We start from the raw sequence: 57,671 nt of genomic DNA on the forward strand, positions 1-57,671 counted from the left end.
CACCCCAGAGGAATTGGCTCTTATCGAATTTAAAATTCTGCTTGCTATCTCTTGGAGTTGGTCCATTTTTAACACCTTCCTTCTGCATGTTCATCTTTTCCCATTCGTCTTGGAAAATAGGCATGAAATAACTAAAAGAGTTTATGGTTATACGTCCATTTCTAGCTTTATTTTCTTCTGCTGCTGATTTCATAACCCTTGCAATAAAATCAATGTCCTGGTACTTTTCATAAACATTAACCATGTCAGCCATATCCTTACTACTACACATATTACGATTTCTAATTTGCAAATAATGTCTTTCTATTTTCTCAACTGGATTAATCTGTTTAGTAGGATCGGTACCCACTTGGGCGACAGATTCTTCTTCCTGTTGTATGAAGTCGGCATCCATATCGGCGACAGGAATATCTTTTCCAGTTTCTGTCTGTTCGTCTGCTATAGTAGTAATATATATATCATTCTTATCTTTATTATCTTTCTTCTTATTGTTCTTGTTCTGTTCTTGTTCTGTTCTTTCACCGTTCTCTAGCTGTTCTTGGTTAGGCTGTTCAAATCTGTTGAACCCTTGATAATAACCATAGTTTAAGACTGTAAAGAGTGTTCCTAGTCTAGTTTCTTGTTTTTCAATCCTTCCATCAGATTTCAACTTATCTGTTATTGTTTTTAAATGTGATATGGAATAATATTTAATAGCATTATTTTCAACATACATAAGGTCCTCTCTTAAATTTCTATAAGACCTAAGATACTGTCCTCTCTTAACATGAATGTCTCCCATATAAATCCCTTCTTCTTTCCATACTGCATTCCCAACAATGTAAAAAAACACTCTAAACTCCGCAACATTGTTCCAAATATCATTTTGAAAAATTCCTCTATCTATCTGAAATACACCAGACAAACATATCACCTACTTTGGAGACCAGGAGCTCAAAGCTCCTAGTCTAAAATGATTCATCCTCATCACTGCCTTGGTTCCATGGTAAATTTGGGTCATCTGCAATATCATCAATGTCATCAAATTCTGCTACTATTTCTTCTTCCTCATCTTCCTTTTCTTTAATATTTTCCAGCATTTCTATAACCTTGTTAGCTTCTTCCTTAGTTAATTCTGTGCTTAATTCTTTACCAAATGCTTGTCTCATGTATTTCTTAATTTCCTCTCCATTCATGTTCTTCTTTTCTGCTAAGTCATACATGCGATTTAACTGTTCTTTAGTTGCCAAATCCTCATCCACAATACTTGCTTCTATAGGTGTTTCATCTAGTTTCGAATCATCAACTGGCATTTCTTCTGGACTATATAAACCACTAAATTCTTCTGGGATTGCTTCTCTTAATGCTTGTACTAATGCTACTTTCCTTATCATTGTTGCAGGCATTTTAGCCCAATTATTCATTAATTCTCCCTTACTGTTATATCTCTGGTACTCTTCTAAACTGACTGTATTTTCTAGGGGGACCTGCCAATCTTTCCTGTAAACTTTAGCCCATCCACCTACAAGTGATTCATTTGGAAGGACCAAAGCTCCCTTCCTATATTCAACTCCTTTATCTTTTTGAACTATTACACCAGCTTCATAGCCTGTACATAATTTTGACTTAGCAGCTCTTTTTACAAATGTATCTTTTCCTGTAACCATTGTAGCTGGACTACTACCAAACTTAATTAGATATGCTTCCCTCAAAAATGGATTTAAATTTTGATACTTACACATTTGCATAAACATTACTACTTCTTGGTCGGTAACTCTTGATGGATCTCCTGATACCAAATATCTTTTAACTATATCTTTTGATAGGGTTATTTCCCCATTATCCGTTTCATATTTCATAATATTAGCCATGTCTACACCTCCACTTTAATATTTACAGAATCTGGTCTATCTTCTACACTAATTCCCTCTATGACTTGCCCATTGTAAGCTATTACTCGTTCATAATGTTTATATTCGATCTCTGCATCCACTATCTCTCCAGTTTCAATATTGATGAAATTCTCACCAAACAATTTAATATTTGGGACTATATTTCCGTCTAATACTACTACATCATCCAATACTTCAACTGAATCCTTTAGCTCATTTTTATTTACTTTTTCGATTATTTCTGTTTTGACTAAATGGCTTATTCCCCTAGATTTTAAGCTTTCTATAATTTTTTCATCTTCATAATTCCATTTAGGTTGTTGTTTTCTGGTTGTAATTTTCCCATATGGTGTGGATAATTTAAACTTAGAATCCTTTTCCCTCTCTTTTGAAAAGTATTTAATAAGTAGCCCTTCAAAGAATCCTTTAGAATTGTTAAGGCCTTTTTCTTCTTGTTGTTGCCATTCCCTAATCCGTTCTATCTCTTTATTAGCAAGCTCTTGTATTTCTGATTTCTTTTTTTCTATAGCCGCTAATTTTCTAAAAGCCCAATTTGCACTATCCAAATCATCAATAATAAATCTACCACCTACATCTGCCGCTTCAGCGGTGTCTATAGCTTCCTCTATTTCTAATTCCATCAATTTATCTATCACCTAAATCTCCCCTTTCTATATTCCTGAAACTTCTTTAAAAATTTCATATATATCTACCTGGCCTTCAATTCGTTCTACTGGTTCTACTTCTCCTACTAAATCATTGTCTTTTTTGCTATCTTTAGCTATTTTAGAGTAGCAATAGGATCCATATCCTCTATTTCTGCTTACCTCAGAAGTCAATTTTCTCCCGCACCTTTTACAAACAATTGAATAATTATCACTCATTATTATTCTCCTTTCGTTTTTACCTCTACTATTTTTATTGAATATGCTATAATAAAGATAACGATATATTTATTTAATTGCTGACCTTTTCTGGTTGCTGCCAGAACTGGTCTTTTTTTCTTTATATCTTTTTATTCTGTGATATATATTTGAATCTGTTGAACCGTATATTTCTGCTATTTGTTTATAAGTTAATCCTTGATTTTTCATTACTATCATGTCTAAAACATCTTCATCTGTAGTAGCTTTTACAACTGATGAATCGGACACTACTGCAAATGCCTGCTCTGGTGTTGCTATATCCTCTCGGAGTATTGCTATATACATTGCTGCTATGTTATATCTGAGATCTATTGAACTTTCTATTTGCATTACACTCACCTCCAAACTTTCCTAATCTCCTTAACTACATCCTTGGCTTGTCCGATTATTACGTATATAAGTACTAATAAAGGTATAATTAATATCCTTCCATCTGCTCCACTAAAAACTATTTTCTCAACTATCCTTATCATTATGTCACCCCCTTGTGATACACTACCGAAAGAGCTGCACCTGCCATCTCTAGTATTTCTTTTGTAACCTCTTCCCATCTTTGAACCTCATGTTCATCTATCCTTCCATTACTGGCAATTTTAATCATGCATGGCTTAACATTTTCTACATCTATACTTTCTTTCTGCAAGGATAGGACCGATTGTGCTAAATCTGATATATTTATTTTAGGCAAACACCTTTGTCCAACTTTTGTGGATATTCTTAAATGTTCATATCCTAACCATTTGGCATTATATATATCTGCCATGTCATATACTATGTCTCCATGTGGAATAGTAGCTCCAGATTCATAATCTGCTAAAGACCTTACACTTATATTAAGCATTTCAGCTGCTCCTAATTGAGTTAATCCTGCATTGTTTCTAGCTAATTGGTATATACTTCTGTATCTTCTGTTCATTCATATTCACCCCCTTTAGTGGTATTATTTAATTAATGAAGAAACTATATTTAATCTTCCCTAACTTCCCCACCAGTGAGAAGTTGCCTATTTCTCTTCCTTTCCTTCCTTCCTCATGTCTATTGCCAATGCCGTTATACAAAGCCTTCCATTTATATCACATCTCCTTAGTAAAATATTTGGTAGATTGCATGTTCGCCAACTAAATATTTATCCATAATAAGATTTACTTCCATATCTTTTGTCTTGATTGCAAACCCGCCCTTTATTTCTTTGTAAAAGTTTGGATATCCCTCGTTAGCTTTAGTTTTCATTCTTCCCATCTTTTCTTCTACTTCTTCCTTAGTGCCTTTATAAATAATAAAACCCATTTTCATTTATTTCATCCCTTTCTATTTTTCCATAGCATTTTCAGCCTCTTTTCTTCTTCTTATTGCCTCTGCTAAAATGCTATAAAAGTCTTTTTTTCTTTCCTTTATATTTTCAGGAGTTTCAACTACTATTTTCTCTATCACTGGATCAGGTAATCTTGCCATGTTATCCCTCCTAAGCCGCATGTTTTATATACAGTTGATTAACTATGTTTATATAAATCTCTGTGAGCCTCTTATCTGCTTCTATAACATCAAGATAATTAGCTTTGTTTATAGATGTTTTTGTTGCTCCCTCTAATGCCATCCTTTGTCTAAGATTCTCTAGTCTAATATTTAATTTGCAGCTTGCTCTTTCTTCCAGTAGCGTATAACTTTCCTTAATAATCTCTTCATAGTTACCATTCTTAAAGCCAATCTTTCTAAGTTTTCTAGTTGCATCTCTTCTCCAGTCTTCATCCCTAGATGTAATAGTTTCTTTTATAGTAGTTACTTGTTCTTCTAGTTGATTCTGCTTTATCTCTACATTTGCCATAGCTTGGAACATCTGATTAAACATTTGGAGCTGCGGACTTAGGCTTGAAGTATCTACCATTTGTCTATATCTTTTTTCTACCTCAATGAAATATTTTCTTACTAACCTTCCCTTTGCATTGTTTTCTACCATAGATATTTCTTTAGCCATATCAATCTTCAAAATATAATCATGCCTTGTTACATTTTGACGCTCCCCAGTTTTGGTGAACGTTACAACATAGTCAAAACCATTAATGAAGTTATATTTTTCAATTCTATCTTTAATCCATGTTGTAAAATCTTTACCTACTCCTAAAAATTCATGTAATTCTCTACCATCTACTAACTTTTCTTGTTTTGGATTTTGATAAATATTAACTAATCCTGTTTCCAGCAAAGCTAAACCGTTCATCTTTGGTCCTCCTTTCAACTAATAATTAATGTTCATTTCTTTAGCCAATACTTCAAAGTATTCTTCTTCCGCCATAATCTCATTGTTTGCAACTTTTCTTGGGTCTGATATATAAGCTGATGTCATTTCAAATCCATAAATTAAATCTCCTATCATATCATCTTTCGTGCCCTTATAACCTGCTTTTTTCAGCTTTTCAAACATGCCATTACCTGTCATTTCTCCATCTAGAATCTCTTTCATTAATTTTTCATGAGTATTTATCATATTTTCCACCTCTTGCACCCCCTTCCAACATTTACTTCTTTTTTTGAATCTGTTTTTGTGTGATAATTTATTTATGCTGAGTGATTGTTTATGTTTCGTTTTGTTACCTCTAATGCGTAAAAGAACTCGTCTAATGTTAAATTAAGTGCCAATGATATTTTTTTAGCTACTCCAATAGATGGAGTTCTATTACCATTTTCAATTAAAGTATAGAAAGACCTACTTATACCTGATAAATCGGCAATTTCATTATGTGAAAGTTTCCTTTCTAATCTTATACTTTCTAAATTTCTATCTTGCATATCCTCACCCCCATGTTTCTATCTGTTACTTTAAATTATAGGTTACTTTCTGTTACTTGTCAATAGTTTTTATAGAAATATTTTATTATTTGTTTCTTATTGTTACTTATGTTGCAATTAGTAACTTTTATTATTATATTAGAGTTAGAAAGGTGGTTTTTATGAGCAATTTTAGTGATAGATTAAAAGAGCTAAGAATTGAAAGTGGAATACTTCAAAGAGAACTAGCCGACTATTTAAAAGTTTCAAGAGTAACAATTACTCAATATGAATCTGGTAATAGATCTCCTGATGATGAAATAAAAAAGAAAATAGCCAAATATTTCAATGTATCCTTAGACTACCTTATGGGAGTATCTGATGTTAAAAATCCATATTCAGAAAAGAGTATTGAAGAAGAATATAAAGAAGAAATTCAAGCCTTAGAAAAATTTAGACAAGTTATGATAAATAAAGGGTTAGATTATAAAAATAAAACATATGAAGAATTAGCTGAAATAGTAGTTAAACATATCAAAGTACAAGACATATTAAATAGCGATAATAGTAAAAGCAATTAACCTTATAAAGTTAACTGCTTTTATTTTTAATGATTTTAAATTCCTCATCTGCAACAGAATTTATTAATTGCTCTATTTCTATTTCTTTTTTATTCCTAATTTTATTTCTTATTATATCTAAGTTTTTTATGTACTCTATATCCTCCACCACTCCTGCCCCCTTTATGAAATATTACAGTGGCGAACGTATGTTTTAATATATTATACCAAACATTTGTTCTGCGTGCAATGGATATTACTGTTTGTTTTTCATATATATAATTTTAATTTTCAATATATTTTTAATTTATAGATATAATAACACAGTACTTAAAGTACTGCAAATTAGCCATTTGGTGTTATTCTAGAAAAATTTAGTATAACACAATATATATGTTTGGTTAGCTCAATATATACAATATTAATATTGCAGATAATAGCTTAAAATACATGTTTACCATTTTGTGTATTGTTACAAAGATTTAATAACAAATAATTAATTAAGGAGGTCTTATTTATGCATAATCATAAGCTAAAAAGATTATCAGTATTTATTTTAGCCTTAGTGTTAACCCTTACATCTGTTTTGGCTATAAATGATAACGTTACCTTTGCAACTAAACAACCAACCAAAACTGAAGTATTAAAAGTCCACTACATAGATGTTGGACAAGGTGATAGCATTTTCATTGAACTACCTAATGGACAAACTTCACTCATTGATGGTGGTCCTGGCAGTAATTCTAAGACAGTTGTAAATTACCTAAAAAAACAAAACGTAAAAAAGATTGACTATCTTATAGCTACTCACCCACATGAAGACCATATAGGAGGATTACCTGAAGTAATTAAAAGCTTTGACATTGGTAGTATCTATATGCCTGATATTACTCATACAACTAAAGCTTTTGAAAATCTATTATTGGCCATAAAAAATAAAGGTAAAAAAATAACCATTACCAAAGCTGGAGATGAACTTATAAATGAAAAGAATCTAAAGTATGAAGCTCTAGCTCCTAGTTCAGATTCTTATGACAATCTTAATAATTACAGTATTGTACTTAAACTAAAATATAAAAATAATGCATTCTTATTTATGGGAGATGCTGAAAAACCTTCAGAAGATGAAATATTAGCAGCAGGCTATGACATTAAAGCTGATGTAATTAAAGTAGGCCATCATGGTAGCAACTCTTCCAGTGGTGGAAGGTTTATTACAAATGTTTCTCCACACCACGCTGTAGTAAGTTGTGGTAAAGGAAATAGCTATGGCCATCCACACAAAGAAACTGTTAATAGGTTTACTGGAAATAATATAAAGCTTTATCGAACTGATAGAGATGGTACCATAGTATTTACTTCTGATGGAAATAAAATTACAGTAACCAAACTTGGAACTCAACAGAAACCTAATAATAAAAATACTTCACCAGCAAAGAGCACCGCACCTAAAACTAATAAAAAACCACCTACTGGCTCAACCTCTAACAAGGAATCAACTGTATATATAACCAATACTGGATCAAAGTACCATAGATCTGGATGTAGGTATCTAAAGAAAAGTAAGATTCCAATAAAGTTAAGTGAAGCTAAAAGTCAAGGATATACACCTTGTAAGGTTTGTAATCCATAAGATAAATAAAAAAAGGGGGAATATTAAATGAAAAAAGTACTGCTAATGTCATTAGATATAATTGATGATTTAAATGGTGACCCAATGTTTAATGCCCTTGTAGAATGTTTAAACCAAGTTATCACCGATGGCAATGAACTAGCCTTTATGAGTCGTAGTGAATATAGGCTCCGAACAGCAAAACAACATTATGAACATATGAATAATAACTTTAAATTTATTTCTAGGAATCAAGCCAAAAATATCATACAAACACATGGAAAAAATTATTTTATAATCCTAGGTAATAGAAACATAGATTTCTTGAATGCAGTTCACCATAAGATCTTACTTCTATATCCTACATGGACTAAAGAGTTAGAGCCTAAAGCTAAAAAATATGGTTTGCAAATTGCAAATCCTAAAGAGCTACTTGAAATAATTAATAGCACTAATATCCAGCAATCTGATTTAGATATTCCTATGAATTTTAAAGAACCTAAATATGCTGGTATTAGGGTAGACAAAGATATTTATCTTGAATATAAAAAATTACTTAAAAAGAACAATATTACAGGCAAAGACTTTTTCAATGCTTTAATGTTATCAGTAATAAATTCACATAATAAAAAGCTACCTTAAGGTAGCTTTTTTATACTCAAAATATCTTATTTTTCTTTTGCTTACACATTAAATTGTTTATGCTATAATATTAAACAAACATATGTTTTGAAGGGGGAATGTTTTATGCAAGAAAGGCAAATGAAGATAATAGATGGTTCTCCTACTGCTGCTATCTATGCACGTAAAAGTAAAGCAACAGAAAAAGGAGAATCCGTTGAAAATCAAATTAATCGTGGTATAGCCTTATGTGACTTAAGAGGCTGGGGATATGTTGTATATGTTGATTATGATTATTCTGGTAAAGATACCGACAGACCAGATTTTGAAGAAATGATGAAAGGCTTCTATAATGGAAAGTACCAATATCTTGTATGCTATAAGCTAGATAGAGTTTCTAGATCTGTTAATGACTTTTCTAACTTGATTGAAGAATTGGCAAGCTTAGATGTTGCATTCATATCTATAAAGGAGAATTTCGATACTTCTACTCCAATGGGACGAGCTATGATGTACATAACTGCAGTTTTTGCACAACTAGAACGCGAAACTATAGCTGAACGTGTTAGGGATAACATGATAGATAGAGCTAAACTTGGTAAGTGGAATGGTGGTCCTGTCCCCTATGGTTTTGATGTAGAAACTAAAACTATAAACTATAAAGATAGGACTAAAAAAGTATCTAAACTTGTAATCAATAAAGAAGAATCAAGAATTGTTAAAGAATTTTACTCTTGGTACCTTGAATCAGAAGGATCTATAAGAAATATTACTATTCGTGCCAATGAATTAGGATATAGAACTAAAAATAATGCCTACTGGTCCCATAATCAAATATCTAGAATGCTCCAGAATCCACTGTATTGTATTGCTGATAGTAATGCATATGATTACTTTAAAAACAATACAGAAGTCAATATAGTAGATAATATAGACGATTATAACAATAATAATGGTCTTATGTATTACAACAGAAGAAAACCTCACAAGAAAACTACTCGTGAAAGAGAAGAAAGTGAATGGATTCTTTCTATAGGTGAGCATGAAGGTATTGTTCCAGGAGAGATTTTTGCTAGAGTGCAATTCAAACTTGATAAAAATAAAAGAAAAGCTCCAAGAAGTGGCCAAAGTGAAAGATCTCCCCTTGCAGGATTGGTTCGTTGTAGCCGCTGTGGTGCTGCTATGTCAGTATTTAGTTCTCCGAAAGATTCTAATGATAAATCTAAAGGCTATTATCATTACTTTAGATGCATTACCAGGGAACAGAAGGCTAAAGTTCTATGTGATAATTCAAATGTAAGAGCCGATATTTTGGAGGATTTAGTCTTGTCCCATATAATTAGTCTTGTTAACAACAAAAATTCCTTAGAATCTATTTTAGAAGCCACAAATAATGATATTGAAGATAGACGTATACCATTGATGGCAAAAAGAAATAAATTGCAGTCGGAATTAGGCAACCTTGATAATGAGTTGAATAATTTAGTCGATGCATTATCAAAAGATATTCTTCCTGAACTTGTCATAAAAAGGAAATATAAAGAATTGGAAAATAAAAAAATCGAGTTGCGAAATGAGTTAGAAAAAATTTCTATTGAACTCAATGATAATTATGTAGAATCTTATGACCTTGATACAATTATAAAGCATATAGAAAATTTCAAATACACATATGAGTACCTGGATCTTGATGAAAAGAAAAAACTATTGAATAGCATTGTTAAGGAAATTGTAATTGATAGGAATAAAGTTAAACTGACTTTATACTTTTTGCCAGGAAAGGACTTTCAGGACTTGGATAGTCAAGTGGATTGCTTACGCACGGACATGGGTTCATACTAGCTATCATCATAAACTTTGATGGATAGGTAAGAGTAGCATTTACCCTAGATATGGTGACAATTTCATCTTCCATTGGCTGTCTTAATACTTCCAATACATCTTTTTTAAACTCTGGTATCTCATCTAAAAAAAGAACTCCATTATGTGCCAAGGATACTTCTCCTGGTTTTGGTATTCTTCCTCCCCCAATTAAGGATGTAGCAGAAGCTGTATGATGTGGAGCTCTAAAGGGCCGTTTCTTTATTAAGGCCTTTGATTTTAATAGCCCTGCTACGCTATATATTTTAGTCACTTCTATAGCCTCTTCAAAAGATAGCTTTGGAAGTATAGTAGGCAATCTACGAGCTGCCATAGTTTTACCAGCCCCTGGTGGCCCAATTATAAGCATATTATGAGCACCAGCTGCAGCCACTTCTAAAGCTCTTTTTAGTCCTTCCTGTCCCCTTATATCACTAAAATCCATATCAAACTCTTCCTCTTCTTCATGAGAAAAGTCGGTTGAATTCTTATATGGCAATATTTCCTCTTCATTGTTTAGATAATCTATAACTTGATTTAAATTTTTTACTGGAATAATTTCAATATCTTCAACAACAGAAGCTTCATCTCTGTTATCATAAGGAACAATACATCTATTAATATTGGATTTTCTCATGGATATTATCATGGGCAATACACCTTCTATGGAGTTTAATCTTCCATCTAAAGATAGTTCTCCTATAAAGGCAACATCTCCACAATTAATATTATCAACTACTCCCATGGCTTGCAAAATTCCCAATGCAATAGCCAAGTCCAATTGGGACCCCTCTTTTCTTAAATTTGCTGGTGCTAAATTAACAGTAATTCTAGATAGTGGAAATTCAAATCCGCTATTTTTTATGGCTGTTCTTACCCTTTCTTTCGATTCTTTAATAGACGCATCAGGCAAACCTACAATATTAAACACTGGCAGGCCTCTAGATAAGTCGGTTTCCACATCTATTATATATCCATTCAATCCTTGTAAAACACAAGTATTAATCTTAGAATACATATTGACCCCCTTATAAAATATGATTTTCTATTCCCTGGGTAATAGTGGAAATTAGCCATTTTCCAACTATTATATACAAAAAGCATTTTCTATATGGTTGATTTTAGGTTTTTCCCATAAAAAAACTTCTATTATGTCGTATCTAATTTGATAGTTCTCCAAATTTTTATGCTTCATATATATTAAAGAAGATTTATAAATCTTCTGTTGTTTCTTCCAGTTTACAGCTTCATAAGGATATCCGTAATCCATACTAGTTCTAGTTTTAACTTCCACAAAAACTAATATTTTAGATTTAATTGCAATTATATCTATTTCCCCAACTTTTGTTCTATAATTTCTATCTATTATACTATATCCATTAGAAGCAAGGTATTTACAAGCTAGATTTTCTCCTAATATCCCTTTTTTGATATTATTTCTCATATAGTTCTCCTTTTTCCTTATCCAGTTGATAAACAAAGAATACGATTTTAGCAACAGCTTCATATAATTGGGGAGGAATTTCTTCATGTAAATCCAAATTTATCAGTTCTTCTATTAATTCTTTATCCTCATATATTTCAATCTTCTCTTCTTTTCCAACTTCTACTATTCTTTCTGCAATTTCACCTTTCCCCTTTGCTAGTACTTTAGGTGCTTTATATCCTTCTTTATAAGAAAGAGCTACTGCTTTTTTATTCCTCTTGATCTTATCTTTTTTCATAATTACACCTGCATATCCAAATTATATATGGTCTTCCTATTCACAACCAAAGAATCTAAGATAGTATAATCTTTCTTAGATAGATATTCAATAGTTTTTATTTTATAACCGGTGGTTTCCACTAAATCCTTTAATTCATATTCATTGGATTTAAATAAACTAATATATTCTTCCTTTATACCACTAAACCTGATATCCATATTGGAATTAGATATTGAGCAATGTATTTTAATATTTCCTAACTTTTTAGTATTCAAATTGATAAATATATTTATCTTATTCCCATATCCACTTTCCTTTTTTCTCTTATTTAATAAAGTAATAAAAGTATCTTGAATCTTTTCATCTAAGTTTAAAGGCAGATAAACAAATATTAACTCATTATTCATCTCCTTTAAAAATTCAATTTTATCAATTAATTCCTCAATAGTCTTCTTAAAGTCTTTATTGGTATTTGAGCTATAATCTTTTAGATATTCTAATGTTCTATATAAAATTTCATCATATCTAGGATGGGTTTTTGGGGTTGAGTTTTTAAAACCACCATTATTAATCATAATCCTTTTCAATTGTTTTGTAAACTTTTTATCTATAATATTTTTTAATATTTCAAAATCTTTAGAAAATAATGTTGAGTTTTCATTTAACTCTAAAAAGTATTTTATGTTGTTTAAACTGGGTTTAATATTATATTTGATAAATACTGTAATAATCTTTAATAAGTCAGTACCTATTTTATCCATTGAAAAAGACTTTCCTAATTCTTTCATTTCTATATTAATATTATCGTGTAAATCAGCTTGATTATTAGGATTTTCATTCCCTTTAATGATTAGAAAATTTCTTATATCTTCCTTTTTAATATTAACAACTTCTTCTTTCAAATTAGGTAAAACAATAACTTCATCCTCTTGAACATTGATAATTTGGTCAAATTTATCTAATACTCCAATTCCATAGACTAAATTTTCTTTATTAATAGGTAAATTAAATTTTATTAGATTATCTAGAAATTTAATAGAAATAGGACTAGGTCTAATATTAAACTCTTTCAATATATTATTCAAATACTCATCTCTATCAGGTGAAGGCACGGAAGTTTTTGTAAGATTTACACTGTTTAAGATAGGTTTTAACTGAATCTTATCTGGCGATGATTCTTTAATTATGAAGCTTAAGATTTTACCTTTATGATGATTAAGAAGTTTTTCAGATTTTGCCTTAATAGTACCATAATCTTTAATATGGATTAAAACCACTTGATCCTCAACTTCTAAGATTTCTCCTTCTATTAAATTGCCCTCTTGAAAAAACTCTTTTTTTTCTTTAACAAAGAATTCTTTAAAATATATAAAATCTTCAATCTTCATAATTCTCTCACCACCTATTTTACTATACGTTTCAAAAAAGTCATCCTATGAATAGGGGAAGGCCCAATCTCCTTAATTGCCTCTCTATGCTCTTTTGTGCCATAGCCCTTGTTTTTTTCAATTTTATAACCCTTATAACCTTGTCCCCATTTTTCACATAACCTATCCCTATATACTTTAGCTACAATGGAAGCACAGGCAATCCCATGACTTTTTTCATCCCCTTTTATCAAACTTAATTGGGGAATACTAATAGGTATTTCCTCTGCATCCACTAATAAATAATCTGGAACTACAGCTTCACCATTTTTATCTTTTAAGTCTAATACTGCCTTCTTCATTGCCAACTTAGTACTTTCTTTAATATTTATTTCATCTATAATATCAGGTCCTATTTGTCCTATACCTATGGCCAAAGCATTTTCCACAATTATTGAGTATAATTCTTCCCTTTTTTTTGCAGATAATTTTTTCGAATCATTAACCCCTGTGATTTTCATATTCTTAGGCATTATAATTGCACAAGCTAATACATCACCTGCTAAACAACCTCTTCCTACTTCATCTATACAAGCAATTAATTCAAAACCTTTCTCCTGCAATTCTTTTTCTATTTTTAGCACATATGAGCCCTCCAATATTGAATTGTTAATCAGGCATTTCTAAGGTAATTCTACCAATAATACCTTTTCTAAATTCATCTAAAATTATATAGCTTGCTTTTACGAAATCTATTTCCCCACCTCTGACAATACATCCCCTTTTTTCTCCAATTTCTAATATGATATCATAGGGTAATTTATTTTCAACCAAAACTTTATAACGTTCTTGAATATAATTTTTAGATATTGTATTTAGCCTCTCCACCAATTTTATAGCTAAATTTTCTATATCTAATAACTCATCCTTAATAGCTCCTGTAAAAGCTAAATTTAATCCTACCTCCTGGTCCTCAAATTTAGGCCACAATATACCAGGTGTATCTAATAGCTCTAGATTTCTTTTTATCCTTATCCATTGATTAGCTCTTGTAACTCCAGGTTTATTGCCCACCTTTGTGCCTTTCCTTTTTGTTAAGCTGTTAATTAAAGTGGATTTTCCTACATTAGGTACACCTACAATCATAGCCCTAATTGGTCTATGTCTTATACCTTTCTTTGCTAAATTCATTCTTCTTTCCTCAGTTAATTTGTATGTTCTATCTATTATATCTTCTACACCTTTATTGCTAATACAATCAACTATTATTGAAGAAATTCCTTGCTCTTTGAAATAGTTCTGCCATATTTCGTTTCCTTTTATATCTGCTAAATCCGATTTATTCATTATTATTAATCTAGGTTTCTCTCCTAAAATTCTATCAATATCTGGATTTTGACTACTAAAAGGTATTCTAGCATCGATTACCTCATAAACTATGTCGACTAAAGATAGGTTTTTCTTAATAGATTCTTTAGTCTTCTTCATATGTCCTGGATACCAATTAATATTCATATACTCACCCACTTTTAATAAATAAAATTGGGACTCTAAAAAGTCCCAATACATTAATAGATTTTCTTTTCTTTAACTTTAGCTGCCTTACCTTGTCTTTCTCTTAAGTAGTAAAGTTTTGATCTCTTAACTTTACCTTTCCTTGTCACAACAAGATTTTCAATCCTTGGAGAATGTAGAGGGAAAGTTCTTTCAACACCAACTCCATAAGATAATCTTCTTACAGTAAAAGTTTCTCTAATTCCTCCACCCTGCCTTTTAATAACTGTACCTTCAAATATTTGAATTCTTTCACGAGTACCTTCTTTTATTTTGTAATGAACTTGAACAGTATCACCTACATTAAAGTTTGGTAGGTTATCTCTCTTTTGTTCATCTTCTAAAATTTTTATTATATTCACTGTTCAAACCTCCCTTCTCCCTAGATGTTCTTACCATCTATCCATGGCAGAGGACCATCCTTACTTCCATACGTTCTGTATTATAGCATAAGTATTTACAAAATACAACTTATTTTCTATCAAATTTTTCTTTTATCTCTTCTAGTATATTAATCTCTTCCTCTGTCAATTGAAGCTTATTTAGTAAGTCTGGTCTTTTAACATAAGTACTTTTTATAGATTGATACTTTCTCCAAGCTTCAATTTTTTTATGATCTCCAGAAAGTAATATATCTGGAACAGTTAAACCATTGAAAATTCTTGGTCTTGTATATTGAGGATATTCTAATAACCCATCATAATGGGACTCATCTGTATAGGATTCTTCACCACTTAATGCACCTGGCAACAACCTGATAATGGATTCTATCAAGACCATAGCAGGTATTTCTCCTCCTGTCAAAACATAATCCCCAATTGATATTTCCAAATCCACATAATTCTCAACTATTCTATTATCTATACCTTCATAATGCCCACATAACAAAATTAAATGCTCTTCTTTAGACAAAGAATTGGCCAATTGCTGATTATAAACTTTTCCTTGGGGTGATAGATAGATAACCAGCGAATCCTTTGATTTAACCTTTTTTAAGGCTTTATAAATAGGTTCTGGCTTCATAACCATACCAGGGCCACCACCAAAGGGATAATCATCAACTCGTTTGTGCTTATCTTCTGAAAAATCTCTAATATTTATTTTATTTAAATTAACTAAACCCTTTTCAACAGTCCTGCCTACTATACTCCAACTTTCAAACATATCAAATATCTCTGGAAATAAAGTCAATATATCAATCTTCATTCTATCATTCCTTCAATAGGATTGATTACTATCTTTTTGTTAGCCACGTCTATATCAACAAAGAACTCCTTTACTGCTGGAATCAAATATTCTTTATTTTTTTCTAAATTCTTTATTACATACACATCATTGCTTGCAAATTGTATAACATCTGTTACCCTACCAATTTTAGCTCCTTTAACATCAAATACCTGGCAATCGATAATCTCATAGATAAAGAAATGATTTTCAGGTAAATCAACTCTGTCTTCTTCATCTATATAAATATAATTTTCTTTAAAAGTTAAAACTTCGTTTATACTACAAAATTCTTTAAACTTCAATATTACCAATTCTTTATGATACTTGACTTTTTCTATTTCTACTTTACGCTTATTTTCTCCTAAATATACGGTTTTTAAACTATTAAACCTATTTATATAATCTGTTAAAGGATATATCTTTAACTCACCTTTGATTCCATGAGTGTTTGTTATCCATCCAACCTTAATATATTCCATATTTTCACCAACCAAATTATAGTAGAAAGGGTACCCATAAAAGGCACCCTAAAAGTATTTTCCTTTTATCATAGGAAAAATACAATATTATTGAATAATTTCCACTACTACTCTTTTGTTTTCTTTTATAGCAGCTGCCTTAACTACCGTTCTAATAGCTTTTGCAATTCTACCTTGTTTTCCTATTACTTTTCCCATATCCTCTTCGGATACTTTCAACTCAATTATCACTGATTGAGTTCCTTCAATCTCATTAACTTCTACTTCATCAGGATTATCTACAAGTGCTTTCGCTATTATTTCTACTAACTCTCCCATTTTAGCACCTCCTAGAAATTATTCTTCAGAATTGGTTTCCTCTTTCTTTTCATATATGCCATTTTCCCTAAACAATCTGTCAACAGTATCAGTAGGTTTAGCTCCATTTTTAAGCCACTTAGTAGCCTTTTCATCATCTATCTTAACTGTTTTAGGTTCAGTTAATGGATTATAATAGCCAATCTCCTCGATAAATCTACCATTCCTTGGAGAACGAGAATCGGCAACAATAATTCTATAGAAAGGGTTTTTCTTAGCCCCCATCCTTCTAAGTCTAATCTTAACTGCCATCTTTTCACCTCCTCTTAATTCTTATATCTATCTAGAAAAAGGGGAATCCTAATTTCCCTTTTTTCTTCATGGATTTTTCCATATCAGTAAATCTTCTCATCATCTTTTTAGTATCCTTAAACTGTTTCAATAATTTGTTTACATCCTGTACAGTTGTACCACTACCATTTGCTATCCTTTTTCTCCTTCTGCTATCGATTATTGAAGGGTCATTCCTCTCTTCAGAGGTCATAGACTGGATTATAGCTTGAATTTTTATTATATCTTTCTCATTCACATCTAAATTCTTGAGGGCCTTTGAATTTACTCCTGGTATCATTCCTAACAGCTCATCTATAGGTCCTAAATTTTTCATTTGGTCTATTTGATCTAAAAAATCATCTAAAGTAAACTGCTGAGATCTTATTTTCTTTTCCAACTCTAAAGCTTTCTTCTCATCGATGGAAGATTGAGCCCTTTCAATTAAACTCAATACATCTCCCATGCCCAAAATTCTAGAAGACATTCTATCAGGATGAAATGGTTCTAACTGATCTAATTTTTCACCCATACCAACAAATTTAATTGGTTTTTCTGTAACAGATCTAATTGATAGAGCTGCTCCACCTCTTGCATCTCCATCCAATTTAGTAAGTACAACTCCAGATATCTCAAGCCTTTCATTAAATGTTTCAGCTACATTCACTGCATCCTGACCAGTCATTGCATCTACTACTAATAAAACTTCCTGTGGTGTAACTGCATTGTGAATATTTTCTAATTCTTCCATTAAATCATCATCTATATGAAGTCTACCAGCAGTATCTATAATAATAATATCATTATTATTCCTTTTACCATGTTCAACTGCTGCTTTTGCTATATCTACAGGATTGTTTTTATCACCCATTGTAAATACAGGAACTCCAACTCTTTCCCCTACAACCTCTAGTTGTTTAATAGCTGCAGGTCGATATACGTCACAGGCTACTAATAAGGGTCTTTTATTTTGTTTTTTAAGGTTGTTGGCTAACTTTCCTGCAGTAGTGGTTTTTCCAGCTCCTTGTAAACCACACATTAAAATAACCGTTGGAGGAGTAGAGGCAAAAGCCAATTTAGATTCTTTCTCCCCCATTAATTTAGTTAATTCCTCATTAACAATTTTAATCACTTGTTGCCCAGGAGTTAGACTTTCCATAACCTCTGAACCAATTGCCCTTTCCTTCACACCCTTAATAAAATCCTTAACAACCTTAAAATTCACATCCGCTTCTAAAAGGGCAAGTCTTACTTCTCTCATAGCTATATCAACGTCTTTTTCTGAAAGTTTCCCTTTGCCTTTTAACTTTCCTAAAGCCTTTTGTAATTTTTCGGATAAAGATTCAAACACCATTAATTAACGACCTCCTGGCTATTATCGATTATTTTTATCATTATCTCTTTTAGGTCTTTAACTTTTTTTTGTATCCTTTGGTTGTTTATGCTTTTAGATTCTATTTCTATATCATCGATAATCCTATACAATTCATCTATCTCTTCTCTACTATAATTAAACTTCTTTACTAATCCAAGTATTTTTTCGTATCCATATAAATTTTCTTCTGCTCTTTTTAATGTATCATATACACTTTGACGGCTAATTCCTAACTCTTCACCTATTTCAGCTAAAGACAAATCATGAACATAATATAGTTCGATAGCTGTATACTGCCTTTCACTTAGTAATTTGCCATAAAAATCGAACAAAATACCTACTTCCACCAGTTTTTCAACCATAATATCACCAACTAAAATAGTACTGTCAAGTAATTTACTTGACAGTACTATTTTAGTATAACCCTATTATTTTGTCAATACAAAAGTAATATTAATTTTTTATTATCAATTAAAAATGGCTTCAACGAAATCATCCGTATTAAATTCTTGTAAATCATCAATTTTTTCTCCAATTCCTACAAGTTTTACTGGTAAGCCTAATTCAGATTGAAGAGCAATTACAACTCCCCCCTTGGCAGTTCCATCTAATTTTGTAAGAACTACCCCTGTAATATCACAAACTTCTTTAAATACTTTGGCTTGAGAAATTGCATTTTGTCCAGTAGTAGCATCTAATACCAATAATACTTCCTTTTGAGCCTCTGGATATTCTCCTTCCACAACCCTAAAAATCTTATTTAACTCATTCATTAAATTCTTTTTATTATGAAGCCTTCCAGCAGTATCACATATTAAAACATCGGATTTTCTTGCCTTAGCTGCTTGTATTCCATCATAAATTACTGCTGCTGGATCTGCTCCTTCACTATGGCTAATAAAGTCTGCCCCAGCCCTATTACTCCATTCTTCCAGCTGTTCTATAGCTGCAGCCCTAAAGGTATCTCCTGCTGCAATTATTACCTTTTTCCCTTCATTTTTTAGATTATAGGATAGCTTTCCAATGGTAGTAGTCTTACCTGCCCCATTAACTCCAACTACCAATATAACAGAAGGTAATGGTTCAATATTCAAACTGTTATCCTTCCCAGATTCCTTCATGATTCCCTTTATTTCTTCTTTTAAGAATAGTTTTACTTTCTCAGGTTCAGAAACCTTCTCTTCCTTAACACGGTCTCTCAATCTATCTATTATCTTCATAGTAGTATTAATTCCAACATCTGCTGTTACCAATATTTCTTCTAAATCTTCAAATAGCTCTTCATCTACCTTACCATAGGATTTAAGAATAGCATCTATCCTATCCGTCATGCCTTTTCTTGTCTTATCTAAACCAGCTTTTAATCTATCAAAAAAACTTAAATTAGATTCCTTTGGTGTTTCCATTTTTTCAATTTCATCTATTTCAGATTCTTTATGGTCATTTTTTACTTCTTCATTAACAATATTCTTGTCTGCTTCATTTTCTTTATTTTTATCTTCTTTATGCCATTTAAATAGATTTTTAAACATTTGTATCCTCCTTAACTTGCTATTTCCTCAAGATTGTCTGTTAATTTGACAGATATAATTTTACTTATACCTTCTTCCTCCATAGTTACTCCATATAAAACATCTGCCATTTCCATAGTGCTTCTTCTATGAGTTATCATGATGAATTGAGTATTATCAGAAAAATTCTTCAGATAATTAGTATATCTATTTATATTAGCTTCATCTAGGGCTGCATCAATTTCATCTAATATGCAAAAGGGTGTGGGTTTTATTTTTAGTATTGCAAATAACAATGCAACGGCAGTTAAAGATTTTTCTCCTCCTGATAGAAGAGTTAGATTTTGTAATCTTTTCCCTGGAGGTTGGGCTTCTATTTCTATTCCACAAGTTAAAATATTTTCTTCATCTTCTAACACTAAGCTGGCTTTCCCGCCATCAAATAATGTGGAAAATACTTCATTAAACTTTTCATTAATATTGTTGAAATTGTACAAGAATTGCTTCTTCATCTTTGATTCCATATCAGCAATTACCTCATGAAGATTTTCTTTAGCTAATAATAAATCTTCATGTTGTTTCGTTATAAACTCAAGTCTATTCTTAACCAATTTATAATCTTCAATAGAACTTAAGTTAACTGTCCCTATCTTTTTAATTTCATTTTTTAATTTTTTCACTTCTTCATTAGCTAGTTTTATATCATCTATTTCAACCCATAGCTTCATTGCATCCATGTACTCTAATTCATAGTCTTCCATTAGTTTAACATGTATATTATCTAATTGTACACTGAATCTAGTCTCTTTTAAATCCCACTTATTTATTATCTTTGACAGTTCATTCATTTCTTCATTTATTTTATTTAATCTGTTTTGTTCATAATAAAAATCCTTCATTAGAATGTCTTTTTCCTCTTTCATATCTGAATAATCCTTATCCTGGCTTTCTTTCAGTATAGTATATTTTGATATTTCTTCTTCCATAAGAAATATTCCATTTACTATATTATCTATTTCCTCATTGTTTTTTAGAAGTTCTTCCTTCTTTGCTTTTATTGAATGGATTGTATTTTCTAATTCAGTTCCAAGGGATTCAATTTTTTCTTCATTATTTATCAGTTTATTTTCAATTAAATTCATCTGTATTTTAGCATCCGTAACCTCTTTCATGGCTTCTTCTCTTATGATCTTCACTTCTTCGAATTTTAACATCAATTCTTTAATGTTTTCTTGGGCTATATTATTTTCTTGGTCAATTAAATTTAGTTCTTCTAATAGTACCTCTTCATCTTTTTCCATACTATCTAATTCTAAGTTCAATCTACTTATTTCATCTTTATATTTATCCAATGATTCTTTGCTTCTTCCTAATTCAATATTGATTCTATTCTTTTCGTTTTCAATCTTAATAATCTCTATATTACTATTTTGTAATTTTTCTTCTTGTTCCTTTAGCTTATTTAAATTGTCTTCTATTGTCAGTTTTAAATGGTTCTTTTCCTCTTCAAAATTATTCTGAGCTTTAGATATATTATTTATATCCTTTTTAATTTTTTCTATCCTATACTTTCTATTAAGAAGGTTGCCGCTCACCTTAGGTAAACTTCCGCCAGTCATAGAGCCACCAGCATTTATTATATCACCTTTTAATGTAACTACTCTATATGAATAATTAAATTTCTTAGCTACTTTAATAGCCTCATTTAAATCACCAACAACTATGGTTCGACCCAATAGATATTCAAAAATATTTTTGTACTCTTTATCAAAGGTTACCAATTCAGAGCCTAATCCTAAAATATTATATTTTTCCCTATCATTAGAGCTAATATATATAGGATTTCCTTTTATTGTTGAAATAGGTAAAAAAGTCACCCTACCTAATTTATTCTCCCTTAGATAATCTATAATAAATTTTGCATCTCTTTCATCTTTGGTTACGATGTTTTGTAAGCTTCCACCTAATCCTACATCTATAGCTTTCTCATATTTTTCATCTACTGTAATTAAATCTGCTACAACTCCTATCAATTTATTTTTCAATGATTCTACTTTTTTACAGGCTAACATTAAATTCTTTACACTTTTATAATACCCTTCATAATCTGCTTCCATATTTTTAAGGAGATTGTAATTTGAAATTTTCCCCTGTAATTCTGCTTTGTTTTGATTGATTTCTTTATACAGAATATCTAATCTATTCTTATGGTCTTTTTCCTCTAATCTTAAGCTAGCTAATTTTTTGTTTTCAAGAATTATTTCTTCCTTTTTTTCTAATTCCTCTTTTTCAATCTTTTTCAATAACTCCTTGTCTTCTTTTTCCTTTTCCCATAAAAAATCCATTTCTCTTTCTACTTGGTTTATCCTCTTGTTAATATTTTCTTTAAAGCTAGAAAAACCATTTATTTTGCTTTTTTTCTCCCTAATTAAATTATAAACCTCTATTGCATTATCCTTTTTCCCTTCAATTTCTTTTTCTTTTATCTTTATTTTTTCATTTAGTTTTTCTAGATTAATATTTTTACTATTAAAATCTTCCTTAAATAGATGGAGTTCTTCTTCCAAACTAGATTTTACATTTAATAGATTAAGTTTTTCCTTTTCTAAATCCTTTAACCTTAAATTTAATTCCTCTATCTCTTTTGTCAATCTTTCAATATCCTTTAAATAAAATTTTTTCTTTTCTTCCAATAAAATTAAACCACTTTTACTTTTATTTAATAGATTAATGGTTTCTGTCCTCTCTTTTCCTATTACATCCATAGATGAATCTAAATCTTCAATTTTTCCTTTCATTAGATTAAAATTATTTTCAATTCCATTTTTCTTATCTATCATTTCATTCATCTGTTCTTGAAGGGTTTCTTTTTCTTCTTTACTGTTATCAATTTCCTTTTCCAATTCGTCAATTTTTCTAATGAGCAAATTAATATCAATTTCTTTTAGTCTATTTGATAGTTGAAGAAAAATAGTTGCTTTTTCTGATTGTTCCTTTAAATTTTCAGACTGATTTGTAAGTTCATGGATTAAATCCTTTATTCTGATTAAATTAGCATCCGTCTTTTCCAATTTTTTTTCTGCTTCTATCTTTTTAGTTTTATATTTTACAATGCCTGCAGCTTCTTCAAATATATTCCTTCTATCCTCTGGTCTAGTACTGAGTATTTCATCTACTCTACCTTGTCCAATTATTGAATAACCATCTTTCCCTACTCCAGTATCCATAAATAATTCCTTAATATCCTTTAGTCGACAGGAATTCTTATTCAAATAATATTCACTTTCACCAGAACGGAACATCCTCCTTGTAATAGCCACTTCTTGATAATCCACTGGTATAACACCATCGTTATTGTCAAAGGTGATAGTGACCTCTGTATATCCTAAAGGTCTCCTCTTATCGGTTCCAGAAAAAATAATATCTTCCATTCTGCTTCCTCTTAAGGTTTTAATGCTCTGCTCTCCTAGTACCCATCTAATAGCATCAGCTATATTACTTTTTCCACTACCATTTGGCCCAACAATAGCTGTAATACCCTCTTTAAATTCAATTTCAACTTTATCTGCAAAGGATTTAAAGCCCTGTATCTCAATTTTTTTTAAGTGCAAATCTAATCACCCTTTAGCCTATATTATTCCCTTTTCCTTTAAATATTCTTCTATGGTTTCTCTTCTGTAAATTTTGCTATTGAGTCCATTTGTAGAAACCTTAATAATATCTTTTTGAATATCCCTACCATAAACTTTCATAGATTTCAATTTATATCTTTCAACTAAATATTTAGTATTACTAGATTTTTGCCCCACTATATTGGATATGTTTTTATTATTCACTTCTACTACCATGTTTGTATTAACAATATCTTCACCTAATTCATCTAAATGTTTTTCCAATATGATTTTATAGATATAAGATTCTACTAATTGTCTGAAGGATGGATGGAAGGGTCCTGCCACCACATCTTTTCCAAGTCTGATATTTTCCGTAGGCTGTAAACCTACCCGAATAACATGGATATCATGATATTCAAATAACATAAGTAGATTAGCAGATATATCTACTGCTTCTTCTAAAGATAGTGGTTTATAGGTATTATTCTTGTACATCTTTTCTAAGAATGTATCCTTTATAACTAAAGTTGGATAAATTCTTACACAGTAAGGGTCTATCTTAATAAATTCTTTTCCTGTAAAAATGGCTTTTTCTTTACTATCCCCCACCAAACCTATCATCATTTGTAAACCTAGATTAAACTTATATTCTTTAATTAGTTTAGAGGCCATATAAACCTGTTGGCTATTATGACCTCTTCCACTTTTATTCAACACAGTATCATCTAAGGATTGGACACCTAATTCTATAGTATCTACCTTGTATTCTTCCAATAGATTTAAAATCTCTTCATCTATATAATCAGGCCTTGTAGACAATCTAATACCATGAATTTTACCTGAATTTTTATATTCTAAAGGAATAGCCAATAACTCTTTTTGAATTTCTTTTTTTATTCCTGTGAAACTTCCACCATAGAAGGCCACTTCTATGGTAATATCTTTTTGGGGAAAAGTAGATAGATGTTCCTCTATCGTATCTTTTACATATTGAGGAGTCACATCTGTAGATAATCCAGTTATCCTTATTTGATTGCAGAAAACACAATCATGGGGACAGCCATAGTGAGGTACAAATATGGGTATAATAAAATGGTCTTTACCCATAAATTTCACCTATTTTTAACAAGGCTTGTTTAGCCGCCATTTGCTCAGCTTCTTTTTTATTCCTACCCAAACCACTACCTATGACCTTGTTTTCTACAATCACATTCATATAGAACTTTTTATTATGATCTGGTCCTACTTCCTTTTCCACCTTATATTCAATCTTTGATTTAGCCCTTTTTTGCAACACTTCTTGGAGCTCAGTTTTATAATCTATAAATAGATTACCTTTAGATAGGGCATAAATTACCTCTTGTTCAAACAATTCTAATAAATATTCTTCAGTTTTTTTTAGTCCTCCATCTACATAGATGCCCCCTGTTAAAGCTTCAAAGGCATCAGCTAATATGGAATCTCTATTTCTACCTCCCGTTGCTTCTTCTCCTTTACCTAATAACAAGTAATCTCCCAAACTAATTTTCCTTGCTGCAAAAGCTAAGGAAGACTCACATACCACTGTAGCCCTTCTTTTGGTTAGTTCTCCCTCCGGAAACTCTGTAAAACGTTTATACAAATAGTCACTAACAACCAAGCTAATAACCGAATCCCCTAAAAATTCTAATCTTTCATTGCTTTCACTGTTTTTATCCTTATTTTCATTAGCATAGGAACTATGGGTTAATGCGGTGTTTAATAGTTTAATATCTTTAAATTGATAGCCTATTTCCGATTGAAGTTTGTTTAATATTTTCATTCGATCTGATGATGTTTTCAATTTATTACCTCCAAACTAATAAAGAATTATGAATTAGGCCCTTTACAGCCTTCATTGGCTGAATTAATCAACAATATTTTTAATATACTCTACAGCATCTCCTACTGTATTTATTTTTTCAACATCATCATCATCTACTTCTAAATCAAATTCATCCTCCAATGCCATTATAAGTTCTACTAAATCCAATGAATCAGCATTTAAATCTTCCCTAAAAGAAGTATCCATTGTAATATTTTCCTCATCAATGTTAAATTGTTCTGAAATCATTTCTTTAATTTTATCATATATCATTTTATAGCACCTCCAAAATTTCCAATTAATTTTTTTCAATAACATTTATATCCTTATCAATAATATTTATTACATCCATTTCAATAAAATTTTTAACTTGCCTAATAGCATTTTTTATTGCAAAGGCATCTGAGCTTCCGTGGGCCTTAACTACAGGTTGTTTTAAACCCAATAAGGGTGCCCCTCCATATTCTCTATAATCAAGTTTTCCTTTAAAGGATTTCAATTGTGATTTTAACATTAAGGCTCCAACTTTAGATTTAAAGGATTTAACAAACTCCTCTTTTAATGAAGAAAATATTGTTTTTGCCATACCTTCCGTTAGTTTTAATATTACATTTCCCACAAATCCATCACAAACTATTACATCTGCAATTCCTTCTGGAATATCTCTAACTTCTACATTTCCAACAAAATTTATATTTAAATCCTCCATTAAGTCGTAGGACTCTCTAACTAATAAATTTCCTTTCCCCTTTTCAGTACCTATATTGGCTAAACCAATTTTAGGTGACTTAACTCCCAATACCTTTTCGCTATAGACAGAACCCATAATTGCAAATTGTTTTAAATACTCTGGTTTGCAATCTACATTGGCTCCTACATCTAGTATAAAGGATATACCCTTTTTCGTTGGATAAACAGTAGCCAAAGCTGCCCTTTCAATACCATCTATCCTTTTTACTATAAAAAGACCCCCACTTAATAAAGCCCCTGTACTCCCTGCAGAAACAAAACCATCTCCTTTTCCTTCTTTTAAAGCTTTCAATCCTACAACTATAGAAGAATCTTTCTTTCTCCTAATGGCCAATACTGGTTCTTCATCATTGGAAATAACCTCTGTTGCATTGATAATATCAATTGTTTCTTGAGGAAATTGGTACTTAGATAATTCTCCTTCTATTATTTCCTTCTTGCCAACAATTATTATATTTACATTTAGCTCATTTACAGCCTCTACACATCCTTTAACAATCTCATCAGGACTATTGTCTCCCCCCATGCCATCTACAATAATCTTCATATCCATCCTCCTAAATATACCTTAATTACAGCTACTGATATTAAATATATTATAGAACCTATAAAAATGCAATATTTTTAAAAAAAAAGATAGTGATATCCATTCACTATCTTCTTCATAATCAGTAGGAAAGTATCATTATCCATGTTCCTAATATACTAAATTAATAAAATAAAAACTTTATTAATTATTCTACATCAATAACTTCCCTGTTTTTATAATATCCGCAGGCTCTACAAACCCTATGTGGTAACTTAGGTTCATGACATTGTGGACATTCTGAAATAGTAGCCTTTGTCAATCTATAAGCTGAGGCTCTCCTTCTATCTCTTCTAGCTTTAGACGTTTTTCGCTTTGGTACTGCCACCTAAAACACCTCCTTATTTCTTTGGAAACAAATCTTTAAGTATTGCTAATCTTGGATCTACATCTTCTATAACACATTGACAATCTTCTTTATTGTGATTAGCACCGCATTTAGGACATAAACCTTTACACTCTTCATGGCAAAGAGGTTTCATGGGAAGGGATAAAATTATTGAACTAATTATATATTCAGCTAAATCCAGTTTTTCATCCTTATAGTATATGATTTCATCTTCATCATCTAGGCCAATTTTATCCGTCTTTTCTACTAGCTTTCCTGATAAAACCGTCTTCTCTTCCTTTACAAAAGGTTCTAAACACCTTCCACAAGCTTCCTCATAGAGGTAAGATATATTTAGATGTAATAGTTTATCCTTATCTACCCTATAGATTTCTCCATCATATTTAATGGGTTCAATGAATTTAATTTTTCTTCCATTAATATCTATTATATCCTTTTCCAATTTTCCTTTAACAGGAATACTCGAAACAGCATTATCACGAAAGTTTGATAAATCAATACTCATCGTTTTCACCTCTTAAACTAACACACTTAATTATATAAAGGAGGCCAATATTTGTCAAGAAATATATATTATTTTTCAACTAAGTCCAATGTATCCCTAGCTATCATCAATTCTTCATTAGTAGGAATAACTAATATTGAAGTAGAAGTTATATCCCTATTGACTATTGCTTCCTTTCCTCTAACTTGATTTAATTCTTTGTCAAGTTTAATATTTATACACTCTAAACCATCACATATATGTTCCCTAATTGTAATGGAGTTTTCACCTATCCCTGCAGTAAATACTAGAGCATCTATATTACACATTAAAGCAGCATAAGCTCCAATATACTTTTTAACTCTATTACAGAACAACTCCAATGCTAATTTTGCTCTTTCATTTCCATTGTTAGCAGCTTCTTCTAGATCTCTAAAATCACTGCTTATCCCAGAAACGCCAAGTACACCAGACTTTTTGTTTAGCATTTCATTTACTTCGTCAAAAGTTAAACCTTCTTTTTCCATGATAAAAGGTATTACAGCAGGATCCACATCCCCTGACCTAGTACCCATAGCTAAACCTTCTAATGGAGTGAACCCCATACTGGTTTCTATAGATTTACCACCTTGTACAGCACAAACACTAGCTCCATTTCCAAGATGACAAGTTACAATATTTAATTCTTCTATAGGTCTACCTAACATTTCTGCTGCTCTTTTAGATACATATTTATGGGATGTCCCATGGAATCCATATTTCCTAATACCATATTTTTCATATAACTCATATGGTAGTGGATAGATATAATTGGATTTTGGTATTGTTTGATGGAAAGCAGTATCAAATACTCCTACCATAGGTGTATTTGGCATCAATTCTTTACATGCCTCTATTCCCATAATATTAGGTGGATTATGAAGAGGAGCTAATTCAATACAATCGTTTATAGCTTTCATTACTTCATCATCAATTAATACAGAATTAGCAAACTTTTCTCCACCATGAACTACTCTATGGCCTACTGCTCCAATTTCATCCATTGATTTTATAGCACCATAGTTTGAATCCACTAAAGCATTTAAAACTAACTCTAAAGCCTTTCTATGATCAGACATAGGTTCTTCTATTATTACCTGGTCTTTACCTGTAGTTGTATGTTTAACTCTTGAACCTTCAATTCCTATTCTTTCAACTAAACCCTTTGCTAATACTTCTTCATTATCCATATCAATTAACTGGTATTTTAACGAAGAACTACCACAATTAATAACTAAAATATTCATATAACACTCCTCCTATCGAATAGTTCTCTCATGAATTATATTATTATATATTTGTTAATAAATCAACGATATTATAGTTCATGTAATTTATGCTATAATATTGGTAAAACCTTATGGAGGTCACCAAAATGAAAGTAATAGGATTAATAACTGAATACAATCCTTTCCACCTTGGACATAAATATCATCTAACCATGTCAAAAAAATTGACTAATTCGGACTACTCTGTAGCCATTATGAGTGGCTCTTTCGTTCAGAGAGGTGAACCATCCTTAGTAGATAAATGGACTAAGGCTAAAATGGCAATAGATAATGGAGTAGATTTGGTTATAGAACTACCCTTTATTTTCTCAACCCAATCTGCAGAGCTATTCGCTTATGGCAGCATAGCCTTACTCCATAATCTAAACATAATAGATTATGTTGTCTTTGGTAGTGAATTAGGCAGTCTTGACTGCTTAAGGGAAATAGCACAGATTTTAGTTGAAGAGCCTCCTTACTATAGAGAATGTTTAAAAAAATATCTAGATGAAGGAAACTCTTTTTCCGTATCTCGTAGCAATGCATTAGAAGATTACTTTAATAAATTCAAAACCGATAGAAAAAATAATATAAACATAAAGGATATTTTAAAAATGTCTAATAATATATTAGCCATCGAATATCTAAAAGCTTTAATGGTCTTAAATAGTAAAATCCAACCTGTTACAGTTAAACGCATTGGCAGTTCCTATACAGAAAGCCAAATAAATCATGAAATAGCAAGTGCTACTGGAATACGGAATAAAATAATAAATGGAAATATTGAATCTGTAAAAAAATATTTGCCTATCCAGTCCTATGTCCACCTAATAAATTATATCAACAAATATAAAAATTTCAACATGTTAGATAATTATACCCAAATAATTCATTATTTATTAAAAATTAGCCCTATAGACAATCTAGTTCAAACAATGGATGTAGAGACAGGTCTTGAAAATAGAATTGTCAACCAAAGCGCTCAATATTATAACATAAATGATTTAATCCAAGGTATAACAACAAAAAGATATACTAAAACTAGGATTCAAAGAATATTAATTCATCTAATGGCTAATCTGACTAAACCAATATTTAAAGATTTATATCCTCAATATCCTACTTATATAAGGGTACTTGGGGCAAATCAAAAGGGTTTTCTATTGCTAAATAGGATTAAAGAGGAATCCAATTTACCTATAATCGTTAAATTTTCCGATTATAATAAATATGATGACCCCTACTTAAATAAAATCCTATTCTTTGATAAAAAAGCTACAGATTTGTTCTTCCTTGGATTGAATACTAAGAAACCCTATATGAATATGGATTATTATACAACTCCTTATATAAAGAAAAAATAGCAGAAAATCTCTGCTATTTTTTCATATTGAAATTTATTCAAAATATAATTAAATAAAGGCTTAATAAATCAACTTTAAAAGCTTAACCTTATGAGGAGGTAAATTCATAAATGAAAAAAAGATGCATAAATTTTCTTTTTTTGATTATTATCCTTTGGGTTTTATTTGGAATAATTAACAATCCAAAATTATCTCTAGATAGTGGGTACAATGGCTTATTAACATGGTTTAATATAGTCATTCCTTCTCTATTACCCTTTTTTATAGTTTCAGAAATCCTTACAAGTATTGGATTCGTAAATCTTATTGGTAAACTATTAGAACCATTGATGAAACCCTTATTCAATGCCCCTGGGGCTGCAGCTTTTGCTCTTTCCATGAGTGTCGTATCTGGATACCCTATAGGAGCGAAAATAGTATCTGATTTAAGAAAAGATAATATTATATCAAAAATAGAAGCAGAAAGAACAATTTGTTTTTCTAGCACATCAGGTCCTCTATTCATGTTAGGTGCAGTCTCTATAGGTATGCTAAAGAATTCTTCAATTGCACCCTTAATTATGTATCCTCATTATTTAGGGACTATAACCCTAGGAATATTATTTAGGTTTTATAAAAAAAATAATAGTCCATCCACTAGAATTACAAAATATAAACCTAATACACCTACATTAAAAGATAATTTTGCCATTGGAACTATTCTAGGCAATAGTGTTAAAAACAGCCTAAATACAATAGCATTAATCGGTGGGTTTATTATATTTTATTCCGTATTAACGGAACTTCTTTTTGTCTCTAAATTGTTCAATCAATTAATTAATGTTATTATTAATATAATTCCAATAGATATTAGCATTGAAGTAATTAAAGGATTTATAGCTGGACTATTAGAATTAACTACTGGTTGTAAAATAATTTCCACTGCAAATGTAAATTTAATCTATAAAATACTAGTAATCAACTTTTTAATCGGTTGGAGTAGTTTCTCCATTCATAGCCAAGCATTGAGTTTTATTAACAATACAGATATAGATAGCAAAATATATTTATTCGCTAAATTTCTTCATGGCCTTTTTTCTTCTATTTATGGAGCAATATTATACTTAGTAAAATACAAAAACTTTATTAAGCCCTCCTACATGCCAGGAATTCATGTACCAGAATCCTTTTATCCTTTAGGATGGCCATCTCTATTTTTGGGCTCTTTAAAACTTGCAATATTTATTACCATATATATGCTAATTTCATCATTGATTCTATTAATATTATATGCTTTCTTATCACGGGATTAATTATTTATCCCCTCTTAACTCCTGTCTATTTTTATTTAATAAATCAATAATATCTTTTAAGTCTTCTTGAGTTTCAAGTAATATATTATCAGCATATTCTAAGGCACCCAATCGAATACTTTTAGCATTAGTTTGTGCTTTTGTAATAATCTCTTCCGCTCTTTCTTTGGCTTTCTTTGTTATCTCATCTTCCTCAACTAACTCTTCTAATTTAAATTCAGCCTCATTTAAAATTGTATCCGCATCTTTTTGAGCTTCAGCTAATATCCTTTGTCTTTCTTCTTTAATCCATGAGGCTTGTTTTATTTCATCTGGTAGTTTTATCCTTACTTCTCTTATTATTTCAAATAATTCCTCTGCATCTACCATTACTTTGTTTGAAAAAGGTAGAGAAGAAGCATTTTCTAATACATCTTCTATTTCATCAATCAATTTAAGCACATCCATATTACTTCTTACCTCCTTTAATTTTTTCTACTAGTGCTTTTTCTACCACAACTGGAACAAAACAGGATACGTTCCCTCCATAAGTGGCTACCTCTTTGACTATACTTGAACTCAAATATGCATAGGTTCCTCTAGATACCATAAATAAAGTTTCAATATCCTCATCCAGTTTTTTATTTACAAGGGCCATCTGCATCTCATATTCAAAATCCGAAACAGCCCTTAAGCCTCTAATCATGGTAGTACATCCTTTTTGTCTAGCATAATCTACTAATAATCCAGAGAATGTGTCAACCTCAACATTATCATATTTTGCTAATACTTTTTTTAATAATTCTACTCTTTCCTCTATTGTAAACATATTTATTTTTGATTTATTATTTAAAACCGCTACTATTACTTTAGAAAATTTATTAGCACACCTATCAATTATATCTAAATGTCCATAAGTTACAGGATCAAAACTTCCAGGATAAATTACTACCATCTCAAACATCCTCCCTTAAACTATTTTTTTGTATAAAAACTTAAGGACTTGTACCCATAGTTTCTATAATCTGTTTTTATTAAATTAAATATATTATCTTCTAAAATTAAATCTTTTTCATGTTCTATTATAACAATACCTATATCTTCCAAGATATCATTTTCACAAATTTTTTCAAGAGTTTTCAGTATTAAATGTTGACCATAAGGGGGATCTATAAAAATATAATTGAATTTGATGCCCTTTCTTTTGAACATATTAATGATTTTAATGGCATCACTTTTTATCACTTCAGCCTTCTCTATAAATCCTAAATGCTCTAAATTGTCTTTAATACATTTAATGCTTTCATAGGATTTATCAATAAAATAAGACTTTTTGGCACCTCTACTTAAAAATTCAATCCCAATAGAGCCTGAACCTGCAAACAAGTCTAAAACCCTAGACTCTGCATCTATATTCCTTAATATATTGAATAGGGATTCTTTAACTCTATCTTCAGTAGGTCTAGTGTCCTTACCCTTTGGTCCCTTTAATTTATACCCCTTTTTAGTACCTGATATAACTCTCAAAAAATCACCCCGTTATCTTTACAAAATATATTTTATCATATTTTGTAAAGTTATTCATAGTATTAGTTAAAAATTAAATCTTTTATCCTATCTTTAAACAAATTGATAATACTTTGTCTTAAAGGAAAATGTTTTTCATCTAATAGATATGCATCTTCATTCAATATATCTTTTGCTTTTTTTTGTGCTAATCTTAATATATCCATATCAGTGAATAGATTAGCAATTTTTAAATCTGGTAAACCGTGCTGTCTAGTTCCGAAAAATTCACCAGGTCCCCTTAACTCTAAATCCTTCTCAGATATGTAGAACCCGTCCGTGGATTTCTGAAGAATTCTCATTCTTTCTCTGGAAATTTTACTATTACTTCCATTGATAAGAATACAATAAGACTGATATTCACCTCTCCCTACCCTTCCCCTTAACTGATGAAGTTGAGCTAATCCAAATCTTTCCGCATTATAAATTACCATAATATTAGCATTAGGCACATTAACTCCAACCTCAATAACCGTAGTGGAGATCAATATATCCAATTCTTTATTTTTGAATTTTTCCATAATATTATCTTTCTCTCCAGGTTTCATTCTACCATGTAATAACCCTACATTAAACCCTTTATATACTTTATCTTTTAAAGAATCATAAATTTCTTCTGCAGACTTTACATTTAAAGTATCACTTTCTTCAATTAAAGGACAAACTATATATGCCTGTCTACCCTCTAGAATCTGCTTTTTCACAAAATTATGGACCCGGTCTATTATATCAAATCCTACTGCATAGGTTTCTATCTCCTTCCTCCCTGGAGGCAATTCATCGATAATAGATATGTCTAAATCTCCATATAATATTAAAGCTAAGGTCCTTGGTATGGGCGTAGCAGTCATTACCAAAACATCTGGACTAGCTCCCTTTTGACTTAATACAGCCCGTTGTTTTACTCCAAACCTATGTTGTTCATCAGTAATTGCCAATCCTAATTTGTTGAATTCAACCTTATCCTGTATTACTGCATGAGTACCAACGAGTACATCAATCTTACCTTCCCTTAAATCATTCAAAATTTCTTCTTTTTTCTTATTGGAAAGACTACCTACTAATAATTCGCTTTTAATATTATATTTGCTAAAATAACTAGAAATAGAAAGATAATGTTGCTGAGCTAAAATTTCAGTTGGAGCCATCATCACCGATTGATAACCAGATTTCCATGCCTTAAACATTGCCAAAATAGCAATAATAGTCTTTCCAGAACCAACATCCCCTTGAATTAACCTATTCATCTGTTCATCCTTTTCCATATCCATTTCAATTTCTTTAAATGCTCTCATTTGTGCATTGGTTAATTTAAAAGGTAAATCATCTATGAAACTATTAACTTCATGGGCAGGGGGAAATTGTATACCTTGATTGATTTCCTTTGTCCTACTCTTAATTAAAAATAACCCTAATTGTAAAGTAAGTAATTCTTCAAACACAAGTCTTCTACGAGCTTCCAAATGATGCTTTTTATCTTTTGGAAAATGTATATTAATAATAGATTCTCCAATTGGCAGTAATTTTAATTCTTCCCTCAAATAATCTGGTAAACTTTCTTTAATATTGTTTCCATAGTCTTTAATAGCATTGTCCATTATTCTAATCATTTCATTGTTAGTCAGTTTCTCTGTTAAAGGATATATGGGTATTATTTTCCCTACCTTTTCCTGGTCCCCCTTTTCAAAAACTGGATTCATTATTTGTATTTCATTATTGAATATACTAACTTTTCCATGAACTGCAATTCTATCTCCTATAGATAATTTATTTGCTATATAATCTTGATTAAACCATACTAAATGACCGTGACCAGAATTATCCTTCACGGGAATTTTTAATATGGTTAAGTTTCTTCTGGGTTTCATTTTGGAAGGATATCCGCTAATTTGAACATTTAAACTTATCTGTTCCCCTTCAACACATTGAGATATATTTTTAAATTTAGTTCTATCCTCATATTCCCTCGGTACAAAATATAATAAATCTTCTACTGTATGTATATTGAGCCTTTTAAGTTGTCTAGCTCTCTTAGGTCCAACGCCCTTAACATATTGAATATTCACTTTATCCCTCCTTTAACCATTCTGTTCCTCTATAATAAATTCCCCACCTTTGGGTGGGGAATTTATTATTCTATTGAAAAAATATAATAGTAAAGTGGTTGACCACCAAAGATTACTTCCACATCGAAATCTTCAAACTCTTCCTCTACTCTTTCACATAATTTTGTAGCCATTTCTTCTTCTATTCCATTACCATAAAAAATAGTTATCAAAGAAGAGTCATCATCAACAATATTTTTTAATAATTCAAAAGATACCTTTTCAATATCATCACCGATAGATAATATTTCTCCCTTTGAAATCCCAATAATATCGTCTTTATTTATTTTTGAATCTTTTATTTCAGTATCCCTTACAGCATAGGTGACTTGCCCAGTTTTAACATGAGCAACAGCTTCTTCCATATTTAGTATATTATCCTCCATATCTAAATCCGGATTGAAAGATAGTAAAGCGGTAATGCCCTCAGGAATAGTTTTAGTAGGAAAAACATATACATTCTTTCCACTTAATTCTTTCGCTTGGTCAGCAGCCAATATAATGTTTCCGTTATTGGGAAGTATAATAATATTATCAGCATTAACTTCTTCTATGGCAGTTAGTATATCTTCAGTACTAGGATTCATAGTTTGTCCACCTGGTATTACATAATCCACATTTAACTCATTAAATACTGTGTCTAATCCTTCTCCTATTGAGACGGTAATAAAACCATATTTTTTTGTTTCCTCATTTTGCTTATTTTGTTGTTCTGAGTATTCTTTTTGTTCATTTTCCATTATATGACTATGTTGATATCGCATATTATCTATTTTTATATCATTTAATTCTCCAATTATTAATGCTTTTTCCAATACTTCCCCTGGATTATTGGTGTGTATATGGACTTTAATCAACCCATCACCACCAACCACCATTAAAGAATCTCCAAATCTAGTTAGTTCTTCTCTAAAGCTTTCATAATCTTTCTCTTGGGTTTTAATCATAAACTCAGTACAATAGCCAAATTCGATATCTGAAGTCTCTATATGGCGAGGAACAGGTATCTGTTCAACAAATTCCTTCTGGAAGTCGTCTAAAGAGATATCATCTTTAGTAGTTATTGCATTATAAGCTCCAGTTAAAACTACAATTAAGCCCTTACCACCTGCATCCACTACTCCTGCTTGTTTTAATACTGGCAACATATCTGGAGTCCTATTAAGCACCTGATTCCCATAATTAATAACTTTCTCCATAAATATTAGTATATCTTTTTCTTCCTTTGCCAGTTCTAATGCATATTCAGCACAACCTCTAGCCACCGTTAGTATTGTTCCCTCTGTAGGTTTCATGACAGCCTTATATGCAGTGTCAGAAGCTAATCTAAAAGCTTCTGCCAAATCTATAGTATCTACCTTATCCTTATTTTTAAAGCCAATTGCAAAACCTCTAAATAGTTGAGAGAGAATAACACCTGAGTTCCCTCTTGCTCCCATTAGAGAACCATTACTGGCTGCCATAGCAACTTTTGAAGCACTATACTCTTCTAAATTCATTATTTGATTAACTGCTGACTTCATAGTTAGAGACATATTAGTACCCGTATCTCCATCAGGTACAGGAAATACATTTAATGCATTTACTTCTTCTTTATTATCTTCTAATAATTTAGCAGCTCCAATAAATGCTTTTTTTAGCATAGTACCATCTATAAATCCAATCTTCAATTGTAGTACCTCCTTAAACTACTTTTCAACTCTAATTCCTTGTACATATACATTTATCCTGCTGACTTTTAATCCTGTTAAATTTTCTACATTAAATTTTACCTTTTCAATAATATTTTCAGCAACTACAGATATTCTTATTCCATATTGTAATATAACATGTAAATCTATTAAGATTTGTTCTTTCTCAGTATAGATTTTAACTCCTCTCGATAAGTTCTCTCTTTTCAAAAGTTCAAAGAATCCATCTGTTGCATTTTTACTTGCCATTCCTACTATGCCATAGCTCTCCATGGCTGAAAGGCCTGCAATGGTCGCAATTACATTGTCGTCTATATCGATATATCCATATTCATTCTTTTTTCTAGCTGGCACAAAATCGCCTCCTTATAAAAAAATTATCAATATAGTATATGGGTATATTTTACCTTATAACACTAAATAGTTCAACTAATTACTTTTAACTATTTGATTTATATATAATTATAGTTGCCTTTTTATTGTTTGTTATGTTAGAATATAATATGTTATTAAGTAAAAAGATAAAAAATACCAATACATTCTTTTTTACTGAACTAAGGAGGTGTTTCTATGGCAAGAAGATGTGATGTATGTGGGAAAGGAAAAGTTTATGGAAACAAGATTACTTTTTCAAATAAAAAAAATAACAAAAGCTGGTCTCCAAATATTAGACGAGTAAAAGCAGTTGTAAATGGTACAACTAAAAGGATTAATGTTTGTACTAGATGTTTAAGATCTGGATATGTTGAAAGGGCATTATAAAAAATAGGGCTTCCATTTTAAATCATGTTGGAAGCCTTATTTTATCTTCAAAATTAAAAATCCCATAATAACCAATACTATTCCTATTATTAAGAATAATATTTCTATAGGTATTATATTAATAATAATCAATATTCCTATTATGCCTAACGCTACACCTATTATTTTTCTTGATTTACGCCTATATCTATAATAAAATCCTTTCATAATTTCACCTCAATTATTGCCTTTATTCTATATTATTCTTGAATACTAAATTTAGTTACAAAATTAAAAAGGCAACCCTTAATCCTTCAATTAAAGTTTGCCTTTTTATTTTAATCCTTTGAAACAATTGCTAAGCATTGTCCTTCATGAATTAATATATGTCCTTTTTCTTTTATAATCTTATTACTCACTCCAAAGGTGGAACCAAAGCCTATAACTGTACTTTCTAGCTCATATTCAAATCCTTTCAATGTCACCACTACCCCAGAATTGGTTATGGGAATTATGGACAAAAAAGAATCTTCTTCTTTATTCAAAACTAATTCTCTATCAACTAAATATATGGTATTATTATTATCTACTATTCTACCATTAATACCCCTTTGGTTTAACTTGGTAAGCAATAATACATTAGCTAAGGTATGGTCTATTCTACTGCCTATAGCCCCTACTATAGTTATATCCTTAAAACCTTCACTAATTAAGTAATCAATAGATAATTCTGCATCGGTTTTATCTTTTTTAACTGGAAATTTCTTTATGGGTATATGGTGCTCATATATTTGATTTAAAGTATCTTTAGAAATGGAATCTAAATCTCCAATAACCACATTAGGCATTAAAGATGCTTTTATACAATAATTGGTGCCCCCATCAGCACATAATATAAAATCAGATTCCTTTCCAAGCCTTTCTAATCTTTCCAAACCCTCTATTCTCCCATTTAAAACCAGCAATGCTTTCAATTTAATCATCCAACCTTTATTATTTTTCTATTCTACTAATAGGTTTCCAAATTAAAGATAATATAATAGCAGAAACTATAAATTCAGGTACTAAATAACTAGATTGATATATAGCAGAATAAATCCAAGGATTCTGAGTTCCTGCATATTCACTAAAGAATATTACCCCAGCCAGTAAATGACATATAAATCTTCCACCTATTGCTAATAGAACTGAAAAAATTATTTTAAAATATTTCCCATCTTCAACATTTTCAATAGTATTAGAAAAAATACCTGCTAATCCAAGTAATCCAAATGCTATAGGGTATTCTAATATGGCTTGAGTTGGGCTAAAAACCCATCCCCCTAATATTAATTTTAAAAGCCCAAAAGTAGCACCTGCAGTTATTCCTGGCCCCAATCCCCATCTCATGGCAAACAATAGAATAGGTATCATACTACCCGCAGTTACAGAACCTCCTTGTGGGGCTTCATAAACCTTTATTCTACTCAATAAAACAGACAATGCTATCATTATTCCTGCTTCAACTAACATCTTAGTACTCCATTTTTTCATTATTAAAACCTCCTTAAAAATTAAAACCCATTACCAGAATTAGGTAATGGGTAGGTAAACAGATTAAAACACTTTCCTACGCTAGAATTACCTAGTTCAGGTTTAAAGGGTCGGGATTAATCCCCTCTCAGCCATTTAGCTCCCCTAGTGAGAAGTATGTTATTTAGTTGACAACTATATTATACCATATATATTATATATTTCAATTACAACCTTTTAAACATTCTAGTCCTTTCCACCACATCTTCAGCTTCAAATATACCAGAGCCAACTACTATAATATCCAATCCATAATGAATTATTTCCTTAGCATTGTCTAATTTAATACCTCCATCTGCTTCTATCAATATATCCAGTTTCCTGTTATCAATTATTTGCCTCATTTTTCTTATCTTTCTTTCCATAGAACTAATAAATTTCTGTCCTCCAAATCCAGGATTAACGGTCATTATTAATACTAAGTCTATATACTCCAATATATATTCCAAACTATCTAAAGACGTGGAAGGATTCAAAGCAACCCCAGCTTTTACACCATAGGATTTAATCTCCTCTATGGTTCTATGTAGATGGACAGTTGACTCCTCATGGACAGTAATAATATCTGCCCCAGCTTCAGCAAAATCTTTAATATACCTTTCAGGTCTATCTATCATCAAATGAACATCAAAAGGTATTTTTGTAATATTTCTCAATTTTTTAATAACAGGTGGACCAAAGGTAATATTGGGAACAAATTGGCCATCCATTATATCCAAATGGATATAATCGGCTCCTCCCTTTTCTAATTTTAATATTTCTTCTTTTATATTTCCAAAATCTGCTGACAATATGGAAGGCGATAGCATAGCCATATTAAAACCTCCTAATATTTTTTATCTCTTCTAGAAACTGTAGATAATTTTTATATCTTTCTTTGCTTATATTCCCCTTATCTACCTGTCTTTTCACTTCACAGCTTGGTTCTTTATGATGTAAGCAGTTGATAAATTTACATTTATCCCTATAATGATAAATTTCTCTAAAATATTTACTCAATTCCTCTTCTGATTCAATAAAATCTAAATTTAAAGAACTAAACCCAGGAGTATCCAGTACATAAGATTTATAACCTAAATCTATTAATTCTACATGTCGAGTAGTATGTTTCCCCCTGGTAGTTTTTTTGCTTACATCACCAGTCTTTAATCCTAATTCTGGATTTATCTCATTCAATAAAGATGATTTACCAACCCCTGATGGACCAGCAAAGACTGTAACATTACCTTTTAATATCTCCTTTAAATCTTCTATTCCTTCTTCAGTCTTTGTACTAGTTTTAATTATTGGATATTTTGCTTTACTATAAATACTATCTATTTCATTCAGTTCTCTTTCAGAGCTTAAATCTATTTTATTTAAACATATTCCAATACTCAAATGTTGGTGTTCTGCCATGATAATGAACCTATCTAATAGCCAATAATTTATATCTGGTTTTTTTATACTCATAACTATAATGGTTTGAGTAACATTTGCTACAGGAGGTCTTATTAATTGGGATTTTCTTTCCAGTATTTTTTCAATATAACCTGTATTATCCTCTTCGCTAATACGAATTAAAACATTATCTCCTATTAAAGGTGTTATATTATCTTCTCTGAAAACACCTCTGGCTCTACATTCATAGATACCTTCTTGAGTTTTTACATAGTAAAACCCACCAATCCCTTTTATAATAATACCCTCTATCATATAAACCTCCTTAACTACCAGGATGACTTATCTCATCAATATAAACGCCATCATAGTAAAATTCAAATTTAGCATCTAATTTACCCTTTAATGGTATTTTAACAGATTTACCATCTACCTTGTGAACCTTATTGTATACAACTTCTCTATTTCCATCCTGTATTCTTTCTACCCTTATTTCTACTTCTTCCTTGTCACTAGCAGGTGTTATATTGATTGAAAATGGAGTTTCTGTATCCGATTCTACAGGTTCAGGTTCTTCTTTAGGTCCAGTACTAATATATATATCCACAGCAGTATTATTTTCTATCTCAGTGCCAGGTTCGATACTTTGCCAGAACACTAAACCCTTTTCATACTCATCATTGGCTTCTGGGGTAATGGTGTCCAATACTAATCCATATGCTATTATGGCATTTCTTGCCTCTTTTTCGCTTAATCCTATAAGCTTTGGCATTACTACTACCTTTTTCTCAGGTCCTTGACTTACTACTATTTTGACTTTTGTTCCCTCTTCCACTTCCGAATAAGGGTCAGGACTTTGACTTATAACTATATTTGCCTCTACAGTATCACTAGGTTTATAATCTACAAGCCCTTCTCCTAAATTAGCATCCCTTAATAGACTATCCACTTCATCTATATTTCTATTTATTAAATTTGGAACCTTAACCAAATTACTTCCCTTACTAACGGTAACTTCAATAATATACCCTTCTTTAACTTTTTCTCCAGCTTTAGTCCTTTGGCTAACCACTTCATCTTTTTTAAACTCACTATTATATACCTCATTTACTACGCTAAACCCTAAGCCTAACTTTTCAACTTCCTCCTTAGCTTCATCCCTGTGCATGCCACGTAAATCTGGTACCGTTATTTCTGGAGATATAAAATAATCCTTTAGTTTAAAAAATCCTAAAGCTAAAGAACTTACCACTATAAAAGCTAACAATATTGCAAGAAAAACAACTTTTAAACCTCCATCACCTTGGCTTTTTTTCTTTTTTGATTTTTTCATTGAATTCCCTTCCCTATCTTCTATCGCTGGTATTATTTGTGTTGGTGCTTCTATTATATTGGTATCCTCTAAAAACAAATCTTCCTTGGCAAATTTTATTCTTTTTAAATCTGCTAATAGCTCACTAGCAGTACTATACCTATCTACTTGACTCTTCTTGACACATTTCATTATTATATTCTGTAAACCTATAGGTATTGTACTATCTATATCCCTAGGAGGAATTATATCCTCTTGAATATGTTTTAACGCCACTGTAATAGGACTATCTCCTTTAAAAGGCACTTTTCCCGTTATCATTTCGTACATGACTATTCCAAGAGAGTATATATCAGATTTTTCATCTGTATATCCACCTCGAGCTTGTTCTGGCGAGAAATAATGGACAGAACCTATTACATTGGAAGTGTTTGTAACTGTTGAAGCTGTAGCTGCTCTAGCTATACCAAAATCAGTTACCTTTATCCTCCCATCTTCAGCAACCATAATATTATGAGGTTTAATGTCCCTATGAACTATATGATTTTTGTGGGCATGTTCCAATGCTTCTGCTATTTCTATAGAGTATTCTATGGTTTCATCAACAGTAAGCTTACCTTTTTCTCTAATTACTTCCTTTAAAGTCTTTCCCTTTATATATTCCATAACAATATATTGAATATCATGACCGTCCTTTTTATCCACTCCTACATCATAGATGTTCACAATATTTGGATGAGATAGACTTGCTGCAGCTTGAGATTCCCTTCTGAATTTTTTTATGAACTCCTCATCATTTATAAATTCATCTCTAAGAATTTTAATTGCTACATATCTATTTAGAAGCCTACATCTAGCTTTATATACAAAAGCCATACCACCCCCGCCAATTTTTTCTATTATCTCATATCTGTTGCCAAGTACTGTTCCAATCATATTTTCACCCCACTTTACTAAAATTTAATTGCTAAGACAGTAATATTGTCAAAACCGCCCTTTTCATTTGCCAATCTTACTAATTCCTCACAAAGTTTTTGCATATTTTCATTAACAAGTAAATATTCTTTAATTTCTTCATCCATCAACATATTTGATAACCCATCAGTACACAATAATAGTATATCGTCTTTCAATTTTTCTTTAACAATTATATCTGCTTCAATCTCTTGACTAGTCCCTACCGCTCTAGTTATTATGTTCCTTTGAGGATGAAGCTTTGCTTCCTCCCTACTAATACTTCCATTCCTTATTAACTCTTCCACTAAAGAATGGTCTTTTGTCAACTGAGACAAGTTATCTTTTCTCAATAGGTAGGCTCTACTATCACCTACATGACCAATAAATATTTTTTCATTATTCTTATAAGCCAATGTTACAGTAGTGCCCATTCCTGAAAACTTTTCATCTTTCAAGGATTCATTATATATTTTCTTATTAGCATTACCTATGGAACTTTGAATCCTGCCTATTATACTATTATCATCTAATTCTAAACTATTTAAATCTTTCTCTAAATCTGAACTTATTATATCTACCGCCATTTTAGATGCAATTTCTCCAGCCTTATGTCCTCCCATCCCATCAGCAATAATAAACAGGGGATGGTTCACTAAAGAAGAAATATAGTAAGCATCTTGGTTTATATCCCTAACCCTCCCTATATCTGTTTTTATGCCAACCTCCATAAAAATCACCTCACTGAAAAGTTTTTGTGTCTTTATCTCTAATGTAACTCCTTCTCAATTGCCCGCAGGAAGCACTTATGTCTCCTCCCATTTCTCTACGTATAGTAACTGGTATCCTTGCCTTTTCCAAACCAATTCTAAATCTTTCAAGGTCCCTCCCTGATGGCCTTTGCTGATTGTACTCTTCAATTGGATTTAAAGGAATTAAATTAATATGGCAATTTAAATCTTTAAGTATTCTGATTAATTCTTCTAAATCCTCATTTCTATCATTCACACCTTCAATTAAAGTATATTCCATAGTAATTCTTCTATTAGTTTTATCGTAATAATATTTACAACCTTGGATTATTTCATTAATTGAGTATTTGTTACCAATAGGCATTATGTCTTTTCTTACACTATCAAAAGGTGAATGTAGTGATATAGACAAAGTTATTGGTATCCCTTCATCTGCCAGTTTATAAATCTTAGGCACTACTCCACAGGTGGATAGAGTAATATTTCTATAACTTATGTTATGTCCACTTTCATGATGAACTATATTTAAAAATTTTATTGTATTCTCATAATTATCTAATGGTTCTCCACTTCCCATTAGGACAATATTGGAAATTCTCTTATCTAAATCCATCTCCACACTATATATCTGATTTAGCATCTCTGAAGGAGTTAGGTTTCTAACAAATCCTTCCTTAGTTGAAGCGCAAAATGAACACCCCATCTTACAACCTACCTGTGTAGAAATACATGCAGTTAAGCCATGTTTATATTCCATAACTACCGCTTCTATTATATTATTATCTTCTAATAAGAATAAATATTTTTTAGTATTATCTATCTTAGAATCGAATCTTTTCAATATTTTTATTCTATTTATCCTTCCAATATTATCTAGCTTGTCCCGTAAACCAATGGAGAACACGAAAATATCCTCAATACTTCTCCCATAGTTTTTATGAAAAAATTCAAATAATTGCTTCCCTCGGTATCTCTTTTCATCTATACTAGCCATAAATTTTTCTAACTCTTCTAGAGTCAAACTATTAAGTTCAATTTTGTCCAAAAATTTCACCTCATGTTTATTCTAATTCCATATTATATCATATTAAATAGAAAATTAACCATCCTTCTTCTGAATTCTTGCAATAAAAAAACCATCAATACCATGTATATGAGGAAATAATTGAATATAACCATTATTTCCTGTTTCAATTTTTTCAGTAGAATCTAATAGATTATCAAATCCAGACAAACTAAATTCACTATTTCCATTTAAAAATCCATTTATTATATCTAAATTTTCTTCCTTTCCAATAGTACAGGTACTATATATGATTATTCCTCCAGGTTTCACATATTGTTTAGCATTATCCAGTATGTTTTTTTGGATTTTTCTTAATCCATTTATATCTTCTTCTCTTCTATTCCATTTAATATCAGGTCTTCTCCTAATAATACCCAATCCAGAACAAGGAGCATCTAGGATACAATAATCCACTTTTCCTACCAGAGATTCATCAAACTTTAATGCATCAAATATTTCTGTTTCTATTATATCAATCCCTAATCTAATGGAGTTTTCTTTAACCAGATTTAATTTATGCTCATATATATCCCTACTTATTATTCTGCCTTTATTCCCCATCAATTCTGCCATATAAGTGGACTTTCCACCTGGGGCACTACATAGATCTAAAACTAAACTATTTTCCTTTGGATTGGCTATTTGAGCAACTAACATACTACTTTCATCTTGTATAATGAAATGGCCTAGTTTAAATTCTTCAATTTCAGTAATCCTAGTTGGATTATGGACTATAATTCCATCCTTAGCATATTTAGTTTCACTAGTTATAAAGCCATAATTAGACAATGCCCTTATTAACTTCTCTCTGCTAGTCTTAAGCCTATTAGCCCTAATATTCAATTTGGGTTTAAGATTGTTTGTCTTGCATATATTCTCAGTAAATTCATAACCATATTCTTCAACCCATCTTTTAACCATCCATTTTGGGTGGGAATACTTAATGGAAAGATAATCTAGTTTGTCTTTTTCATCAACTTTCATCAGTTCTTCTTTGTTCCTTGAAAAATTTCTCAATACACCATTAACAAATCCACTAACGCCCTTATGCCCATGTCTTTTAGATAAATTAACTGCCTCATTTATAGCTGCTCTATCAGGAATTTTATCCATAAAGGCCATTTGATATACTCCCATTCTCAAAATCTCCATAATAGCAGGTTGAATCTTTGTAATCCTTATCTTTGATAGTTTGGAAATAACATGGTCTAAGTACATAAGGTTCTCTATTACCCCATAAACAATCTCTCGTATTAAGTTTTGATCCTTTATATCCACTTCCCCTTTTAAATGTTTATTAATGGAATAATTAGAAAAGGCCCCTTTAATATTTATATCCATTAAAATATTTAATGCTATTTCCCTAGAATTCATATATAACTCTCCCTATAAAATATTTTGCCTGGACTTAGCCAGGCAAAGTATACTCTATTCCATTTTTAATCCCTAATCTCTTCTTCTGCCAAATATGGCTAGAAGCCTTAGAAGTTGAGCAAGAGCTACTAGAGTTGCAGCAACATAAGTCAGAGCAGCTGCACTTAAAACTTCCTTAGAAGAATCTACTTCATCTCTATAGATTATACCATTTTCCAATTGATATAATGCTCTTCTACTAGCATTAAATTCCACGGGTAAAGTAATAGCTTGGAATAAAACTACTGAAACGTAAAGTAATATGCCCACTTCTATTAAAACTGGACTAATTACTAAACCCAATAATATCAATATCCAAACAAATCTAGATCCAATACTTGCAATAGGTGCTATATTATTTCTTGCAATAAGTGGAAAATAGCCTTCCCCATGTTGTATTGCATGGCCAACCTCATGAGCTGCTACAGATACTGCTGCAATAGACCTTCCATTATATACATTTCTAGATAATCTAATAACTTTCGTCCTTGGATCATAATGGTCTGTTAGATTGCCTCCTATAGGTTCAACTCTAACATCAGGTAATCCATTCCTATCCAATATCATCCTTGCCACTTCATATCCAGTATAACCTGAACCACTCTGTACTCTTAAATACTTGTTGAAAGACGATGAAACTTTAAATTGTGCATACATTGCAAATAGTAAAGCAGGCATTAAGATTAAAAACCAAGTTCCACCTATCCCACCATAATATCCTTGATACATATTATCTCCTCCTCAAATCATACTGATACTAGCCTAACTTAATATTTACATCCAATTGATTTCCCCTTAGATACTCTGCTACATCCATCTTCCTCTTACCAGGAAATTGTAATTCGTCTATAACAATACACGAATCTGCACAATTTACATATATCCCTTCATTAGAAACTTTAATAATTACTCCATTATCTCCATCAATAAATTTTTTTATACTCTTAGCTTTATGAATTTTAACCTTATGGCCTTTATAGATTATATAGGCAGAAGGCCAAGGTTTAAGCCCTCTTATTAGGTTAATAATATTATCTCCACTGCTATTCCAATCAATTCTACCAGTTTCCTTTGATATCTTAGGTGCATAAGTGGACAATTCATCATCCTGTGGGGTGCTAGTGATATTCCCACTTTTTATATCCTTTAATGTTTCAACAATCAACCTACCACCCAATTGAGACAATTTATCATGAATTGATTCCGAATCATCCTCAGCCTCTATAGGTATTGTCTCAAATTTAAGCATATCTCCTGTATCTAATCCTTGCTCCATCTTCATTATGGTTACTCCTGTTTCTTTCTCTCCATTTATTATAGCCCAATTTATTGGAGCAGCCCCTCTATACTTTGGTAAAAGGGAGGCGTGTATATTTAAACATCCATAGGGTGGTAAATTTAATATATCCTTCTTTAAAATTTGACCATAGGCTGCTACGATTATACAGTCTGGTGAAATTTTTCTCAGTTTATCAATAGATTCTTTTGAGTTTACAGAATCAGGTTGATATACCTCTAACCCTAATTCTAAAGCTTTTTCCTTTATAGGAGTAGCCAGTACTCTTTTACCTCTTCCTCTAGGTTTATCCCTTTGAGTTATTACTAGAGAGATATTGTATCCATTTTCATATAAATATTCTAAAGATGGAACTGCAAACTCAGGTGTACCCATGAATACAACCTTCACATAATCACCTCTATTCTAATTCTTCATTCTCTTCTTCAGGTATTATTTCTTCTATCATCTTATCAATAAATAGTATTCCGTTTAGATGATCAATTTCATGACAAAGAGCTTTTGCCAATAATCCTGTTCCCTCAATTATCTTTTCTTGCCCAAATTCATCTAAATATTTAACTTTTACCCTTTCTGGCCTCTTTACAGTTCCAGCCCTATTGGGAACGCTTAAACAGCCCTCTACATCTATATATTCCCCTTCTTTTTCAAGTATTTCAGGGTTAATAAGCTTAATTGGTCCTTCTCCTATATCTATAACAATTACCCTTCTAAGAACTCCCACTTGAGGTGCAGCTAACCCCACCCCTTCATTTTCATACATAGTATCTATCATATCTTCCAATAAAACTTTTATCCTTTCATTTACTTCAGTAACCTCTCTAGATGTCTTTCTTAAAATAGGGTCTCCTTCATATCTAATCTGTCTAATAGCCATATTAATTCCTCCTACAATATTGAATTGGGGTTAATATCTATATTGAATTTAACTCCTGTTAAATTGATTTTATTCCTATTATATATACATACCCACTCTATAAGTTTTTTTAACTGATTCATATATTCATCTTTGCTTTTAATAATTATCTGATACCTGTAATTCTTCTTTATCTTTTCCAAAGGAGCAGGAAAAGGGCCTATAATATTATCCTTCAATTCATTAAGATCGTTCTTTTCCATACTCTCTGTTAAAGCATTATAAACTTCCTTTGTTACCACTGCTATATGTTTATTATCCTCTCCATATACTACAATGGATATTAAATTTATAAAGGGTGGATAATTAAATTCTTTCCTCAAAAGGATTTCTTTATTATAAAATGCTAAATAATCATGATTTTTTGCATACTGAATACTATAATGATTAGGACTGTAAGTTTGAACAACTACTCTACCTTCAAACTCGCCTCTTCCAGCTCTACCTGCTACTTGGGTAATTAGTTGAAAAGTTCTTTCAGAAGAACGAAAATCTGGTAGATTTAGACTTGTGTCAGCAGCAATTATTCCAACTAAAGTAACATTTTTAAAGTCTAATCCTTTTGCCACCATTTGAGTACCAATTAAGATATCTATCTTTCCATCTTTCATCTTATTAAGAATGGATTCATGACTTCCCTTTCTACTAGTGGTATCCATATCCATCCTCTTAACCACTGCTTTTGGGAAATACTTCTTTGTATATTCCTCTACTTTTTCAGTTCCTATACCAAAATATTTAATATATTTACTATTACAAGCAGGACATACTTTGGGTGGATCAATAGCCAATCCACAATAATGGCATTTTAATTTATCTTCCTTAAAATGATAGGTCATAGAGATACTACATTCATTACATTTTACTACATATCCACATTGTCTGCAAGATACGAAGGTAGAATAGCCCCTTCTATTTAAAAAAAGTATAGTTTGCTTACCTGCTCTAAGATTTTCATCAATAGCTTCATATAATTCTCTACTAAATATGGATTTATTACCTGAACTAAGTTCCTCCCTCATATCCACTATTTTAACATCAGGTAACTTTTTATCATTTATCCTTTTCTTTAAATTTAATAATTTAATATCCCCATTTATACTCCTATAATAGGATTCTAAAGATGGAGTAGCTGAACCTTTGACTAAAAAACCGCCTACCTGTTCACATCTCTTTTCCGCTACTTCAATGGCATCATATTTAGGGTTCATAGTGGATTTATATGTAGATTCATGTTCTTCATCAATAATAATAAGGCCTAAATTATTGAAAGGAGCGAATATAGCTGATCGAGCTCCTACTACTATTTTTACATTACCTTCTTTTATTTTCCGCCATTGATCAAATCTTTCGCCAAAAGACAACTTACTATGAAGAACCGCTACATTATCTCCAAATCTTCCGACAAACCTACTAATAGTTTGTGGGGTAAGAGCAATTTCTGGTACAAGGACTATGGTCTCTTTACCTTTCTTAATCATCTCTTCCACTAACTGAAGATATATTTCCGTTTTCCCACTTCCTGTTACACCATGAATTAAAAATTTGTTAGTTTTTTCTTTATTATTAATACTATATAATATAGTATCAACACAATGCTTTTGATCTAAAGATAGTGGAGGCTTCTTATAAGGTTGAATATCATTCTTGATTGGAGTCCTATATACTTCTTTATCAAAAATTTCAATAATACCTTTCCTTTCCAAAGCCCTTATAGTAGAAAGAGAACTATTAGTTTTAACCATCAATTCCTTTGTAGATATTTCATCAATATTCCATAAAAATTTGGCAATTTCCAATTGTTTGTAACTTCTTGTCCCAATAATATTTAACATTTCATCATAAGAAATAGATTTATCCTTAATAATAGCAAATTTTTCATACTTTTTTTCTATTGAAGTTTGAATCTCTAAAGAAGTTTCAATAATATTCTTTTTTTCTAATTCTCTAATGTCCTTATTAGTTATTTTATTTTTAATAAAACCCTTTAAAACTTCTAGCTCCATCTTACCATCTTGGTTGTTTATTATATCAATAATTTCTTTTTCTAAGGGGTTTAAATAATCGTAAATTTCAGGGTTAATCTCTTTTAGAATAATATTGGTTTTGACCTCTTTGAAATCTCCAGGGGGAAGTACTGTTTGAAAAGCATCATTATAAGGTGATAAATATTTCCTAGATAACCATAAGCTTAATTCTATCATATCTTTGGATATAAGAGGTTTATCGTCAATAATATCTATTATCTTTTTTAATCGATATTCTCCCTGATAATCCTCTTGAATCTTAATTACTATTCCCTTAATCACCTTATTCCCTCTACCAAAGGGTACCAACACCCTCATACCTTCTTCTATGGATTCAACCATATCAGGACTGATTATATAGGTATAAGGTTTATCAGTACTTGAAGCTTTATTATCTATAATCACCTGAGCATATTTTCTGTTCATAGAATCATTCCCTTATATTGATTAAATAATAAAAGCTAGATAAAGATTGACATCTAGCTTTTATTATTTATTAAATCTTTAATCTTGTCTATAATAATTTTTGCAACTTGTGATTTATCCAATATAGGATAATCAGTAACTGTACCTTCATTATCTATAATTGTTACTAAATTAGTATCAGTTTTAAAACCAGCTCCATCTTCAGTAATATCGTTGGCTACTATGAAATCCAGGTTCTTTTTTATCAATTTCTCTTTAGCATTTTCTATAAGATCATTTGTCTCAGCAGCAAACCCTACAACTATTTGATTCTTCTTGTTATTTCCAAAATGGGCAGCAATATCTGGATTTCTTATATATTTAATATTTAATTCATCCTTCTCCCCATCTTTTTTCTTTATCTTTACATCGCTAACTACTTCTGGTCTATAATCCAAAGGTGCTGCTGCTTTTATTAAAGCATCACAGGATTGGAATTGCTCCTCTACAGCATTAAACATCTCCATAGTAGTATTTACCCTTATAACTTCAACATCCCCTGGAGATTCTAAATTTGTAGGCCCTGTTATCAGTACAACTTCCGCTCCTCTTTTTACAGCTTCTTCTGCTATTTTATATCCCATTTTACCACTTGAATGGTTGGTAACATACCTTACTGGATCTAAAGGTTCTATAGTTGGACCAGCAGTTATAACAAATTTTTTCCCAACTAAATCCTTATCATAAAAATTATTTATCACATATTGAACAATATCCATTGGCTCTGCCATCCTGCCTGGTCCATAGGTTTGGCATGCTAACATACCTACCCCTGGTTTTATAAACTCATAACCCAATTCTTTCAAATAATCCATATTTTTCTGTACAATTGGGTTTAAATACATGTTGGTATTCATAGCTGGAGCAAATATAACTTTAGCCTTTGTTGCCATAATAGTAGTGGTAAGAAGGTCATCTGCAATTCCATTAGCAATTTTACCTATAATATTTGCTGTAGCTGGTGCAATTAAAAATACATCAGCTTTTTCAGCAATAGAAATATGTTCCACATCATAATTTCTTGGCTCCTTAAACATATCTACATAGACTGGATTTAATGCCATTGTCTGAAATGTCAATGGTGAAACAAATTTTTTAGCATTTTCAGTCATAATCACTTCCACATTGGCATTTTGCTTTTTTAATCTACTTACCAAATCTACAGCTTTATAAGCAGCAATCCCAGCAGTTACACCAACTATAATATTCTTATCTTTAAGCATCTTTTCACCTACTTAATACCTTTTATTTCAGGTCTACTATATCTAATCTTCCCTTCCATTATTTCCTCAATAGCAATACTTACAGGCTTTGTCGATGATGTTTCTATTAATGGCTTTGCACCATCAACTATTTGTCTTGATCTTTTAGCTGTCAACATGACCAGAGTATACCTACTATCGGCAATATTTGATAATTCGTTTATTGACGGATTGTACATTAGAAACCTCCTTAATCAATAATTTTTTCTATAATATTTTTTAATCTTTTTACTTTTAATTTTTCTGCTCCAATTATCGTTTCAGTTTTTGCTACTGCATTCATAACTTCATCATTTATTACAATATAATCATATTCATCTACAAATTCTAATTCTTTAAAAGCATTTTTAAGCCTAATATCTATATCTTCTTCCGTCTCAGTTCCTCTTTTTTTAATCCTATTTTTCAACTCACTCATAGAAGGAGGAAGCAGAAATATAAACACCGCTTCTGGGTAGGATTTCTTTACTTGTAAAGCTCCTTGTACATCTATTTCTAATATTACTATTTCTCCATTTTCAACTTGTTCTAATACAAATTTTCTGGGAGTACCATAGAGATTACCATGCACATTAGCATATTCTAAAAATTCATTATTCTCTACCATTTTGCCAAACTTCTCTTCATTAATAAAAAAATAATTTACTCCCTCTACTTCTCCCTTTCTAGGCATTCTAGTAGTAGCTGATACGGAAAAAACAAGTTTTTCATTCCTTTCCAATATCTTTTTACATATGGTGCCTTTACCGCATCCAGAAGGCCCAGATATCACCAACAGAAAACCCTTTGACATTTAATCCTCACTTCCTAACCTAAATCTTCTTTTACATTTGATTTATTATTTAATCTTTGAGCAACTGTCTCTGGTTGGACAGCTGATAAAATAATATGATCACTATCTGTTACAATTACTGCCCTTGTTCTTCTTCCATAAGTGGCATCAATCAATATTCCGTTATCTCTGGCATCCTGTATCATCCTCTTTATAGGTGCTGATTCGGGACTTACAATGGCAATAATCCTATTGGCAGATACTATATTACCAAAACCAATATTTATTAACTTTATACTCATACCACTACCTCCTTTAGTATCATTCAATATTTTGAGCTTGTTCCCTCATTTTTTCCAACTCACTTTTAACATCTATTACATAATTACCTATGACTAAATCGTTAGCCTTAGAACCTATAGTATTAATCTCCCTATTCATTTCTTGAATAATAAAATCCAATTTTCTACCCACTGGTTCTGCTTCTTCTAATGCCTTTAAAAATTGGCTGATATGGCTATTAAACCTAACTATCTCCTCATTTATATCGGATTTATCTGCAAAAAATGCTATTTCATTGTTTAATCTCTCTTCGTCTAGATTATATTCTTCATCCAGTAACTCTTCAATTCTATCTTTTAGCTTTTCCTTATACTCTTCTACCACTATGGGTGATCTATTTTCTATTTCCATTACCATTTTTTCAATCTTTATAATCTGAGATTCCATATCCTTCTTGAGTATAATTCCTTCTTTTATTCTCATGTCCATTACTTTTTCCAAAGCCATATCAAGAGCAGTCTTTAAACAATCCCAAGTAACATCCTCATCTAATTCCTTTCTCTCCATTTTAATTATTTCAGAAACAGATAATATATGGGATAGTTTTATCTCATCTTTTATATTCAATTGGTCCACTATAGTTTCTAAACTATCTTTAAAAGCTTTTGCTAATGGAATATCTACTTTAACATTCATAGCTGATTCGCTAATATATTCCAAATTTATATATACTTCTACCCTTCCTCTACTAATTCTATTCTTAATCCTTTTTTTAATCTCATCCTCTAAGTAATTAAGATGTTTAGGCATTTTTAATACTATATCATTATATCTATGGTTTACAGTTTTAATTTCTAAACTGAAATTATGTATCCCGTCAGTACTCTCTCCCATGCCAAATCCTGTCATACTCTTTATCATCGACTTCATCCTTTCTCCTTCATGAATAATAATATCAACTTATTTATTATTGTCAATGGAATTTAAACATTTTAATTATATTTTAAATAAAGATTATAATCTTAAAAACTCAAAAAATCCATAGTTTATTACAATATTTTAATATTTATGCCCTAAAACTCATCAGTTTATTTATCTATTACTAAATGATATAATTGTATTACTATTAATTTGGGGAGGAATTTTTATGTCTTTAGATGGAATTGTTACAAGATCTATAGTTCAAGAATTAGATAATACCATTTTAGGTGGAAGAGTCGATAAAATATATCAGCATGAAAATGACGAAATACTTATGAATATATATAATAAAGGTAAAAATAGAAAATTATTAATCTCTGCAAGTAGCAACAACCCTAGAATCCATCTCACAAACTATGGAAAATCAAATCCATCCTCTCCACCTATGTTTTGTATGTTATTGAGAAAACATCTATCGGGAGGGATAATATTAAACATAGAACAATTTCAAATGGATAGAATCATCTTTATTGATATTTCTTCTAAAGATGAACTAGGGGAACCAACAGAAAAAAGACTTATTGTTGAAATCATGGGTAAATACAGCAATATTATTTTGATAGATAAAAAATCTTTAAAGATTATCGATTCTATCAAAAGGGTCACCTCTGATATGAGTAGAGTTCGACAGGTTTTACCTGGTATAGAATATAATTACCCTCAACAAAACAATAAGTTAAACCCTTTAGAGCTAAGGGAAGACCAGTTTTTCCAGCTACTTGACAATGATAATGGTAACAAACAAATTTATAAGTTCTTTTATACAAACTACATGGGGCTAGGCCCACTAATTGGTAAAGAAATATGTTTCCGTTCCAATATAAATATAGATAGACCTATATCCAGTTTGACTATGGAAGAGAAAAGTAAATTGTTCCATTCTTTTATGGCAATAGTCAATAGAGTAAAAGAAAATGATTTTAAACCTCTATTGATAAAAAATGGATATGAAAAAAGCTATCTAGCTTTCTATGCTCTTGATTTATATCAATTTGTTGAAAATAAAACCTATGTAGATTCCATTAGCAAAGTATTAGACCAATACTATATTAAAAACGATACATTAGACCGAGTATATCAGAAATCTCAATCTTTGAGAAAATCTGTACAGATAAAACTAGATCGTTCTTTAAATAAACTTGCTAAACAAAAACAGGAGTTATTGGATAGCAAAAATAGAGATAAATACAAAATATATGCAGATTTAATATCTGCTAATCTATATAGGATAGGTAAAGGGTTAGAGGAAGTAGAATTAGAAAACTTCTATTCTGAAAATATGGATAAAATAATAGTTCCTTTAGATAAAAGGTATTCACCAGCTGAAAATGCTCAGAGATATTACAAAAGATATTCAAAACTTAAAAATGCTAATCTATTATTGTTAAAGCAAATACCTGAAACAGAAGAAGAAATAGAGTATTTGGAAAATGTATTGCATAGCCTAGATAATTGTACAGAGGTAATAGAGATAGATGAAATAAGAGAAGAACTAATCAAAGAGGGATATTTAAAAGGAAATTTAAAGAAAAAGAAGAAAAAAGAAGCCATCTCTAAACCTCATCATTATATATCATCAGACGGCTTTCATATCTTTGTAGGGAAAAATAATAGACAGAATGATAATCTAACATTAAAAACAGCCCATAAAGAGGATTTGTGGTTCCACGTTCAAAAAATGCCAGGCAGCCATGTAATCATTAAAGTTGAAAGCCAAGTGGTTCCTGAAACAACCTTAGAAGAAGCTGCAATGTTAGCAGCCTATTATAGTAAAGGCAAAAATTCTACCAATGTGGCTGTAGATTATACGGAGAAGAAAAATGTAAAAAAACCTAAAAACGCTAAAGCTGGAATGGTAATCTACGAAAATTTTAGTACCATTTTTGTAACACCTAAAAAGGAAAATATTGAAAAAATCGAAAAGATAGAAGGTTTTTAAATCCTCTATCTTTTCGATTTTATTACTACCCTATCTAATCCATCAATTTCGTTAAAACAAACACTTACTACTTCATTTCTAGAAGTGGGAAGATTTTTCCCTACATAATCTGCCCTTATGGGTAATTCCCTATGGCCTCTATCTATCAGAACAGCCAATTGTACCTTTCTTGGTCTACCCATATCTATCAAAGCATCAAGAGCAGCTCTAACAGTTCTGCCTGTAAATATTACATCATCCACCAATACGATTATTTTATCATTTATATCATAATTAAATTTTTTATCCTTTACCACAGGATCTCTATACAATTCTGTTAAATCATCCCTATATAATGTAATATCTAAAGTCAAAACATCAATTCTCTCCCCTTCTATTTCTTCAATTTTTTTAGCTAGCCTTTGGGCAAAGGGAACCCCTCTGGTTTTTATACCAACTAAAATAATATCTTCTATACCCTTATTTCTTTCAATAATCTCATTAGATATTCTAGTCGTTACCCTTTGAATAGCCTTTTCGTCCAATATAATAGCTTTGGTATCCATTATAATCACCTACCTATTCCTTATATTTAATAATTCAAGTACTTTCCTAAATTCATTAGGTAATTCCGATTCAAACTCCATATACTCACCAGTTCTAGGGTGTATAAAACCCAATTTTTTTGCATGTAGAAGTTGAGTATCTAATGAAAATTCATTTTTTCTTCCGCTATATACTGAATCCCCAACGATGGGATGATTAATATATGCCATATGAACTCTAATTTGATGAGTTCTCCCAGTTTCTAAAGAAGCTTCTACTAAAGTGTATTCCTGAAACTCTTTTATTACTCTATAATGGGTAATAGCTTCCTTTCCATTTTTATTCTTTACAGTCATCTTCTTTCTATCTATTGGATTCCTACCTATAGATGCATTAATAGTTCCACTATCCAAGCTCATTTTCCCATAAACCAAAGCCATATATATCCTTTTAACACTTCTTTTCTTTAACTGCTGTACTAATGACTTGTAAGCATTGTCATTCTTTGCAACTATTAATAATCCAGATGTATCTTTATCCAATCTATGTACTATACCAGGTCTCATATAATCATTAGTTGGAGCCAATCTATCAACATGATATAAAAGAGCATTTACTAGAGTTCCAGAAGGATTCCCTGGAGCTGGATGTACCACCATGTCTTGAGGTTTATTTACTATTACAATATCTTCATCCTCATATATTATGTCTATAGGTAAGTTTTCAGGAACTGGTTCCTCAGGTTTTTTTATAGGTAATTTTACTTGAATAAAATCTCCTTTTTTTACAAGGTACCTTGCCTTACTGGAATTGCCATTGACAAAAACTAATCCTTCTTTAATCAATTTCTGTATATAACTTCTTGAAACATCATCTAATCTATTTGCAAGATAGGAATCTAATCTTATAGAATTTATCTCCTCCACAAATAATTCCAATAAATTCATTATACTCTCCTCAATTTTCATATTTATTTAATAAAATTAAACTCATCACTAAAAAGGTACCACTAACTATGAAAATGTC

At 30.9% G+C, this 57,671-nt stretch carries 71 protein-coding genes and 1 riboswitch (3 of these 72 only partly in view); of the genes, 8 read left to right on the forward strand and 63 right to left on the reverse strand.

Annotated elements, in window-relative coordinates; translation table 11 throughout:
* Nucleotides 1–66: the start of an ATP-binding protein gene (locus C3E90_RS10955; RefSeq protein ID WP_236915709.1), read on the reverse strand. Its footprint begins 735 nt before the window's first position; 66 of the gene's 801 nt are visible here — the first part of the coding sequence; its start codon is at nt 64–66; its stop codon lies off the left edge, out of view.
* On the reverse strand, nt 1–904 hold the 5' portion of the coding sequence (locus C3E90_RS10960) for a hypothetical protein (protein WP_236915794.1). Its footprint begins 14 nt before the window's first position; 904 of the gene's 918 nt are visible here — the first part of the coding sequence; the start codon lies at nt 902–904; its stop codon lies off the left edge, out of view. Before C3E90_RS10960 ends, C3E90_RS10955 begins: the two co-directional genes overlap by 80 nt.
* Before the next feature lie 43 nt (nt 905–947).
* Complete coding sequence (gene bet / locus C3E90_RS10965) at nt 948–1,850, reverse strand: phage recombination protein Bet (protein WP_236915710.1); 903 nt, start codon at nt 1,848–1,850, stop codon at nt 948–950.
* Nucleotides 1,851–1,852: 2 nt separating this feature from the next.
* A complete protein-coding gene (locus C3E90_RS10970; protein ID WP_236915711.1) occupies nt 1,853–2,527 on the reverse strand; it encodes a host-nuclease inhibitor Gam family protein in 675 nt (224 codons plus the stop codon).
* A 15-nt stretch (nt 2,528–2,542) separates the two neighbouring features.
* Complete coding sequence (locus C3E90_RS10975) at nt 2,543–2,755, reverse strand: DUF6011 domain-containing protein (protein WP_236915712.1); 213 nt, start codon at nt 2,753–2,755, stop codon at nt 2,543–2,545.
* A 69-nt stretch (nt 2,756–2,824) separates the two neighbouring features.
* The gene (locus C3E90_RS10980; RefSeq protein ID WP_236915713.1) at nt 2,825–3,127 is read right to left on the reverse strand and encodes a helix-turn-helix domain-containing protein; all 303 of its coding nucleotides are present in this window, start codon (nt 3,125–3,127) and stop codon (nt 2,825–2,827) included.
* Between the two features lie 5 nt (nt 3,128–3,132).
* Nucleotides 3,133–3,270 carry a hypothetical protein gene (locus C3E90_RS10985; RefSeq protein ID WP_236915714.1) on the reverse strand — a complete coding sequence of 46 codons (138 nt, stop codon included), beginning with the start codon at nt 3,268–3,270 and terminating at the stop codon, nt 3,133–3,135.
* On the reverse strand, nt 3,270–3,713 hold the full coding sequence (locus tag C3E90_RS10990; protein ID WP_236915715.1) for a helix-turn-helix domain-containing protein: 444 nt from the start codon (nt 3,711–3,713) through the stop codon (nt 3,270–3,272). Before C3E90_RS10990 ends, C3E90_RS10985 begins: the two co-directional genes overlap by 1 nt.
* Nucleotides 3,714–3,880: 167 nt before the next feature.
* Nucleotides 3,881–4,090, reverse strand: coding sequence for a hypothetical protein (locus C3E90_RS10995; RefSeq protein ID WP_236915716.1), 210 nt, complete (start codon nt 4,088–4,090; stop codon nt 3,881–3,883).
* A 15-nt stretch (nt 4,091–4,105) separates the two neighbouring features.
* Nucleotides 4,106–4,249, reverse strand: coding sequence for a hypothetical protein (locus C3E90_RS11000; protein WP_236915717.1), 144 nt, complete (start codon nt 4,247–4,249; stop codon nt 4,106–4,108).
* Nucleotides 4,250–4,259: 10 nt separating this feature from the next.
* Nucleotides 4,260–5,012, reverse strand: a complete 753-nt coding sequence (locus tag C3E90_RS11005) for an antA/AntB antirepressor family protein (RefSeq protein ID WP_236915718.1) — start codon at nt 5,010–5,012, stop codon at nt 4,260–4,262.
* 18 nt (nt 5,013–5,030) lie between these two features.
* On the reverse strand, nt 5,031–5,288 hold the full coding sequence (locus C3E90_RS11010) for a hypothetical protein (RefSeq protein ID WP_236915719.1): 258 nt from the start codon (nt 5,286–5,288) through the stop codon (nt 5,031–5,033).
* A 62-nt stretch (nt 5,289–5,350) separates the two neighbouring features.
* Entirely contained in the window at nt 5,351–5,581 is a 231-nt protein-coding gene (locus tag C3E90_RS11015; protein ID WP_236915720.1) for a helix-turn-helix transcriptional regulator, read from the reverse strand.
* A gap of 161 nt (nt 5,582–5,742) precedes the next feature.
* On the opposite strand from C3E90_RS11015, the gene C3E90_RS11020 reads away from it, so the two are divergent.
* Nucleotides 5,743–6,141 (forward strand): helix-turn-helix domain-containing protein, encoded by a 399-nt coding sequence (locus tag C3E90_RS11020; protein ID WP_236915721.1) that lies wholly within the window; start codon nt 5,743–5,745, stop codon nt 6,139–6,141.
* Nucleotides 6,142–6,151: 10 nt separating this feature from the next.
* On the opposite strand, the gene C3E90_RS11025 is transcribed toward C3E90_RS11020, so the two are convergent.
* Nucleotides 6,152–6,289, reverse strand: coding sequence for a hypothetical protein (locus C3E90_RS11025; protein WP_236915722.1), 138 nt, complete (start codon nt 6,287–6,289; stop codon nt 6,152–6,154).
* A 348-nt stretch (nt 6,290–6,637) separates the two neighbouring features.
* Here C3E90_RS11025 and C3E90_RS11030 point away from each other — a divergent pair, with 348 nt between their 5' ends.
* The 3 genes from C3E90_RS11030 to C3E90_RS11040 all read left to right on the forward strand — a co-directional run bounded on the left by C3E90_RS11030 (nt 6,638) and on the right by C3E90_RS11040 (nt 10,195).
* On the forward strand, nt 6,638–7,753 hold the full coding sequence (locus C3E90_RS11030) for a ComEC/Rec2 family competence protein (RefSeq protein WP_236915723.1): 1,116 nt from the start codon (nt 6,638–6,640) through the stop codon (nt 7,751–7,753).
* 27 nt (nt 7,754–7,780) lie between these two features.
* On the forward strand, nt 7,781–8,374 hold the full coding sequence (locus C3E90_RS11035) for a hypothetical protein (protein ID WP_236915724.1): 594 nt from the start codon (nt 7,781–7,783) through the stop codon (nt 8,372–8,374).
* A 105-nt stretch (nt 8,375–8,479) separates the two neighbouring features.
* On the forward strand, nt 8,480–10,195 hold the full coding sequence (locus C3E90_RS11040) for a recombinase family protein (RefSeq protein WP_236915725.1): 1,716 nt from the start codon (nt 8,480–8,482) through the stop codon (nt 10,193–10,195).
* Here C3E90_RS11040 and C3E90_RS11045 read toward each other — a convergent pair.
* The 22 genes from C3E90_RS11045 to C3E90_RS11150 form a co-directional block, all read right to left on the reverse strand.
* On the reverse strand, nt 10,104–11,231 hold the full coding sequence (locus tag C3E90_RS11045; protein ID WP_236915726.1) for a YifB family Mg chelatase-like AAA ATPase: 1,128 nt from the start codon (nt 11,229–11,231) through the stop codon (nt 10,104–10,106). The two genes, C3E90_RS11040 and C3E90_RS11045, sit on opposite strands and share 92 nt — an antisense overlap.
* Nucleotides 11,232–11,300: 69 nt before the next feature.
* On the reverse strand, nt 11,301–11,657 hold the full coding sequence (locus C3E90_RS11050) for a YraN family protein (protein ID WP_236915727.1): 357 nt from the start codon (nt 11,655–11,657) through the stop codon (nt 11,301–11,303).
* Nucleotides 11,647–11,937: an EscU/YscU/HrcU family type III secretion system export apparatus switch protein gene (locus C3E90_RS11055; RefSeq protein WP_236915728.1), complete on the reverse strand. Its 291-nt coding sequence runs from the start codon at nt 11,935–11,937 to the stop codon at nt 11,647–11,649. The genes C3E90_RS11050 and C3E90_RS11055 overlap by 11 nt, the downstream gene beginning before the upstream one ends.
* A gap of 2 nt (nt 11,938–11,939) precedes the next feature.
* The gene (locus C3E90_RS11060; RefSeq protein ID WP_236915729.1) at nt 11,940–13,307 is read right to left on the reverse strand and encodes a hypothetical protein; all 1,368 of its coding nucleotides are present in this window, start codon (nt 13,305–13,307) and stop codon (nt 11,940–11,942) included.
* 14 nt (nt 13,308–13,321) lie between these two features.
* Nucleotides 13,322–13,930, reverse strand: a complete 609-nt coding sequence (locus tag C3E90_RS11065; protein ID WP_236915730.1) for a ribonuclease HII — start codon at nt 13,928–13,930, stop codon at nt 13,322–13,324.
* Between the two features lie 25 nt (nt 13,931–13,955).
* Nucleotides 13,956–14,801: a ribosome biogenesis GTPase YlqF gene (gene ylqF, locus C3E90_RS11070; RefSeq protein WP_236915731.1), complete on the reverse strand. Its 846-nt coding sequence runs from the start codon at nt 14,799–14,801 to the stop codon at nt 13,956–13,958.
* A gap of 53 nt (nt 14,802–14,854) precedes the next feature.
* Complete coding sequence (gene rplS, locus C3E90_RS11075; protein ID WP_236915732.1) at nt 14,855–15,202, reverse strand: 50S ribosomal protein L19; 348 nt, start codon at nt 15,200–15,202, stop codon at nt 14,855–14,857.
* 109 nt (nt 15,203–15,311) lie between these two features.
* Nucleotides 15,312–16,046: a tRNA (guanosine(37)-N1)-methyltransferase TrmD gene (gene trmD / locus C3E90_RS11080; protein ID WP_236915733.1), complete on the reverse strand. Its 735-nt coding sequence runs from the start codon at nt 16,044–16,046 to the stop codon at nt 15,312–15,314.
* Nucleotides 16,043–16,546, reverse strand: coding sequence for a ribosome maturation factor RimM (rimM, locus tag C3E90_RS11085; protein ID WP_236915734.1), 504 nt, complete (start codon nt 16,544–16,546; stop codon nt 16,043–16,045). Before rimM ends, trmD begins: the two co-directional genes overlap by 4 nt.
* Before the next feature lie 87 nt (nt 16,547–16,633).
* Complete coding sequence (locus C3E90_RS11090) at nt 16,634–16,864, reverse strand: KH domain-containing protein (RefSeq protein ID WP_236915735.1); 231 nt, start codon at nt 16,862–16,864, stop codon at nt 16,634–16,636.
* Between the two features lie 18 nt (nt 16,865–16,882).
* A complete protein-coding gene (rpsP, locus tag C3E90_RS11095; protein ID WP_236915736.1) occupies nt 16,883–17,155 on the reverse strand; it encodes a 30S ribosomal protein S16 in 273 nt (90 codons plus the stop codon).
* Between the two features lie 31 nt (nt 17,156–17,186).
* On the reverse strand, nt 17,187–18,527 hold the full coding sequence (ffh, locus tag C3E90_RS11100; protein WP_236915737.1) for a signal recognition particle protein: 1,341 nt from the start codon (nt 18,525–18,527) through the stop codon (nt 17,187–17,189).
* The gene (gene ylxM / locus C3E90_RS11105) at nt 18,527–18,910 is read right to left on the reverse strand and encodes a YlxM family DNA-binding protein (protein ID WP_236915738.1); all 384 of its coding nucleotides are present in this window, start codon (nt 18,908–18,910) and stop codon (nt 18,527–18,529) included. Before ylxM ends, ffh begins: the two co-directional genes overlap by 1 nt.
* Nucleotides 18,911–19,015: 105 nt before the next feature.
* Nucleotides 19,016–19,954 carry a signal recognition particle-docking protein FtsY gene (ftsY, locus tag C3E90_RS11110; protein ID WP_336513036.1) on the reverse strand — a complete coding sequence of 313 codons (939 nt, stop codon included), beginning with the start codon at nt 19,952–19,954 and terminating at the stop codon, nt 19,016–19,018.
* 137 nt (nt 19,955–20,091) lie between these two features.
* The gene (gene smc / locus C3E90_RS11115) at nt 20,092–23,670 is read right to left on the reverse strand and encodes a chromosome segregation protein SMC (protein ID WP_236915740.1); all 3,579 of its coding nucleotides are present in this window, start codon (nt 23,668–23,670) and stop codon (nt 20,092–20,094) included.
* Between the two features lie 18 nt (nt 23,671–23,688).
* A complete protein-coding gene (locus tag C3E90_RS11120; RefSeq protein ID WP_236915741.1) occupies nt 23,689–24,780 on the reverse strand; it encodes an elongator complex protein 3 in 1,092 nt (363 codons plus the stop codon).
* Entirely contained in the window at nt 24,773–25,495 is a 723-nt protein-coding gene (rnc, locus tag C3E90_RS11125) for a ribonuclease III (RefSeq protein WP_336513033.1), read from the reverse strand. The genes C3E90_RS11120 and rnc overlap by 8 nt, the downstream gene beginning before the upstream one ends.
* Before the next feature lie 63 nt (nt 25,496–25,558).
* Nucleotides 25,559–25,789, reverse strand: a complete 231-nt coding sequence (gene acpP, locus C3E90_RS11130) for an acyl carrier protein (RefSeq protein ID WP_236915742.1) — start codon at nt 25,787–25,789, stop codon at nt 25,559–25,561.
* A gap of 25 nt (nt 25,790–25,814) precedes the next feature.
* A complete protein-coding gene (gene plsX, locus C3E90_RS11135; protein ID WP_236915743.1) occupies nt 25,815–26,813 on the reverse strand; it encodes a phosphate acyltransferase PlsX in 999 nt (332 codons plus the stop codon).
* A 187-nt stretch (nt 26,814–27,000) separates the two neighbouring features.
* Nucleotides 27,001–27,180, reverse strand: a complete 180-nt coding sequence (gene rpmF, locus C3E90_RS11140) for a 50S ribosomal protein L32 (protein ID WP_236915744.1) — start codon at nt 27,178–27,180, stop codon at nt 27,001–27,003.
* 13 nt (nt 27,181–27,193) lie between these two features.
* Nucleotides 27,194–27,706, reverse strand: coding sequence for a YceD family protein (locus tag C3E90_RS11145; protein ID WP_236915745.1), 513 nt, complete (start codon nt 27,704–27,706; stop codon nt 27,194–27,196).
* Nucleotides 27,707–27,774: 68 nt separating this feature from the next.
* Nucleotides 27,775–28,971 carry an acetate/propionate family kinase gene (locus C3E90_RS11150; RefSeq protein WP_236915746.1) on the reverse strand — a complete coding sequence of 399 codons (1,197 nt, stop codon included), beginning with the start codon at nt 28,969–28,971 and terminating at the stop codon, nt 27,775–27,777.
* 128 nt (nt 28,972–29,099) lie between these two features.
* On the opposite strand from C3E90_RS11150, the gene C3E90_RS11155 reads away from it, so the two are divergent.
* Together C3E90_RS11155 and ylbJ are read left to right on the forward strand one after the other, a co-directional pair.
* Entirely contained in the window at nt 29,100–30,356 is a 1,257-nt protein-coding gene (locus C3E90_RS11155) for a nucleotidyltransferase (protein WP_236915747.1), read from the forward strand.
* Nucleotides 30,357–30,466: 110 nt separating this feature from the next.
* Entirely contained in the window at nt 30,467–31,648 is a 1,182-nt protein-coding gene (ylbJ, locus tag C3E90_RS11160; RefSeq protein ID WP_236915748.1) for a sporulation integral membrane protein YlbJ, read from the forward strand.
* On the opposite strand, the gene C3E90_RS11165 is transcribed toward ylbJ, so the two are convergent.
* The 6 genes from C3E90_RS11165 to C3E90_RS11190 form a co-directional block, all read right to left on the reverse strand.
* Nucleotides 31,649–32,095 carry an ATPase gene (locus C3E90_RS11165; protein WP_236915749.1) on the reverse strand — a complete coding sequence of 149 codons (447 nt, stop codon included), beginning with the start codon at nt 32,093–32,095 and terminating at the stop codon, nt 31,649–31,651.
* 1 nt (nt 32,096) lies between these two features.
* Nucleotides 32,097–32,582, reverse strand: coding sequence for a pantetheine-phosphate adenylyltransferase (coaD, locus tag C3E90_RS11170; RefSeq protein ID WP_236915750.1), 486 nt, complete (start codon nt 32,580–32,582; stop codon nt 32,097–32,099).
* A gap of 20 nt (nt 32,583–32,602) precedes the next feature.
* Nucleotides 32,603–33,154: a 16S rRNA (guanine(966)-N(2))-methyltransferase RsmD gene (rsmD, locus tag C3E90_RS11175; RefSeq protein WP_236915751.1), complete on the reverse strand. Its 552-nt coding sequence runs from the start codon at nt 33,152–33,154 to the stop codon at nt 32,603–32,605.
* A gap of 62 nt (nt 33,155–33,216) precedes the next feature.
* Nucleotides 33,217–35,259: an ATP-dependent DNA helicase RecG gene (gene recG / locus C3E90_RS11180; RefSeq protein ID WP_236915752.1), complete on the reverse strand. Its 2,043-nt coding sequence runs from the start codon at nt 35,257–35,259 to the stop codon at nt 33,217–33,219.
* A gap of 65 nt (nt 35,260–35,324) precedes the next feature.
* Nucleotides 35,325–36,941 carry a DAK2 domain-containing protein gene (locus tag C3E90_RS11185; protein WP_236915792.1) on the reverse strand — a complete coding sequence of 539 codons (1,617 nt, stop codon included), beginning with the start codon at nt 36,939–36,941 and terminating at the stop codon, nt 35,325–35,327.
* Nucleotides 36,942–36,986: 45 nt separating this feature from the next.
* Nucleotides 36,987–37,343 carry an Asp23/Gls24 family envelope stress response protein gene (locus tag C3E90_RS11190; RefSeq protein ID WP_236915753.1) on the reverse strand — a complete coding sequence of 119 codons (357 nt, stop codon included), beginning with the start codon at nt 37,341–37,343 and terminating at the stop codon, nt 36,987–36,989.
* A gap of 216 nt (nt 37,344–37,559) precedes the next feature.
* Between C3E90_RS11190 and rpmB the strand changes: the two genes are divergently transcribed.
* A complete protein-coding gene (gene rpmB / locus C3E90_RS11195) occupies nt 37,560–37,751 on the forward strand; it encodes a 50S ribosomal protein L28 (protein WP_236915754.1) in 192 nt (63 codons plus the stop codon).
* 36 nt (nt 37,752–37,787) lie between these two features.
* Here the strand turns inward: rpmB and C3E90_RS11200 are convergent, their stop codons facing one another.
* The 18 genes from C3E90_RS11200 to C3E90_RS11285 form a co-directional block, all read right to left on the reverse strand.
* Complete coding sequence (locus C3E90_RS11200; RefSeq protein WP_236915755.1) at nt 37,788–37,958, reverse strand: hypothetical protein; 171 nt, start codon at nt 37,956–37,958, stop codon at nt 37,788–37,790.
* A gap of 110 nt (nt 37,959–38,068) precedes the next feature.
* Nucleotides 38,069–38,704 (reverse strand): thiamine diphosphokinase, encoded by a 636-nt coding sequence (locus C3E90_RS11205; RefSeq protein WP_236915756.1) that lies wholly within the window; start codon nt 38,702–38,704, stop codon nt 38,069–38,071.
* 19 nt (nt 38,705–38,723) lie between these two features.
* Nucleotides 38,724–39,263: an energy-coupled thiamine transporter ThiT gene (gene thiT, locus C3E90_RS11210; protein ID WP_236915757.1), complete on the reverse strand. Its 540-nt coding sequence runs from the start codon at nt 39,261–39,263 to the stop codon at nt 38,724–38,726.
* Between the two features lie 56 nt (nt 39,264–39,319).
* A riboswitch (TPP riboswitch) is annotated at nt 39,320–39,419 on the reverse strand.
* Nucleotides 39,420–39,469: 50 nt separating this feature from the next.
* Nucleotides 39,470–40,117 (reverse strand): ribulose-phosphate 3-epimerase, encoded by a 648-nt coding sequence (gene rpe, locus C3E90_RS11215; RefSeq protein WP_236915758.1) that lies wholly within the window; start codon nt 40,115–40,117, stop codon nt 39,470–39,472.
* Nucleotide 40,118: 1 nt separating this feature from the next.
* Entirely contained in the window at nt 40,119–40,997 is an 879-nt protein-coding gene (rsgA, locus tag C3E90_RS11220) for a ribosome small subunit-dependent GTPase A (protein ID WP_236915759.1), read from the reverse strand.
* 10 nt (nt 40,998–41,007) lie between these two features.
* The gene (pknB, locus tag C3E90_RS11225) at nt 41,008–42,930 is read right to left on the reverse strand and encodes a Stk1 family PASTA domain-containing Ser/Thr kinase (protein ID WP_236915760.1); all 1,923 of its coding nucleotides are present in this window, start codon (nt 42,928–42,930) and stop codon (nt 41,008–41,010) included.
* Nucleotides 42,931–42,947: 17 nt separating this feature from the next.
* Nucleotides 42,948–43,679 carry a Stp1/IreP family PP2C-type Ser/Thr phosphatase gene (locus tag C3E90_RS11230; protein WP_236915761.1) on the reverse strand — a complete coding sequence of 244 codons (732 nt, stop codon included), beginning with the start codon at nt 43,677–43,679 and terminating at the stop codon, nt 42,948–42,950.
* Between the two features lie 10 nt (nt 43,680–43,689).
* Nucleotides 43,690–44,745, reverse strand: a complete 1,056-nt coding sequence (rlmN, locus tag C3E90_RS11235; protein ID WP_236915762.1) for a 23S rRNA (adenine(2503)-C(2))-methyltransferase RlmN — start codon at nt 44,743–44,745, stop codon at nt 43,690–43,692.
* A gap of 54 nt (nt 44,746–44,799) precedes the next feature.
* On the reverse strand, nt 44,800–46,140 hold the full coding sequence (rsmB, locus tag C3E90_RS11240) for a 16S rRNA (cytosine(967)-C(5))-methyltransferase RsmB (RefSeq protein WP_236915763.1): 1,341 nt from the start codon (nt 46,138–46,140) through the stop codon (nt 44,800–44,802).
* 72 nt (nt 46,141–46,212) lie between these two features.
* Nucleotides 46,213–46,908, reverse strand: a complete 696-nt coding sequence (locus C3E90_RS11245; protein ID WP_236915764.1) for a zinc metallopeptidase — start codon at nt 46,906–46,908, stop codon at nt 46,213–46,215.
* Between the two features lie 28 nt (nt 46,909–46,936).
* Entirely contained in the window at nt 46,937–47,851 is a 915-nt protein-coding gene (fmt, locus tag C3E90_RS11250) for a methionyl-tRNA formyltransferase (RefSeq protein ID WP_236915793.1), read from the reverse strand.
* 25 nt (nt 47,852–47,876) lie between these two features.
* On the reverse strand, nt 47,877–48,353 hold the full coding sequence (gene def / locus C3E90_RS11255; RefSeq protein WP_236915765.1) for a peptide deformylase: 477 nt from the start codon (nt 48,351–48,353) through the stop codon (nt 47,877–47,879).
* Between the two features lie 11 nt (nt 48,354–48,364).
* Nucleotides 48,365–50,845, reverse strand: a complete 2,481-nt coding sequence (priA, locus tag C3E90_RS11260) for a primosomal protein N' (RefSeq protein ID WP_236915766.1) — start codon at nt 50,843–50,845, stop codon at nt 48,365–48,367.
* Nucleotides 50,846–50,898: 53 nt separating this feature from the next.
* Complete coding sequence (gene coaBC / locus C3E90_RS11265; RefSeq protein ID WP_236915767.1) at nt 50,899–52,107, reverse strand: bifunctional phosphopantothenoylcysteine decarboxylase/phosphopantothenate--cysteine ligase CoaBC; 1,209 nt, start codon at nt 52,105–52,107, stop codon at nt 50,899–50,901.
* Nucleotides 52,108–52,115: 8 nt separating this feature from the next.
* On the reverse strand, nt 52,116–52,325 hold the full coding sequence (gene rpoZ / locus C3E90_RS11270) for a DNA-directed RNA polymerase subunit omega (RefSeq protein ID WP_236915768.1): 210 nt from the start codon (nt 52,323–52,325) through the stop codon (nt 52,116–52,118).
* An 11-nt stretch (nt 52,326–52,336) separates the two neighbouring features.
* Nucleotides 52,337–52,939 carry a guanylate kinase gene (gene gmk, locus C3E90_RS11275; protein WP_236915769.1) on the reverse strand — a complete coding sequence of 201 codons (603 nt, stop codon included), beginning with the start codon at nt 52,937–52,939 and terminating at the stop codon, nt 52,337–52,339.
* A gap of 14 nt (nt 52,940–52,953) precedes the next feature.
* Nucleotides 52,954–53,220, reverse strand: coding sequence for an extracellular matrix/biofilm regulator RemA (gene remA, locus C3E90_RS11280; RefSeq protein WP_236915770.1), 267 nt, complete (start codon nt 53,218–53,220; stop codon nt 52,954–52,956).
* A 19-nt stretch (nt 53,221–53,239) separates the two neighbouring features.
* A complete protein-coding gene (locus C3E90_RS11285; protein ID WP_236915771.1) occupies nt 53,240–54,130 on the reverse strand; it encodes a YicC/YloC family endoribonuclease in 891 nt (296 codons plus the stop codon).
* Nucleotides 54,131–54,347: 217 nt separating this feature from the next.
* Here C3E90_RS11285 and C3E90_RS11290 point away from each other — a divergent pair, with 217 nt between their 5' ends.
* On the forward strand, nt 54,348–56,120 hold the full coding sequence (locus tag C3E90_RS11290; RefSeq protein ID WP_236915772.1) for an Rqc2 family fibronectin-binding protein: 1,773 nt from the start codon (nt 54,348–54,350) through the stop codon (nt 56,118–56,120).
* A gap of 5 nt (nt 56,121–56,125) precedes the next feature.
* Here the strand turns inward: C3E90_RS11290 and pyrR are convergent, their stop codons facing one another.
* The 3 genes in view from pyrR to lspA are tightly spaced (at most 10 nt apart) and all read right to left on the reverse strand, a layout consistent with a single transcriptional unit that may run on beyond the window.
* Complete coding sequence (pyrR, locus tag C3E90_RS11295) at nt 56,126–56,665, reverse strand: bifunctional pyr operon transcriptional regulator/uracil phosphoribosyltransferase PyrR (protein ID WP_236915773.1); 540 nt, start codon at nt 56,663–56,665, stop codon at nt 56,126–56,128.
* A 9-nt stretch (nt 56,666–56,674) separates the two neighbouring features.
* A complete protein-coding gene (locus C3E90_RS11300; RefSeq protein ID WP_236915774.1) occupies nt 56,675–57,592 on the reverse strand; it encodes an RluA family pseudouridine synthase in 918 nt (305 codons plus the stop codon).
* Between the two features lie 10 nt (nt 57,593–57,602).
* Nucleotides 57,603–57,671, reverse strand: partial view of a signal peptidase II gene (gene lspA / locus C3E90_RS11305; RefSeq protein WP_336513035.1) — the end only. 387 nt of this gene lie beyond the right edge of the window; 69 of the gene's 456 nt are visible here — the last part of the coding sequence; its start codon lies off the right edge, out of view — the gene reads right to left on this strand; its stop codon occupies nt 57,603–57,605.

Source organism: Clostridium sp. Cult2 (assembly GCF_021655075.1).
Lineage (GTDB): Bacteria > Bacillota > Clostridia > Tissierellales > Tepidimicrobiaceae > Schnuerera.

Bases quoted from the DNA above. Each gene is read 5' to 3' on its own strand.
- C3E90_RS10995 (WP_236915716.1), bottom strand. From the start codon at position 4,090: ATGAAAATGGGTTTTATTATTTATAAAGGCACTAAGGAAGAAGTAGAA.
- ylqF (WP_236915731.1), bottom strand. From the start codon at position 14,801: ATGAATATTAATTGGTATCCAGGACATATGAAGAAGACTAAAGAATCT.
- C3E90_RS11120 (WP_236915741.1), bottom strand. From the start codon at position 24,780: ATGGGTAAAGACCATTTTATTATACCCATATTTGTACCTCACTATGGC.
- pknB (WP_236915760.1), bottom strand. From the start codon at position 42,930: ATGATTGGAACAGTACTTGGCAACAGATATGAGATAATAGAAAAAATT.
- rpsP (WP_236915736.1), bottom strand. From the start codon at position 17,155: ATGGCAGTTAAGATTAGACTTAGAAGGATGGGGGCTAAGAAAAACCCT.
- C3E90_RS11185 (WP_236915792.1), bottom strand. From the start codon at position 36,941: ATGCTAAAAAAAGCATTTATTGGAGCTGCTAAATTATTAGAAGATAAT.
- C3E90_RS11150 (WP_236915746.1), bottom strand. From the start codon at position 28,971: ATGAATATTTTAGTTATTAATTGTGGTAGTTCTTCGTTAAAATACCAG.
- C3E90_RS10985 (WP_236915714.1), bottom strand. From the start codon at position 3,270: ATGATAAGGATAGTTGAGAAAATAGTTTTTAGTGGAGCAGATGGAAGG.
- C3E90_RS11165 (WP_236915749.1), bottom strand. From the start codon at position 32,095: ATGGATGTGCTTAAATTGATTGATGAAATAGAAGATGTATTAGAAAAT.
- rpe (WP_236915758.1), bottom strand. From the start codon at position 40,117: ATGGCTATGCTATCGCCTTCCATATTGTCAGCAGATTTTGGAAATATA.
- rsgA (WP_236915759.1), bottom strand. From the start codon at position 40,997: ATGATAGAGGGTATTATTATAAAAGGGATTGGTGGGTTTTACTATGTA.
- C3E90_RS11015 (WP_236915720.1), bottom strand. From the start codon at position 5,581: ATGCAAGATAGAAATTTAGAAAGTATAAGATTAGAAAGGAAACTTTCA.
- def (WP_236915765.1), bottom strand. From the start codon at position 48,353: ATGGCTATTAGACAGATTAGATATGAAGGAGACCCTATTTTAAGAAAG.
- trmD (WP_236915733.1), bottom strand. From the start codon at position 16,046: ATGAAGATTGATATATTGACTTTATTTCCAGAGATATTTGATATGTTT.
- priA (WP_236915766.1), bottom strand. From the start codon at position 50,845: ATGAACAGAAAATATGCTCAGGTGATTATAGATAATAAAGCTTCAAGT.
- gmk (WP_236915769.1), bottom strand. From the start codon at position 52,939: ATGTCAAAGGGTTTTCTGTTGGTGATATCTGGGCCTTCTGGATGCGGT.
- C3E90_RS11055 (WP_236915728.1), bottom strand. From the start codon at position 11,937: ATGAAAAAAGATAAGATCAAGAGGAATAAAAAAGCAGTAGCTCTTTCT.
- ffh (WP_236915737.1), bottom strand. From the start codon at position 18,527: ATGGTGTTTGAATCTTTATCCGAAAAATTACAAAAGGCTTTAGGAAAG.
- ftsY (WP_336513036.1), bottom strand. From the start codon at position 19,954: ATGGAAACACCAAAGGAATCTAATTTAAGTTTTTTTGATAGATTAAAA.
- pyrR (WP_236915773.1), bottom strand. From the start codon at position 56,665: ATGGATACCAAAGCTATTATATTGGACGAAAAGGCTATTCAAAGGGTA.
- plsX (WP_236915743.1), bottom strand. From the start codon at position 26,813: ATGAAGATTATTGTAGATGGCATGGGGGGAGACAATAGTCCTGATGAG.
- C3E90_RS11155 (WP_236915747.1), top strand. From the start codon at position 29,100: ATGAAAGTAATAGGATTAATAACTGAATACAATCCTTTCCACCTTGGA.
- thiT (WP_236915757.1), bottom strand. From the start codon at position 39,263: ATGAAAAAATGGAGTACTAAGATGTTAGTTGAAGCAGGAATAATGATA.
- rimM (WP_236915734.1), bottom strand. From the start codon at position 16,546: ATGGAATATATTAAGGTTGGATGGATAACAAACACTCATGGAATCAAA.
- C3E90_RS11200 (WP_236915755.1), bottom strand. From the start codon at position 37,958: ATGAAAGGATTTTATTATAGATATAGGCGTAAATCAAGAAAAATAATA.
- bet (WP_236915710.1), bottom strand. From the start codon at position 1,850: ATGGCTAATATTATGAAATATGAAACGGATAATGGGGAAATAACCCTA.
- C3E90_RS11285 (WP_236915771.1), bottom strand. From the start codon at position 54,130: ATGAAGTCGATGATAAAGAGTATGACAGGATTTGGCATGGGAGAGAGT.
- C3E90_RS10990 (WP_236915715.1), bottom strand. From the start codon at position 3,713: ATGAACAGAAGATACAGAAGTATATACCAATTAGCTAGAAACAATGCA.
- C3E90_RS11050 (WP_236915727.1), bottom strand. From the start codon at position 11,657: ATGAGAAATAATATCAAAAAAGGGATATTAGGAGAAAATCTAGCTTGT.
- C3E90_RS11030 (WP_236915723.1), top strand. From the start codon at position 6,638: ATGCATAATCATAAGCTAAAAAGATTATCAGTATTTATTTTAGCCTTA.
- fmt (WP_236915793.1), bottom strand. From the start codon at position 47,851: ATGGGTACACCTGAGTTTGCAGTTCCATCTTTAGAATATTTATATGAA.
- C3E90_RS11230 (WP_236915761.1), bottom strand. From the start codon at position 43,679: ATGGAGGTTGGCATAAAAACAGATATAGGGAGGGTTAGGGATATAAAC.
- C3E90_RS11300 (WP_236915774.1), bottom strand. From the start codon at position 57,592: ATGAATTTATTGGAATTATTTGTGGAGGAGATAAATTCTATAAGATTA.
- coaD (WP_236915750.1), bottom strand. From the start codon at position 32,582: ATGGTAGTAATTTATCCTGGAAGTTTTGATCCTGTAACTTATGGACAT.
- C3E90_RS11035 (WP_236915724.1), top strand. From the start codon at position 7,781: ATGAAAAAAGTACTGCTAATGTCATTAGATATAATTGATGATTTAAAT.
- coaBC (WP_236915767.1), bottom strand. From the start codon at position 52,107: ATGCTTAAAGATAAGAATATTATAGTTGGTGTAACTGCTGGGATTGCT.
- ylbJ (WP_236915748.1), top strand. From the start codon at position 30,467: ATGAAAAAAAGATGCATAAATTTTCTTTTTTTGATTATTATCCTTTGG.
- C3E90_RS11005 (WP_236915718.1), bottom strand. From the start codon at position 5,012: ATGAACGGTTTAGCTTTGCTGGAAACAGGATTAGTTAATATTTATCAA.
- C3E90_RS11090 (WP_236915735.1), bottom strand. From the start codon at position 16,864: ATGGGAGAGTTAGTAGAAATAATAGCGAAAGCACTTGTAGATAATCCT.
- rsmB (WP_236915763.1), bottom strand. From the start codon at position 46,140: ATGAATTCTAGGGAAATAGCATTAAATATTTTAATGGATATAAATATT.
- C3E90_RS10975 (WP_236915712.1), bottom strand. From the start codon at position 2,755: ATGAGTGATAATTATTCAATTGTTTGTAAAAGGTGCGGGAGAAAATTG.
- acpP (WP_236915742.1), bottom strand. From the start codon at position 25,789: ATGATATATGATAAAATTAAAGAAATGATTTCAGAACAATTTAACATT.
- rpmB (WP_236915754.1), top strand. From the start codon at position 37,560: ATGGCAAGAAGATGTGATGTATGTGGGAAAGGAAAAGTTTATGGAAAC.
- remA (WP_236915770.1), bottom strand. From the start codon at position 53,220: ATGAGTATAAAGTTAATAAATATTGGTTTTGGTAATATAGTATCTGCC.
- C3E90_RS11000 (WP_236915717.1), bottom strand. From the start codon at position 4,249: ATGGCAAGATTACCTGATCCAGTGATAGAGAAAATAGTAGTTGAAACT.
- C3E90_RS11145 (WP_236915745.1), bottom strand. From the start codon at position 27,706: ATGAGTATTGATTTATCAAACTTTCGTGATAATGCTGTTTCGAGTATT.
- C3E90_RS11020 (WP_236915721.1), top strand. From the start codon at position 5,743: ATGAGCAATTTTAGTGATAGATTAAAAGAGCTAAGAATTGAAAGTGGA.
- C3E90_RS11245 (WP_236915764.1), bottom strand. From the start codon at position 46,908: ATGTATCAAGGATATTATGGTGGGATAGGTGGAACTTGGTTTTTAATC.
- C3E90_RS10980 (WP_236915713.1), bottom strand. From the start codon at position 3,127: ATGCAAATAGAAAGTTCAATAGATCTCAGATATAACATAGCAGCAATG.
- ylxM (WP_236915738.1), bottom strand. From the start codon at position 18,910: ATGGTTGAAAAACTGGTGGAAGTAGGTATTTTGTTCGATTTTTATGGC.
- C3E90_RS11045 (WP_236915726.1), bottom strand. From the start codon at position 11,231: ATGTATTCTAAGATTAATACTTGTGTTTTACAAGGATTGAATGGATAT.
- C3E90_RS11290 (WP_236915772.1), top strand. From the start codon at position 54,348: ATGTCTTTAGATGGAATTGTTACAAGATCTATAGTTCAAGAATTAGAT.
- rpoZ (WP_236915768.1), bottom strand. From the start codon at position 52,325: ATGTACAATCCGTCAATAAACGAATTATCAAATATTGCCGATAGTAGG.
- C3E90_RS11060 (WP_236915729.1), bottom strand. From the start codon at position 13,307: ATGAAGATTGAAGATTTTATATATTTTAAAGAATTCTTTGTTAAAGAA.
- C3E90_RS11040 (WP_236915725.1), top strand. From the start codon at position 8,480: ATGCAAGAAAGGCAAATGAAGATAATAGATGGTTCTCCTACTGCTGCT.